The following is a 57,671-nucleotide window of genomic DNA, read 5'->3' on the forward strand; positions in this document are numbered from 1 at the left end:
GCTATCGCACCACGTATTTCTCGCATAGCTTCTCGGGCGGCTACTCGGCCGGCTACTACGCCTACCTGTGGTCGGAGAAGCTGGACGCCGACACCGTCGAATGGTTCAAGGAGAAGGGCGGTTTGAAGCGCGAGAACGGCGACTGGTTCCGCGCCAAGCTGCTGTCGCGCGGCGGCACGGACGATGCGATGAATCTGTTCCACAATTTCCGTGGCCGCGATCCCGTCATCGAGCCGTTGCTGGAGCGCCGTGGCTTGACCGGCAAGTAAACGTGAGGATACCTAGGTAACACGTAGGGCGGATTAGCGCAGCGTAATCCGCCATGCATGCGCCGTCGACGGCTCATAAATTGGCGGATTACGGCGTTCCGCCTAATCCGCCCTACGTGGAACCGTGGCCATTTATATTCAGCTATATCAAAGGATTTCCATGAATCGTAACAACCTGATCATCGCCGCCGGCATCACTGCGATCTGCGGCGTTGTCCACGCCGCCCAACCCGCCTCCTTGCTGGCGGCCAGCAACCCGTTCGCCAAGGTGAGCCCGCTGCAATACGGCTACCCGCAGTTCGACAAGATCAAGAACGAAGACTACGCGCCGGCGTTCGCCGAAGGCATGCGCCAGCAGGCGGCCGAGATCGAAGCCATCGCCAACAACAAGAAGCCGGCCACCTTCGACAACACCATCGTCGCGATGGAAAAATCGGGCCAGCTGCTGTCGCGCGTGTCCAGCGTGTTCGGCAACCTGTCCGGTGCCAACACCAACGACACCTTCAAGGCGCTCGAGCGCGAGCTGTCGCCGAAACTGGCCGCCCACAGCGACGCGATCCGCCTCAACGGCAAGCTGTACGCGCGCATCAAGTCGCTGTACGACAAGCGCGACAAGCTGAACCTGGACGCCGAATCGAAATACCTGCTGGAACGCTACAACACCGACTTCGTGCGCGCCGGCGCCAAGCTGTCGGCCGCCGACAAGGACAAACTCAAGGCCATGAACGCCGAGCTGGCCAAGTTGCAAACCACTTTCGCGCAGAACGTGCTGGAAGAAGCCAACGCTTCCGCGCTGATCGTCGACACCCGCGAGGAACTGGCCGGCATGAGCGATAAGGCGATCGACGCCGCCGCCATCGTCGCCAACAAGCGCGGCCTGGAAGGCAAGTTCGCCATCCCGGTCGTCAACACCTCCGGCCAGGCCAATCTGGCCGTGCTGACCAACCGCGCCACACGCGAGCGCCTGATGGCCGCGTCGCTGACGCGCGGCAGCCACGGCGGCAAGTTCGACAACACGCAAGTGGTGCTGCAACTGGCCAAGCTGCGCGCCGACAAGGCCGCGCTGCTGGGCTATCCAAGCTTTGCCGCCTACGCGCTGGAAGACCAGACCGCGCACGATCCGGAAGCGGTCAACAAGATGCTGTCCGAGTTCGCCCGTCCGGCCGTCGCCAACGCGAAAAAAGAGGGCGCCGAGATCCAGCAAGTGATCGACAAGGAAAAGGGTGGTTTCCAGCTGGCCGCCCACGACTGGTCGTTCTACAGCGACAAGGTGCGTGCCGAGCGCTTCAACTTCGACCAGAACCAGCTCAAGCCGTACTTCGAGCTCAACAGTGTGCTGACCAACGGCGTGTTCTTCGCCGCCAACAAGGTTTATGGCCTGTCGTTCAAGGAGCGCAAGGACCTGCCGGTGTACAACCCGGACGTGCGCGTGTTCGACGTCATCGACGCCGACGGCAAGCAACTGGCCATTTTCATCGCCGACTTCTACGCCCGCAGCAACAAGCGCGGCGGCGCCTGGATGAACGCCTACGTGTCGCAATCGTCGCTGATGGGCACGCAGCCGGTGGTGGCCAACCATCTCAATATTCCGAAGCCGAACGACGGCGAGCCGACGCTGCTGACCTACGACGAACTGCGCACCCTGTTCCATGAGTTCGGCCACGCGCTGCACGGCATGTTCTCGAACGTCAAGTATCCGCGCTTCGCCGGCACCCGCGTGCCGCGCGACTTCGTCGAATTCCCGTCGCAGGTCAACGAGATGTGGTCGACCCAGCCGGAAGTGCTGGCCAACTACGCCAAGCACTACCAGACCGGCGCCGCCATGCCGCAGGAACTGCTCGACAAGGTGATCGCCTCGAAGAAGTTCAACGAAGGCTTCCGCACCACCGAGTACCTGGCCGCGTCGATCCTGGACCAGAAATGGCACCAGCTGGGCGCGACGCAAATCCCGACCGACGTGCTGGGCTTCGAGGCGGCATCGTTGAAAGCGGCCGGCGTCGACTACGCGCCGGTGCCGCCGCGCTACCGCACCACGTACTTCTCGCACGTGTTCTCGGGCGGCTATTCGGCCGGTTACTACGGCTACCTGTGGTCGGAGCGCCTGGACGCCGACACCGTCGAATGGTTCAACGAAAACGGCGGCATGCTGCGCAAAAACGGCGACTACTTCCGCAAGATGCTGCTGTCGAAGGGCGGCACGATGGACGCGATGCAAATGTTCCGCGAATTCCGCGGCCGCGACGCCAAGATCGAACCGCTGCTGGAACGCCGTGGCCTGACGGAAAAATAAACCCAGGCCAGCGAAGCAAGCTAAACCACGTAAACACGTAGGGCGGATTAGCGCAGCGTAATCCGCCAAGCGCCGCCGATAGCCCCCGCGTCCACCCGGAACCCGAGGCCGAATCCGATTTGTGTAGAATCGGCTTCGGCCCTTTCATTTTTTGAGTAAGATATAACCATGAGCAGCAACACATGAGCAACGAACTGCACGGCGTAACGCTGGAAGCCATCGTCACCCGTTTGCACAAGCATTACGGCTGGGAACAGCTGGCCCAGCGGATCGACATCAATTGTTTCATCAGCAATCCAAGCGTTAAATCCAGCCTGAAGTTTTTGCGCAAGACACCGTGGGCAAGGACCAAGGTCGAAGAGTTGTACGTGACCACCAAATTTGCCGATTGAACAACGAGGGATAAGCATCATGGACAGTAATCTGAAAACATCGCTCAAAACCCTGCAGGCCAACCTGGCCAACGCCGGCCCGGTCGACGCCGAATTGCAGGAATTGCTGGTGCAGCTGGATGGCGACATCCAGGCGCTGCTCGAGCGCGGCAAGGAAGAACAGCCCGACGGCGGCACCACCACCTTCGGCCTGGCCGAGCGCTCGCAGGAAATCTCGGCCAAATTCGCCGCCGAGCACCCGAAACTGGAGCCGGCGCTGCGCGAACTGGGCCGCATGCTGTCCAACATCGGCGTTTAAAGCTTGCCGCCGCCCACCCCGGGCGGTGTCGAAGCGCCAGCGTTTATCGTCCGATAATACTGGCGCTTTCGTCACAAGTTGTTGAATACTAAAAGAATTTTCCGCGCCACGTGAGCGGAGGGATGGCATTTCCGGTACAATGCTGTCCGATATGATCTCCCCTACCAATTTATTTGCGACCGTCCCCAAGCGGTCTGCCCGCGCTGCCGCCGCGCCTTTCCTGCCGATGTCCCGCGCCGAGATGGACGCGCTCGGCTGGGACGAGTGCGACGTGATCCTGGTCACCGGCGACGCCTACATCGACCATCCGAGCTTCGGCATGGCGCTGGTCGGCCGCCTGCTGGAGGCGCAAGGCTTCCGCGTCGGCATCATCAGCCAGCCCGATTGGACATCGGCCGAGGCCTTCCGCGCGCTGGGCAAGCCGCGCCTGTACTACGGCATCACCGCCGGCAACATGGATTCGATGGTCAACCGCTACACGGCCGACCGCAAGATCCGCTCCGACGACGCCTACACCGCCAACGGCGAGCCGAACAAGCGGCCCGACCGCGCCGTGACCGTCTACGCCCAGCGCGTGCGCGAAGCCTTCCCCGGCACACCGGTCGTGATCGGCTCGATCGAGGCCTCGCTGCGCCGCATCGCCCATTACGATTACTGGTCCGACAAGGTGCGCCGCTCGGTGCTGACCGATTCCAAGGCCGATCTGCTGATCTTCGGCAACGCCGAACGCGCGCTGGTCGACCTGACCCACCGCATGGCCGCCGGCGAGGACATCAAGACCATCCGCGACCTGCGCGGCACCGCCTTCATGGTGCCGGCCGGCTGGCTGCCGAGCGAGGAATGGGGCGTCAACAACAGCACCCGCATGGACACGCCGGGCAAGGTCGATCCGCACGTCGATCCGTACATGATGGTGCAGCAGAACACTTCGTCGTGCGCCACCGAGAACGGCGGCGCTAAGCCGAACGGCGAGGCCGAAGTCAACGAGGCCATGGTCGAGCCCAAGCCTCAGCCGGTCGCCCCCGTTGAAGTCGTCAAAACCATCCGCATCATGAGCCGCGAAGAGCGCCAGGCGATGGAAAAGGAAAAGCACCACAAGACCGTGGTGCGGCTGCCGTCGTACGAGACCGTCAGCGCCGATCCGGTGATGTACGCGCACGCCTCGCGCGTGTTCCACCTGGAATCGAATCCCGGCAACGCCCGCGCCATGGTGCAGGCGCACGGCGAGCGCGACGTGTGGATCAATCCGCCGCCGCTGCCGCTGCGCATGGACGAGATGGACGGCGTCTACGACATGAACTACGCGCGCGCGCCGCATCCGTCGTATGGCAAGGCCCGCATCCCCGCGTGGGAAATGATCCGTTTCTCGGTCAACATCATGCGCGGCTGCTTCGGCGGCTGCACCTTCTGCTCGATCACCGAGCACGAGGGCCGCATCATCCAGAGCCGCTCTGAGCCGTCGATCCTGCGCGAGATCGAACACATCCGCGACAAGACCAAGGGTTTCACCGGCACCATTTCCGACCTGGGCGGGCCGACCGCCAATATGTACCGCCTGGCCTGCAAAGACCCGAAGATCGAGGAATCGTGCCGCCGCCTGTCGTGCGTGTACCCGTCGATCTGCGTCAACCTCGGCACCGACCACAGCAAGCTGATCTCGCTGTACCGCAAGGCCCGCGCCATTCCGGGCGTGAAAAAGATCCTGATCTCGTCGGGCCTGCGCTATGACATCGCGGTGCGGTCGCCCGAATACGTCAAGGAACTGGTGACCCACCACGTCGGCGGCCTGCTCAAGATCGCGCCCGAGCACACCGAAGAGAACACGCTGTCGAAGATGATGAAGCCGGGCATCGGCGCCTACGACGAGTTCAAGGAAATGTTCGACCGCTTCTCGCTGGAGGCCGGCAAAAAGCAATACCTGATTCCGTACTTTATCGCCGCCCACCCGGGCACGACCGATCTGGACATGCTGAACCTGGCGCTGTGGCTGAAGAAGAACAACTTCAAGCTCGACCAGGTGCAGACCTTCATGCCGACGCCGATGGCGATGGCCACCACCATGTACCACACGCGCAAGAATCCGCTGCGCAAGGTGACGGCCGATTCGGAAACCGTGGAGACGGCCCGCAGCGGCAAAATCCGCCGCACGCACAAGGCCTTCCTGCGCTACCAGGACCCGGAGAACTGGCCGATCCTGCGCGAGGCGCTGGTGGCCATGGGCCGTGGCGATTTGATCGGCAACGGCGACAAGCATTTGATCCCGAGCTGGTCCGCCGGCGAGGCGACCAGCAATCCGAGCACCGACGGCCGCCGTGGCCCGGCCTCGGCGCTGCCGCTGCCGGGCGCCGCCGCCAAGAAGGGTGCCAAATCCGGCATCGTGGCGTCGGCTCAGCCTCAACAACGTGGCCAGGGCCAGCGCGCCAACGCGCTGACCGGTTCGCTCACGGCGCGCCAGTCGCTCGAGACCAAGGTGCGCGCGTCCATCCTCGACACCATCAAGGTCAAGAAGCCGGCCGCGTCGGCCCCGGCCAAGGGCGGCAAACCGGCGCGCGCGCCGGCCGCCGCCCCGCGCGGACGCAAATAGCGTCGGCGTCCCGAGCTGGCGTGTGAAAACAGCAGATCCGCTGAAAGGCCGGTCTGCTTTTTTTTCCTCAGAAATACTTACCAAATTTCAAGAAACCGCTCATGAATAAATTCGACGAAAAACATATGGGCGCTGTCACGCAGATAGTTTCATGGTTGGTCGCTGCAGATTACAAGTCGATTGAAGAGGCTACGCAGGGAAGACGGCTATCCGGGAAATTATTACGAGCGGCTGTAACAACGTACGGAAAGAAACTGATCGCAGCGCCGGATTTGGGTTTGTATGAATTTGATATCGTTGAAATAATAAATGCGGTGTCACCTTCCTGGTCCGTAAATGTTAATCTTTGGACCGTGGAGGAAGGGCGCTCCGACCTATCCCTCGAATGTACGGTGATTGAGCGCGACGCGGGCGGGATTGGCATTGAGGTGGATAATCTTCATGCGCTTTGATTCGGTCCGGCGTAATTCTAATTAGAATGCTAACTATGTCATTTAGAAAAAAGATTGGTCATAACGATACTCTAATGTCGGGGTTGGCTTCGAGAGGGTATTTTTTGTGTCCGCTTGATGACGACGAGAATCACTGCACCTTTTTGAATAACAGCACCGCTGACGTATCGGTGACGATTGTGATTTCCATTTGGGATCGGGTGACGTTCCGTTGCGGCTTGCTTATTGCTTCGCGTGGCGTCGGTCAGCAATTGCAATGTAAGGGATTGATTTTTGATGACCATGTTAAAAGCGCGGATTCGCATGAAGTGGTTGCGGCTGTCGAGTTGCTCTGGTTGCGTTGGAACGACGATCCGCAAAATGCGGAAAATTATCGAAATGATTATAGTTATGTCAGTGATGCTGGAAGTAGGCGATTTTTCGAGGATTTAGATACGGTCGGCCAGCGGTTCATATCCAGCATTGCCAGCGCGAGCCAGTTGGCAATCTTTCTGGAGAATCTAGACGTATATCCAGTCCATATTAAATTTGGAGGCGCGCCCGGATCCAGCGATCGGTTTTTATATGCTGCGCTTCTTTACATCGATAGTGGCGATCTGGAAGCAGCCCGCAGAGTGCTTGATCGCGGTGCTCTTGTCCTCGGCAATGGCAGCACGGATGTACAAGTGCGCCGATATCATAGCTTCATGAAACGGCGACAGCTGTTGTTGTCCTGACCTGTTTCCATGGACCGCGCCCGCGATCCCAAGCCGGTTAGCCATGAATGTCGTGGCGGGGCAGCGAGTCCTGGTGCGCGTGCCGGCTGAAATGCTGTCAAGGAGTCGCATCGGTCAAATTGCACGGCTAATTCGGTCCTGCTCCAGCGATGCGGGCGGGGTCGTCGCGACTACACTGGTCGAGGATGGCTGTCATCTCCGACGGCCGGCAACGCAGACTTTCACTGTGAAACTGGAACATCATGAAAAACTTTAAATTCTCGTCCCTGCTGCACGTGCCGATGGTCGCCCTGCTGGCGGTGTTGGCCGCCTGCGGCGGTGGCGGCGGTGGCGATTCGGCGGCGACGCCGCCGGCCACCACCACGCCGACCTTGCGCAGCATCGCCATCACCGTGCCCGGCAACGCCACCACGATCGCGGTCGGCACGGCGCCCAAGGTATTGGTCGCCACCGGCAGCTATTCGGACGGCACCACCAAGGCGCTGACGGCCGCCACCGGCCTGATCTGGGCGCCGACCAATGGCAAGGTGCTGGCGGTGGCCACCAATGGCTCGCTCACGGCCAAGGCGGTCGGCACCGAGAACGTCACCGCTACGGTCGACAGCGTGGTCGGCACCTTGCCCATCACGGTCACGGCGCCATGGATGGGGGTGACCGCCGGCGGCTACCAGACCATCGCGCGCAAGGCCGACGGCAATCTCTATAGCTGGGGCTCGAACATCAAGTCGCAGTTGGGCGACAGCACCACCATCGACCGCAACGCGCCGGTGCTGGTGGCCGGCGCCAGCCCGACCTGGAAACAGGTGGCCGTCGGCGACCAGTTCGCCGTGGCGATCCGCAACGACGGCACCATGTGGGCATGGGGCTACAACCAGGACGGCCAGTTGGGCGACGGCACCCAGGTCAACCGCGCCGTGCCGACCCAGGTCGGCACGGCCAAGGATTGGGCCGTGGTGGCTGCGGGCAAGGCCCACGCGCTGGCGCTGAAGGTCAACGGCAACCTGTACGCATGGGGCCGCAACGACAAGGGGCAGCTCGGCGACGCCGCCCTGACCGGCAACCGCACCGCGCCGGCCAAGATCGGCGTGCTGCTGTGGGCCTCGATCGCCGCCGGCGACACCCATTCGCTGGCGATCCAGCGCGACACCAACGATCTGTACGGCTGGGGCGGCAACGTGAACGGCCAGGTCGGCAACGCCAGCCGCACCGATGTGACGGCGCCGGCCAAGATCGGCACGCTCAAGTACACCTCGGTGGCGGCCGGCGCCTTCCACTCGACGGCGATCACCACCTCCGGCACCTTGTATGCATGGGGCCAGAACACCTACGGCCAGCTGGGCACCGGCACCTTGACCGACGTCACCGCGCCGGTGCAGATCGGCACCGACGGCAACTGGTCGCAGCTGTCGGCGGGCGCGCAGCACACCGTCGGCCTGCGCAACGACGGCACCTTGTGGAGCTGGGGCGCCAACACCGAGGGCCAACTGGGCACCGGCGGCACCGATTCCCCGGTGCCGCTGCAGCTCGGGACCGGCGCCAACTGGAAATCCGTCACCTCCGGCATGTTGCACAGCTTCGGCCTGAAAGCGGATGACACGCTGTGGGGCTGGGGCCGCAATGTGGAAGGCCAGCTGGGCAACGGCGCCAACGCCCCATACGCGCCGGTGCCGGTCAACGTGCCGAACTAGCGCACCAGGCCACAATGCGCGGCGCCGCCATCGGTGGGCGCTGGCGGGCAACGGACGGACGGCGCGAGCCGGTCCGTCCGTTGCTTTTTGTACCGACGACATGTCATAAAGCACCGACAAACGGTGTGGAGCGGCTACAATTTGCCTAGCCCTTTCGCTCCAGGACCACACTAGTGCCATCCCGCATACGCGTCATCCTCTCCCTCCTTGTGCTGTTGCTGGTCGCCGCGCCGACCGTCGCGCAGGACAAAGTCACGCTGCGGCTCAAACATCTGCACCAATTTCAGTTCGCCGGCTACTACGCGGCGCTCGAGCAGGGCTATTACCGCGACGCCGGGCTCGACGTGCGCATCCTCGAGGGCACGGACGGCAACGAGGCCGAGCGCGACGTGTTGTCCGGCAAGGCCGAGTACGGCGTGGCCGGCAGCAGCCTGTTGCTGGCGCGGCTGGCCGGCAAGCCGGTGGTGGTGCTGGGCGTGATCTTCCAGCATTCGCCGTACGGGCTGGCGATGCGCCAGTCCGGCGGCGAGCCCGACATCCGCCGCGTGATCGGCAAGCGGGCGATGATCGGCTCGCTCACCGACGAGGCCGGCAACGCCGATGAATTGCTGGCCTACCTGGCCAAGGAGGGCGTGCCGGTCGGCAGCATCCAGCGCGTCGCGCCCAGTTTCGATCCGCACGACCTGATCGAGGGCCGGGTCGACGCCATGGCCGTCTACACGACCAACGAGCCCGACCTGTTCGACCGGATCGGCTTTCCGTATGATATCTACAGCCCGCGCGCGGTCGGCATCGACTTCTACGGCGACAACCTGTTCACCAGCGAGCGCGAGATCGCCAGCCATCCCGAGCGGGTGCGCGCCTTCCGCGCCGCCACCATGCGCGGCTGGCAATGGGCGATGAGCCACCAGGAAGAGACCGTCGACCTGATCCTGAACAAGTACTCGCGCCGCAACGACCGCCAGCACCTGCTGTACGAGGCGCGCCAGATGGTGGGGCTGGTGCAGCCGGTGCTCGTCGAGATCGGCTACATGAACCCGGAGCGCTGGCGCCACATCGCCGACGTCTACGCCGGACTGGGCATGCTGCCCAAGGCGGTCAGCTTCGACGGCTTCCTGTACGACGGCCACGACAAGCGCGGCAGCCTGGTGTGGCTGTACCGGGTGCTGGGCGCGGTCGCGCTGGCCCTGGTGCTGGCGGCGGCCGTCCACTTCAGTCTGCTGGCGCGCGAACGCAAGCGCGCGCTCGACGCCATCCGCAAGGGCGAACAACGCTTCCGCACCATGTTCGAAGCCTCGCCGCTGGGCATCGCGCTGATCGACTCGGTCAGCTACGAATACCGCGACCTGAACCTGCGCTACCTCGACATCGTCGGCCGCTCGCAGCAGGAGCTGCGCGCCGGCAAGTGGCTCGACATCGCCCATCCGGACGACGCCGCCCTGATCAAGGCGCAGATGGCCATGCTGACGGCGCAGCAATCGACCGGCTTCAAGGCCACCAGCCGCATGGTCCGCCCCAACGGCGACATGGCCTGGGTCGACATGTCGATCACCGTGCTCGACACGGAGGCGGCCAGCCAGCCGCACCACCTGTGCATGATCGAGGACGTCACGGCCAAGAAGCAGAGCGAGACCCTGATCTGGCAGCAGGCCAACTTCGACACCCTGACGCAGCTGCCCAACCGCCGCATGTTCCACGACCGGCTGGCGCACGACATCGTCGTCTGCCGGCGCGAGCGCTCCAGCCTGGCCGTGCTGTTCATCGACCTCGACCACTTCAAGGAAGTCAACGACACGCTCGGCCACCACCAGGGCGACATCCTGCTGGTGGACGCGGCGCGCCGCATCAGCGCCTGCGTGCGCAAGTCCGACACCGTGGCGCGGCTCGGCGGCGACGAGTTCACCGTGATCCTGTCGACGTTGGGCCAGACCGACCGCGTCGAGCGCATCGCCCAGCAGATCATCGACAGCCTGCGGGCGCCGTTCGCGCTGGGGCAGGAGCAGGCGTTCGTGTCGGCCAGCATCGGCATCACCCTGTACCCGGACGACGCGCTCGACATCGGCGACCTGCTCAAGCACGCCGACCAGGCCATGTACGCGGCCAAGGGCGCCGGGCGCAACCGCTACAGCTTCTTCACGCCGACCCTGCAGGTGGCCGCGCTCAACCGCATGCGCCTGACCAACGACCTGCGCGGCGCGCTCGCCGGCGAGCAGTTCGCGCTGTACTTCCAGCCGATCGTGCACCTGGAGAGCGGACGCATCCACAAGGCCGAGGCGCTGATCCGCTGGAACCACCCGCAGCGCGGCGTTGTCAGCCCGCTGGAGTTCATCCCGCTGGCCGAGGCGAGCGGGCTGATCTCCGGCATCGGCGAATGGGTGTTCCGCGAATCGGCGCAGTGGGTGCGGCGCTGGCGCAGCGAGCACCATCCGGATTTCCAGGTCAGCATCAACCAGTCGCCTTTGGAGTTCCAGCGCGAGGACGGCTGTTATGTGGCCTGGCTCGACCATCTGCGGGCGCTGGAGCTGCCGGGGCAATCGGTGGTGGTGGAAATCACCGAAGGGCTGCTGCTCGATGCCAACACGGCCGTCAGCAACAAGCTGCTGCAGCTGCGCGACGCCGGCATCCAGGTCGCGCTGGACGACTTCGGCACCGGCTACTCGTCGCTGTCGTACCTGAAGAAATTCGACATCGACTATTTGAAGATCGACCGCTCGTTCACGCGCAACCTGGCGGCCGACTCGAGCGACATGGCCTTGTCTGGCGCGATCATCGTCATGGCGCACAAGCTGGGGTTGAAGGTGATCGCCGAGGGCGTCGAAACGCCCGAGCAGCGCGGGCTGCTGGCCGCCGCCGGCTGCGACTACGGGCAGGGCTACCTGTTCGCCAAGCCGATGCCGGCCGAGGAGTTCGACGCCTTCCTCAAGTCCGCGTCGACCCTGGACGTTGCCAATAGTTAAACCACGTAGGGCGGATTAGCGCAGCGTAATCCGCCATGAGCCGCCGACGGAGCCTGGCGGATTACGCTAGCGCTAATCCGCCCTACCTGCCTCCCCGACTGCTCGGCGGGCGGTTCCACGAGCAAGAATGTCCAAAAAGTAAGGCGCGCACCGCGCCGCGCCGGAACGGCGATAATAGCTATCCCATATGCATGCGTCATAGTTAAAACAAATTGAAACTATTGGAACAATCAATTTTGCATATGGGCTAAAAAGCCGTACACTGGCGTCTCAATGATTCACAACCCCAACGAGGAAACCACAATGTCTCTGATCAATACCCAAGTAAAACCATTCAAGGCAACCGCATACGCTAACGGTAAGTTCATCGACGTGAGCGACGAATCCCTGAAGGGCAAGTGGTCCGTTCTGATGTTCTACCCAGCCGACTTCACGTTCGTCTGCCCAACCGAACTGGAAGACCTGGCCGATCACCAGCCTGAATTCGCCAAGCTGGGCGTGGAAGTCTACGGCGTGTCGACCGACACCCACTTCGCGCACAAAGCATGGCACGACACCTCGGACGCGATCAAGAAAGTGAACTACCCGCTGATCGGCGACCCAACCGGCACCCTGTCGCGCAACTTCGAAGTCATGATCGAAGAAGAAGGCCTGGCACTGCGCGGTACCTTCGTCATCAATCCGGAAGGCCTGATCAAAGTGCTGGAAGTGCACGACAACGGCATCGGCCGCGACGCGTCGGAACTGCTGCGCAAAGTCAAAGCCGCACTGTACGTCGCTTCCCACCCAGGCGAAGTTTGCCCAGCTAAATGGACCGAAGGCGCAGCGACCCTGACCCCATCGCTGGACCTGGTCGGCAAGATCTAAGTTGCACAGCAACGCAGCACACAAGTAGTTACCGCGATGCCGGACCGGGCGTCCGGCCCGGCATACGCCTAAATATTTGTAAAAAAGGAATAAAAATCATGTTGGATGCAAATCTCAAAGCCCAGTTGAAAACCTACCTGGAAAAAGTGGTGCAACCGATTGAGATCGTCGCATCGCTCGACGACAGCGCCAAGGCCCGCGAGATGGAAGAATTGCTCCAGGAAATCGTCCTGTTGAGCGACAAGATCACCCTGGTCAAGCGCACCGACGACGCCGAGCGCAAGCCGTCGTTCAGCATCAACCGCCCCGGCACCGATATCGGCGTACGCTTCGCCGGCATCCCGATGGGCCACGAATTCACCTCGCTGGTGCTGGCGCTGCTGCAGGTCGGCGGCCACACCATCAAGTTCGACGACGCCGTCATCGAACAGATCCGCAACCTCGACGGCGATTACGCCTTCGAAACCTTCATCTCGCTGACCTGCCACAATTGCCCGGAAGTGGTGCAGGCGCTCAACGCGATGTCGGTGATTAACCCACGCATCAAGGTCACCACCATCGACGGCGGCGTGTTCCCGAAAGAAGTCGAAGCGCGCCAGATCATGGCGGTACCGATGATGTTCCTGAACGGCGAGCATTTCGGCCAGGGCCGCACCAACGTCGAAGAGATCCTGGCGAAGCTGGACACCAACGCCGGCGCCCGCCAAGCCGCTGAACTGAGCAAGAAGGACGTGTTCGACGTGCTGATCGTCGGCGGCGGTCCCGCCGGCGCGGCAGCGGCCGTCTACGCCGCCCGCAAAGGCATCAAGACCGGCGTGCTGGCCGAGCGTTTCGGCGGCCAGGTGCTCGACACGCTGGCGATCGAGAACTTCATCTCGGTCAAGGAAACCGACGGTCCGAAGTTCGCCGTGGCGCTGGAGCAGCACGTCAAGGAATACGAAGTCGACATCATGAACACGCAGCGCGCCGCCAAGCTGGTGCCGGGCAAGCTGATCGAGGTCACCACCGCCAGCGGCGCGACCTTGAAGGCCAAGTCGGTGATCCTGGCGACGGGCGCCCGCTGGCGCGAGATCAACGTGCCGGGCGAGAAGGAATACCGCAACCACGGTGTCGCCTACTGCCCGCACTGCGACGGTCCGCTGTTCAAGGGCAAGCGCGTGGCGGTCATCGGCGGCGGCAACTCCGGCGTCGAAGCGGCGATCGACCTGGCCGGCCTGGTCAAGCACGTGACCCTGATCGAGTTCGGCGCCGAGCTGCGCGCCGACGCGGTCCTGCAACGCAAGCTGCGCAGCCTGGCCAACGTCACCGTGATCACCTCGGCGCAGACCACCGAGATCCACGGCGACGGCAAGATCGTCAACGGCCTGAGCTACAACGACCGCGTGTCGGGCGAAGCGAAGAAGGTCGAGCTGGAAGGCGTGTTCGTGCAGATCGGCCTGGTGCCAAACACCGAGTGGCTCAAGGGCACCCTGGCGTTGTCGCGCCACGGCGAGATCGAAGTCGACGCCCGTGGCCAGACCTCGATTCCGGGCGTGTTCGCCGCCGGCGACGTCACCACGGTGCCGTACAAGCAGATCATCATCGCCACCGGCGAAGGCGCGAAGGCGGCGCTGTCGGCCTTCGATCACCTGATCCGCTCGGACGACGAGGAAGTGGTCGAGGAATCGGCCGAGAAGCACGCGATGACCGCGTAAGCAACCGCGGCATCCAATGAAAACCGGGAGCAAGCTCCCGGTTTTTTTTCGCCCCCGCAACTCCGGGGTCAGGTCCCAATGCCGCTAAGGTAAGGCGATTTTCGTAGGGCGGATTAGCGGGCGAGGCCCGCCAATCCGCCCCGGGGGCCCATCGAAGAGGCGGCCTACCTAGCCGGTAGGCCTTAAGAGGCGGAACGCCGTAATCCGCCATGAGCCGCCGACGGAGCTTGGCGGATTACGCTGCGCTAATCCGCCCTACGTGATTTAGATGGACGCTTAATTTAGCGGCATCAGGACCTGACCCCGGAGTATTTACTCCGCAACCAGCATGCCGCGCTGGCGCTTTTGCGCCACCGTCACCCGCGAGGCGCGTTTGCGCCACCAGATGATCACGCCGGTTACGCTGAGCATGGCGACGACCACGCCCATGAACGAGATCAGGATGCGCCCCGGCAGGCCGAGAATGCGGCCCGAGTGCAGCGGGAACTGTGCCTGCAGGAAGATGTCGGCGGCCGTACCGGTCCACGGCTGGCGGTCGCCCAGCAGGCGGCCATCGGCGCCGTCGTAATACAGCGCGGCCGTGCCGACGCCGCCGGTGCCGTGGTCGTTGCCGGGCGTGAAGAAGCTGACGCCGTAGATGCCGAACTCCTGCGAATAGAACACGGCGCCTGCCGGCTCGGCCCACTTGCGGTTGATCGCTTCGTTGCTGGCGCGCTCGATCACCTCGGCGTAGCCCAGGCGCGGGTCGATCGGATGGTGCTTGTCGGCCATCGGGCGGGTGTCGAACGGCGTCGGCGTGACCTGCGAGAACGTCTTCATCACCGGCGCGAACACTTCGTTGTACAAGTTGAGCGAGAACGCGGTGAAGGCGAGGATGAACAGCAGGGCCCAGGTCCACAGGCTGAAGGCGCGGTGCAGGTCGAAGTTGAGCTTGTTGCTGCCGCCGTTCCAGCGCACCTTCCACGCCGGCTGCCAGCGCTGCCACCACGATTTGCCGGCCGGCAGCGGCTTGTCGCCGGCGATGTCGTCGCTGGCGACGGCGCGCGCGGCGTTGTTGGCGCCACGCCGACGCACCGGCAACGTCAGGTAGAAGCCGACGAAGCAGTCCAAGGTCCAGATGATGGCGATGCCGCCCAGCAGCCAGATGCCCCAGCGGTCGATGCCCCACATTTCGGGTATGTGCAGGGTGTAATGCAGGCGGTACAGGAAGGAGACGAAGGTTTCCTTGGTGATCGGCCAGACGGCGCCCCATTCGCGCTTGCCCAGTTCGGCGCCGCTGACGGGGTCGACAAAGACCTGGTTGAAGCCCGGCTCGGCCAGTTTTTTGGTGGCGGGATCGACGCGCGGACTGACGCCGAGCGCGATCGATTCACCTTTTTCCGCGTGCAGCGGAATGTACGACACGCGCACGTCCGGGTAGCGCGCCTCGACCTGCCGCGCCAGCGCCAGCGATGCTTGCGCCGGGCCGGCCGTGTGGGCTTCCATCAGGTGCGGATTGAGCACGTCGTCGAGCTCGTGGTCCCACGAAATGATGGCGCCGGTGACGCCGCTGATAAACAAAAAGCCAGCCATGAGCAGGCCGGCGTAGCGATGAACCAAAGTCCAGAAGGCGCGCAATTTAACCTCCAACAATTAGAGTACAAAAAGGACCGCGCCGGGGCGCGGTCCGGGTCGATCAGAAGCGGTAGCGCAAGGTCATCGAGGCCGTGCGCGGCGCGGCGTAGGTGATGGCGCCGTACGCGGCGAACATGCCGAAGTGTTTCTTGTCGAGCGCGTTGTTGAGGTTGAATTGCGCCGACAGCTGCTTGGTGATGTCATAGCGCGCCATCAGGTTGACCAGGCTGAACGAATCCTGCTCGATCAAGCCGTTGGTGGCGGCCGGCGCCGACGGGTCGACCGTGTAGGTGCGGCCTTCCCAGTTGACGCCGCCACCCACCGTCAGGCCGCTCAGCTGGCCCGGCAGCTTGTAGGTGGTGTACACGCGGAACAGCTTGCGCGGATAGATGCTGTTGACGTCGGCGCCCGTGGCCTCCTCCGCCTTGAACTGCGTGTAGCCGATGGTGGCGTTCCAGCCGCGCGCCAGTTCGCCCGACGCCTCCAGCTCGAAGCCGGTGCTGGTGGCGCCCTCGGCGCCGCGGTAGTAGAACTCCGGAGCGCTTTGTCCCGGGCGGGTTACCTCGCCGGCTTGCTGCGCCAGGTTGTCCTGCTTGATGCGGAACACGGCCAGCGAGGTGTTCAGGCGACCGTTGAAATGCTCGCCCTTGATGCCGCCCTCGTAGCTCTTGCCGACCACCGGGTCGAGCGTGCCGCCGTCGAAATTCTTCTGGCTTTGCGGCTGGAAGATGTCGGTGTAGCTGACATAGGTCGAGTAGGTGTCGTTGAGGTCGTAGACCAGGCCGGCGTATGGCGTCACTTCCTTGTCGTACTTCATCGTGTACGGTGCGGCGTAGCTGAGCGTGACGTCCTTCTGATAGTTGGTTACGCGCGCGCCCAGGATCAGCTTGAGCGGATCGGCCAGCGAGAAGCGCGCCACGCCGTACCAGCCCTGCTGCTTGGTGACGCCGCCTTCGTAGAAGGTTTCCGGTCCCCAGCTCGGGTTGGGGTAGGCCGCCGCGTTCCAGTTGTTGAAGTCGCCCACGCCCGACGGCTGCGTACCGAAATCGGCAGCGCGGCTGTTGGCGTTGAACTTCTGCTTCGAGTACATATAGCCGAAGGCCGCCTCGTGCTTGCGCCCCCCCAGTTCGAACGGTCCGCTGGCGTGCAGGCCGGCGTCGTCCTGCTTGGTGTGGGTGACGTAGGAGCCGGCGAAGGCGAACATGCCGAGGCCGGTCACGCGGTCGGGCACGCCCGACAGGTACAGCAGGTGGGAGTCGCTCTTGCGGTCGCCGTGGGCGTAGGTGGCGCGCACCTTCCAGCCGTTGTCGAAGCTGTGTTCGAGGTTGGCGAAGCCGTTGTTGTAGGACGTCGGCCAGTCGGCCCAGTCGGCGGCCGAGGTCTTCGACACCGGCCAGTTGGTGCGCGTGCCGTCGGTGTACCAGAACGGCAGGCCGCCCCACATCGGCCCCTTCGGATCGGTTTCCTGGCGGCTGAAGCCGGCCGACAGCAGGGTGCGCGGCGTCAGGTCGGCCTCGACGGTGGCGTAGATGGTCTTCTTCTTGTCGCTGGCCGAATCGATCCAGCTGTCCGCCTCCTGGTACTCGCCGACCACGCGCGCACGCACGTTGCCGGCCTGGGTCAGCGGGGTCGACAGGTCGACCAGCGCGCGGCGCTCGCTGAAGCGGCCGAAGCCGATTTCGGCCGAGCCGGTCAGTTCCTTGCTGGTGGCGCGCTTGCGCACCAGGTTGATGGCGGCCGACGGGTTGCCGGCGCCGGTCATCAGGCCGGTGGCGCCGCGCACCACTTCGACGCGGTCGTAGATGGCCAGGCTGCCGGCCACTTCGCCCGAGCTCCATGGCTGTTCCCAGGTGGTCGGGATGCCGTCGATCTGCAGGTTGGTGATGTCGAAGCCGCGCGCGGTGAAGCCGGCGCGGTTGGTTTCGTATTGGTTGACCGAGACGCCGGTGACGTTGTTGATGACGTCGGTGATCGACACCAGGCCCTGGTCCTCGATGCGCTGCTGGGTGACCACGGAGATCGACTGCGGCGTGTCGCGCAGCGACATGCTCAGTGGCAAGGCGGTGCGGGCGCGGCCCGTGGTGTACGAGCCGGTGCCTTCGGTGGTGTCACCCATCTTGTCGGCGGTGACTTCGACCTGCGGCAGCACGGCGCTGTTCCGGTCGGCGATCTGTGCCTGGGCGACGAAGGGCATCGCCAGTCCCACGCAGAGGGCGAGTTTGTTCAGTTTGAGACGCTGGTGGGCGCGGGCGTGCGTGTTCATTGATTCCTGTTGTTGGTTTGGAGCAAACGTGGGGCGGGGCGGATTGTGATTGCTGGTATTTCAAATAGGGAAACGGAATGATAACGATTCTCATTCAAAAGTCAATAGAAATCGGCGCGCGCGGTCGGGCCGGTATTGCCGGCAAGCAGACTGGGATCGGCCGACGAAGCGGCCGGGGAGGGGGCTCTAAGGCGACGAGGGCATCAGCCGACGCGCGGCAGGTGTTACGGCAAGGACGTTTTCCACCGCCCCGGCGGTCGGCGGACGCCCCTCTTCGCCGGCCAGCATCGCCTGGAACTCGGCCAGCGGCATCGGCTTGCCGAACAGGTAACCCTGGGCCAGCTCGCAGCCGTGGGCCATCAGGTACGCCGCCTGCTCCGCGGTTTCCACGCCTTCCGCCACCGATTCGAGGCGCAGCGCCGCCGAGATCGACAACATGGCCTTCACCAGTTCGCACTTGTCGCGCGTGGCGGGAATACCGTTGACGAACGAACGGTCGATCTTGATTTGCCTGACGGGAAAGCGGTTCAGATAGCTCAAAGCGGAATAGCCGGTGCCGAAATCGTCGATCGAGATGCCCAGGCCCATGTCGTCGAGCTCCTCCAGCATGTTGGCCACCTCGCCGCTGTCCTCCAGCAGCAGGCTCTCGGTGATTTCCAGCTCCAGCCACGCCGGCTCGCATCCGGTCTCGGCCAGGATGCGGCGCATCGAGCCGACCAGGTCGTTGCGGATGAACTGGCGGGTGGACAGGTTCACCGCCACCCGGACGGCGCGCGCCCGGTCCCGGTTCCAGCGCACCGCGTCCAGGCAAGCCGTTCTCAAGACCCATTCGCCGATGCCCACGATCAGTCCCGATGCCTCGGCGATCGGGATGAAGCGGTCGGGCATCTCCATGCCGTGGCCGGGACGCCGCCAGCGCAGCAGCGCCTCGGCGCTCACCAGGCTGCCGGTCCGCAGCGCGACCTGCGGTTGATAGTACAGCGCCAGCTCGCCCTGTCTTTGGGCCTTGCGCAACGCGGTCTCGATTTCCATGCGCTCCTGCGCGCGCGCGGTGAATTCGGGTTTGTACAATTGGAAATTGTTGCGGCCCATGCTCTTGGCGTGGTACATGGCCGAGTCGGCATACTTGTACAGGGCGTCGATATCGGTGCTGTCCTCGGGGTAGCGGGCGATGCCGACGCTGCACGAGACAAACAATTCCTCCCCGTCGACGACGAACGGATCGGACAGCGCGCGCAGGATCTTGCCGGCGACCGTAGGCAGATCGGCGTCGTCGCGCACATCGCGAAACAGCACGCAGAATTCATCGCCGCCCAGGCGCGCCACCGTGTCCGCGGGACGCACGCAGGCGAGCAGGCGCCCGGCGGCCATGCAGAGCAAGGCGTCGCCGGCGCCATGCCCCTTGGTGTCGTTGATTTCCTTGAAGTGGTCCAGATCGAGCATCATCAGGCTGAACCGATGTTCCTGGCCGGTGGTGTCGGCGATGATCCGGCGGATGCGGTCGGACAGCAGCATCCGGTTGGGCAATCCGGTCAGCGTGTCGGAGTGGGCTTGATGGTGGATCTTCTGGCGGTAGCGGTCGATTTCCGTGATGTCGCGGCCGGTGGCCAGCACTTGCACGACCCGCCCGGCGGCGTCGCGTTCGGGACTGATGCGCACCTGCGTGCAGGCCTCGCCCCCCTCCGCCTGCCAGCGCAGTTCGAACGTTTCCTCTTTGCCGTGCTCGAGCACCGCGCTGATCACCCGCTGGTATTCCAGTCCGGCCGGGCCGCCCGGGAACTCGGCGGGGGTGGTGCCGAGTATGCGCGCCAGGTCGCCGCCCATCGCCGCCACCAGGACGGGGTTGGCATAGAGGCGGCGGTGGTCGCGGCCGTAGCGGGCGATGGTGTCGGGCGAATTTTCCACCAGCACCCGGAATTCCTCCTTGCGCGCGCGCAGCAGCGCTTCAAGGCACTTGTGCTCGGTGATATCGCGGGAGATCGTGATGACACCGGCCACGCCGCCGTCGGCGCCGCGTTCCGGGCCGCAATGGTTCTGGAAGTGGCGTGGCCGGCCATCCGGCCCCACGTATTGCAACTCGCCGATGACGGCCTCGCCGGTGGCCAGGACATGCCGGATATTGCCCATCATTTGTTCGTTGTCCGGCCCGGCAACCAGCGGGACCTCGTAGGGCGTGCGCCCGATCAGTTCGGCCGATGTCTTGCCGGACAGTCGTTCGGCCGCCGGACTGGCATAGGTGCGGCGGCAATCGTGGTCGTAACGGAACACCGGATCGGGCAGGTTCTCGACCAGCGTGCGGAAGTTGTGCTCGCGCTCGGCCAGCAGCGTCTCCAGACGCTTGCGCTCGGTGATGTCATGGGTGAAACCATGCCACAGGAAGCTGCCGTCCGGCTCCAGCTGCGGCCTGGACCGCGCCTCCTGCCATCGTTCGCCTTTTTCCGGATGGCGCGTCCGGAATTCCATATGAAAAGGCGACAGCGTGCGGGCCGAGTCGTGCATCGCGAGCAGCATTTTCGGCAGGTCGTCGTCATGTATCGTCGCGTTCAATGACGCGAGGTCGTGCTCCACGTCCGCCGGCGACAAACCGTAGAGATCCTGGATCCCCGGGCTGGCAAAAGGCATGGCGGTGGTGCCGTCTGGCCGCAGAACCACGGTATAGAAATACCCTGGAGTATTGTCGACGTAGCGCGACAGACGGCGTAAGCCGGCCTGCTCGGCGGCATCGCGCTGTTGTTGCAGACTTTGCGCCTCCATGGCCTTGCGGGCGCGGATGTCGCGGCTGTAGCAGATCGATATGCGGACGCCATTGAGCACGTGACAAATCAACGTCACCTCGACCGGCACCAGCTCTCCCGACGCGATCCGGTGTTCGGTCTCGAAAAACCTCGATTCGCGCGAGCCGGTCATCTCGGGCACCCACGCCGAGCGCGCCGGGTCGAAATGCGGATCCCAGTCGTGCGGCCGCCAGGTCAGCAGCGTGTCCCGGTCGACGCCGAAGTGCCGGCACGCGGCGTCGTTGGCATAGATCACTTTCGCGCCGTCGCCCATGTCATGGACGGTAACGATAAAGTCGCGCAGCAGGGCGAGCATGTCGACATAGATCGCCGCCTCGCGGGCGGCGCGGCGCAGCCGGATCCTCCAGAGCGCCATGCGAACGACGAGGTAGCCCGCGATCAATGCGACGCCGACGCTGACGGCGATGGGAAATGGCGCGTACGAGAGCATGTTTTTCAGATACCGGGAAGGACGCGACGATCGGCCGCATACGGTCAACGCGTCTGGCCGGTTGCGTGATGCTGCCCGCCAGCGCGGACGGTGGGGGACGGTTCATAGTAGCGAGGCCTGCCTGTAACCACAGCAGGGCAATTACTATTTTCTTGTAGGGAAATCCCTATTCCGCCGTAGGCGCGCGCCGGCCGGGGGCCTGACCCTCAGGAGACGAGGCCGACGCTGGCTTGCTTGTCGCGCAGGTGGATGGCGTTGCGGTGGCGCGCGCGCAGGCGCGCATCGGTGATCAGGCGCCCCAGCGTTTCGCCGACGACCATGACCACGCCGAGCAGCGGCAGCACCAGCATCAGCCCGGCCACGCCGGCCACATAGCCGCCGATGAAGATCATCAGCACGGTGATCAGCGGGTGGATGTGCAGGCTGCGCCCCAGGGTCAGCGGCATGAAGACGAAGTCGTCCAGCAGGCGCACCAGGATGAACACGCCGATGGCCAGGTAGGCCACCGACGGATCGCCGGGCGCGTCGGTCGAGGCGACCATCACCACCAGCACGCAGCCGAGGATGGAGCCGACATACGGCACCCATGCCAGCACCGCCGCGATCAGCCCCAGCACCAGCGGCGAGGACACGCCGATCGCCCACAGGCCCAGCGCCAGCACCGCCGTGTCGAGCAGGGTCAGCTTGACCAGGCCCTGGAAGTAGCGGTGCGCGGTCTGGTCGACCTCGTGCAGCAGGCACAAGGTCTTTTCAAAGAAGGCGTTCGGCACCGCGCGCGCCAGGAACTTCTTGAAGCGCAGGCCGTCGCGCAGGAAGAAAAAGGTCAGGAACGGCGCCAGCAGCAGCGACGGCAGCCACGCCGCCACCGACACCAGGATCTCGGTCAGGTGCTTTTGCACGAAGGTGCCGGTGAACGAGTTGACCCGGCTGTTGACCGTGCGCGCCAGCTTGACCTGCTTGAGGATGGGGAACTCGCGCTCGAGCGACAGCATCGTCTGGCGCACGAATTCCAGCCCGCCGTTGATGTACTTGCCCAGCATGTCCTGCCACGACACGGACGGGCCGGAATCCCACTGCACGGCGATCACGATGGCGATCAGCAACACCAGCAGGAACACGGAGCCGACCGTCATGGTCGCCGCGTTGAGGCTCACGCCCATGCGGATCAGGCGCTGCATCGGCGGTTGCAGGATGTAGTACAGCACGATGCCGAACAGGAAGGGGATGGCCAGGAACAACATCTGCTGCAGCAGGAACAGCAGCGCGCAGGTGGCGGCGATGATGCCGCACCAGACCACCGGGCCGGCCCGCTGTTGGGTGGGAATGAACGTCATAGCGCCTCGAAGTGCGGCGCGGCGCCCATCCATTCGCGCAGGCGGGTGCCGATGTGGCGCGCCAGGGCCAGCGCGATCTTGTAGCCGATCACGGCGTCCGTTTCCATCAGCCCCATGAAGTCGGCGCGGAAGAATACCGCCAACTCGCAGTTTTCCAGCGCGCGCGTCTGGGCGTTGCGCGGCGAGTCGTCCAGCAGCGCCATGTCGCCGAAGAAGGCCCCGGCCGACAGCTCGGCCACCACTTCGCGCCCGGCGCCGACCTCGCGGCTGACCAGCACCCGGCCCGACATCACCACATACAACGCCTGGCCTTCCTCGCCCTCGTCGAAGATGATTTCGTCGGCGAGGTAGCGGCGCTCATGCATCAGGCCATCGACGATTTTCAGTTCGAGGGGTGTCAGCGTGGCGAACAACGCCGAATCCTTCAGACGCAACAAACGCGGCGACAACGTGGGGGACCTGAAAAAGCCGAACATCGAGACACAACTCCAAAAGTGGGTGAACAGCCGCAATCACGCGTTATAGCTGCACATAAGCAGACATTGTCGCCTGTTTTACCCTGTTAAATCCTTCCGTTGCGGAAATTTTTGCAAATTAAACACATCTCGTAAATTTCAGGCATGCACCGCGTCATGCCCTTGACACACTGGTTTTGTAAGCTCATGCCCGCTTGCTTCGACGAAGTTAATCTCACTTGAATGAAATTAATGGAAGTTGACGTTATTTTTTTCTTAACCAGATTGAGCCCATGAATATCAAACGCAGCCAAATCGCCATCGCCGCCGCGCTGTGCGCGTACAACGTCCTGCCCGGTGCCCATGCCCAGGGTCCCGGGGCCGTCGCGGCCGCCGACGTGGCCGGCACGCAGCAATCGGTGATCGTGACCGGAACCCGCAGCAGCAACCGCACGCAGTTCGACACCTTGGCGCCGGTCGACGTGTTCACCCGCGAGGAAATCGGCGCCGTCGAATCGTCCGACCTGAACGACGTGCTGGCGCAGCTGGTGCCGTCGTACGTGGTGCAGCGCCTGCCGATGGCCGACGGCCAGGTGTTCGTGCGCCCGGCCACCCTGCGCGGCCTGTCGCCGGACCAGACCCTGGTGCTGGTCAACGGCCGCCGCTTCCATCGCAGCGCCTTGCTCGGCGCGCGTGGCGCCCAGGCGCCCGACCTGGCGCAGATTCCGACCAGCGCCATCAAGCGTATCGAGGTGCTGCGCGACGGCGCCTCCGCGCAGTACGGCTCGGACGCGATCGCCGGCGTCATCAACATCATCCTGGACGACTCGGTCGGCGCCGAGCTGACCGCGCGCCACGCGCAATACAGCGAAGGCGACGGCAAGTCCAACGAACTGAACGCCAAGTATGGTTTCACCTTCGGCGACGACGGCCGCGCGCTGCTGTTCGCCGAGGCGGCGAAGTCGGACCCGACCTCGCGCACCCGCCAGCGTCCGGACGCGATCGCCTTCCAGGCCGCGCATCCGAATCTGACCGTGCCCAATCCGGTGCAGCGCTGGGGCCAGCCGGAGCTGGAGAGCCAGCGTATCGGCTTCAACGCCAGCCTGGGACTGGGCGGCGACACCGTTTTGTATGGCCACGGCCTGTACGGCCACAGCGACGGCACGTCCGATTTCAACTGGCGCAATCCCGACACCAGCACCAGCGTCTACAAGACCGGCGCCGTGTTCCCCGGCTGGGACGTGCGCGGCATTTATCCGCTCGGCTTCAGCCCGCAGTACACCAACGAGCAGGACGACCTGCAAGTGCTGGCCGGCGTGCGTGGCCGCTTCAGCGAGGCGCTGGCGTGGGACGTCAGTGCGTCTTACGGCTCCAACGCCATCGATTACGGCCTGCACAACTCGATCAACGCCTCGCTTGGCCCGGACAGCCCGACCTCGTTCTACCTGGGCCGCCTGACGCAGCAGGAAAAGCTGGTCAACGCCAACTTCAACTACGAGTGGCGCTTGCCGGCGCTGGCCCAGCCGGTTAACGTCGCCTTCGGCGCCGAGTACCGCAACGAGACCTACAAGGTCAGGGCCGGCAACGCGGCGTCCTACGCGGTGGGGCCGGGCGCGGCCGCCGGGCTGGACGCCAATTCCAACGGCGCGCCGGGCTTTAGCGACCGCCAGGCCGGCAGCTGGGGGCAGGACAGCTACGCCGCCTACCTAGACGTCGAGGCGCCTTTAAGCGCGATGATCACGGTCGGCGCGGCCTTGCGCTACGAGGACTTCTCCGAGTTCGGCGACACGCTCAACGGCAAGCTGTCGGCGCGCCTGGCGCTGACGCCGGACTTCGCGTTGCGCGGCTCGTACTCGACCGGCTTCCGCGCGCCGACGCCGGGCCAGCTCAACACCAATAGCACCAGCCAGGGTCTCGACACCAAGACCTTGCTGGTGTTCACGACGGGTCGCCTGTCGAACAGCGATCCGCTGGCCGTCGCGCTGGGCGCCAAGCCGCTGCAGCCGGAAAAGTCGAAGAACCTGTCGCTGGGCTTCACGTGGAAGACGGCGCTCGGCCTGTCCGGTTCGGTGGACCTGTACGACATCAAACTGCGCGACCGCTTCAGCACATCGGCCTCGTTCGCCGTGCCGGCCGGCGTCGCCAATCCGCTGCGCTACACCTCGGTCAGCTACTTCACCAACGACTTCGACACCACCACGCGCGGCGTCGACGTGGTCGGCAACTACCTGAGCCGCGTCGGCGACGGCAAGCTCAACTTCACCGCCGCGTTCAACTACAACAGAACCCAGGTCGACAGCGGCCGCTCCAGCGTCGCCACCAACGCCAGCCAGCGCACCGTGTTCGAGGAACGCCTGCCGCGCCAGAAGGCGACCATCGGCGCCACCTACGACCTCGGCGCCTGGAGCGCGTTGGCGCGCGTGCGCCACTACGGCGCCTGGACCGACAGCACCGGCAACGCCACCGGCGACATCTTCCAGCGCTTCGGCGCGATGCGTTTCCTCGATCTGGCGGCCAGCTACAAGATCGCGAAGAACCACTCGCTGCGCTTCGGCGTCGACAACGTCCTCGATAAATATCCGGACGAAGCGGTGTTCCAGGCCAGCCGCGGCCTGATCTACTCGCGCAACGCGCCGTACGACACCGATGGCCGCAACCTCTACATCGACTACACGGTGAAGTTTTGAGCCAGCCTGATTTGAGCCGGCGCGCGTTGCTGCGCGCCGGGGCGCTGTTGCCGCTGGCGCCGGCCGGGGTGCTGGCGGCCACGCCGGCACCGCAATTTCCTGTACGGCCGCTGCTGGGGCCGGAATCGCTGGCCGCCGATACCGGTTACTGGCAGTCGGTGGCGGACCTGTACGACATCACCGACGAGGTGGCGATGCTCGACAACGGCTACTGGGGTTCGATGGCGCGGCCGGTGGCCGAGGCCTACGATCGCCACACGCTTGAGGTCAATCGCGGCAACGCCTACTACGGCCGCGTGCAATTTCCGGCAGAGTACGAGGCGGCGCGCGTCCGCGCCGCCCAGGCGCTGGGTGTAGAGCGCGACGAGATCGTCTTTACGCGCGGCGCCACCGAGGCGCTGCTGGCGCTGATCGGCGGCTACAACAAGCTGCGCCCCGGCGACGTGGTGTTGTGCGCCGACGTAGACTACGACAACATGATCAAGGCCGTGCACTGGCTCAAGGAGCGGCGCGGCGTCGAGGTGGTGTCCATCGCCATGCCGGAGCCGGCCACGTACCAGTCGCTGATCGATTGCTACGCGCAGGCGATGGACAGGCATCCGGGACTGCGCATGATGCTGCTCACGCACGTCAACCACCGCAACGGCATGGTGTTGCCGGTGGCCGAGATCAGCCGCATGGCGCGCGGGCGCGGCATCGACGCCATCGTCGACACGGCGCACGGCTTCGGCCAGCTCGACATGCGCATCCCGGATTTGCAGGCGGACTTCGTCGGCATCAATCTGCACAAGTGGATAGGCGCGCCGGTCGGCGTGGGCGCCGTCTACATCAGGCGCGGGCGCGTGGCCGATATCGATCCGTACATGGGCGAGGAGGCCGGTGACGATATCCGCACGCGCGTGCATACCGGCACCGTCAACTTCGCCGCGTACCTGGCTTTGCCGGCGGCGCTGGATCTGCATCAGCGCATCGGCGTCGCCAACAAGCAGGCCAGGCTGCACCGGCTGCGCAACCGCTGGGTCGAGGCTGCGCGCGGGATGGCGGGCATGGAGCTGCTGGCGTCGGCCGATCCGCGCCTGACCAGTGCGATTTCATCGTTCCGGTTGAAGGGCCGCGCGTCGGTGGCCGATAATCTCGCCTTGTCCCGGCGTCTGTTGCGGGAGCATCGCGTACTCACCGTCATGCGCGACGGCCTCGCTTCCGGCGCCTGCGTGCGCGTGACGCCGTCGATCTTCACTTCCGAGGCGCAGATAGACCAGTTTGTCGCGGCGCTGGGGCAGGTGACGGCGTAGGACGTTAGAGCTGAACGGTCTGCGCCAGCGGCAGCGCCGGATCGAGGTGGCTGGTCAGCACGATGCATTGGCGTGCCAGCCGCTCCGGCGCCGACAGTTGCGCGCGCAGGTAGGCGACGGCATCCACATCCAAGCCGTTGAACGGCTCGTCGATCAGCAACAGGCGCACCGGCAGCGCCAGCGCCAACGCCAGTTGCATTTTCTTGTGCTGGCCCAGCGACAGCGTGGTCACCGGCTGGTCCAGTGTCGGCGGCAGGTGGAAGGCGGCCAGCTCGGCGTTGAGCAGCGCGGCGTCGGTGGCGGGGTAGAGCGACAGGTGCAGATCGAGGATTTCGCGCACGGTCAGCCAGGGCAGTTGCGGGGTGTCGCCGCCACTGTAGTGGCATTGGAGCCGATACGCCAGCGGTTGCGCGTGGATCTCGATGCCGTCGAGCCGGATGGCGCCGCCGTGCGGTGTCAACGCGCCACCGGCCAGCTTCAACAGGGTGGTCTTGCCGGCGCCGTTTTCGCCGCGCAGCCAGGTGATGCCGGCGCCCAGTCGCAGCGAGAACTGACGGAACAGCGGATGGCTGGCAAACTCGAAGTTCAGCTGGTCGATGTGCAGCACGGTGTTCAATTCCATAGTTCACTTCCGATCGCGGTCAGGATAAGGATGGCGCCGATCACCAGCGCGGTGCGGCCGCGCGCGCCCAGGCCGCGCAGCGCGACGATGGCGATTTGCGCGATGGCGGCGAAGCACAGCCAGACGATGGCGACGGTGGTGCTGTAGCCGGCGGCGGCGCGGCCCAAGGTCAGCGCGGCGAACCAGGCCATCACGCACAGTCCGGGCAGCAGCGACAGCATGATCGCGGCGCGGAACAGGCGCTCCGCATCCATGGGCCAGGCGGCCACTACCGGCCGCAGCCGCGCGATCTGCTCGGCCACGGCCTTGTCACCGCGATCGGTCAGCAGCATCAGTGCCAGCGCCGCGCATGCTGCCCAGAGCGCTGGCGGCACCAACGGCGGGTGCCACATCCAGACCGTGATGCCGAGCGCCGCGCCCAGCAACAGCAAGGTCTGCTGAATGCCGACCACCTCGTCCGCGCGCCAGAAGGGCAGCCAGAATAGTTGGCGCCATAGGTGCAGCGGCTTCGGCACGCGCGATGCACAGGGCGCATAGCTGGTCGGCGCGGGCCGGGCGCGGCCGGGCTTGCGCGCTGCCGGCATGCGGACGCGTCGCGCGAGGATGAGCGTCGACAGCAGCCACGCCAGCAGCAGCGACAGCACCGTCAGCGCCAGCGCCTGTGGCGCGACCGGGCGCAGCCAGTCGGGCCATTGATAAAACCAGATCGCGGTGGAGATCGCATAGGCGGCCGCCACCGGTCCGACGATGATGCCGGCGACCATCGCATCGGCACTCCATCGCAAGCGCGGGCTGATCGGCAAGGTGCGGCTCCACAGCGTGACCTCGGCCGGATGCAGATGCTTGCGCATCAGCCAGACCGGCGCGGTGGCCACCAGCACTTGCGCAAGCACGAGCGCCAGCGCCTGCGGCCATGGAAGCGTGGCGGCGAACAATCCCGGCAAGGCGATGCAGGCGAGCAGTCCGATCACCACCGGGGCGAAGCCGAGCAGAATGATTTCCAGTGAGCTGGACACGCCGGGGATGATGCGCAGCAGCGCTTGCCGCGTCATGCGGGCGCGGAAGCGCAGATAGGGATGGAGGTTGGGAGTCATCGCGCATAAGCATACGCAATATTTCTGAAGCGGAAATGAATAAGGGCCCGATCAAGATCGGGCCCTTAAGGAATGTTGGCGGAGTGGACGGGACTCGAACCCGCGACCCCCGGCGTGACAGGCCGGTATTCTAACCAACTGAACTACCACTCCTAATTCGTTTTATCGTTTTCTCTGGTGGGTGCTGAGAGGGTCGAACTCCCGACCTACGCCTTGTAAGGGCGCCGCTCTACCAACTGAGCTAAGCACCCAGAAAACTTATCAGCGTTGTTTCATTTAACTGCTACAACTGCTGAACGAGGCCGTATTCTACAAGCTGGTTTATCGGTTCCGCAAGGGGTTTTGTAAATAATTTAGAAAAATTGCTCGCAAGCTCGTTTGGGGGGTGTCAAGATATGGCCGCGACGAACCCATAAGAAAGAGACCCCATGCGGCGCAACGACAGCAGCAACGATCCCCTCGACAGCCTGTACCGCCGCGTCAGCTGGCGGCTGATGCCTTTCCTGTTCCTGTGCTACGTGGCCGCCTACCTGGACCGGGTCAACGTCGGCTTCGCCAAATTGCAGATGCTGTCGGACCTGCGCTTCAGCGACACCGTGTACGGCATCGGTGCCGGCATCTTCTTCGTCGGCTACTTCCTGTTCGAGGTGCCGTCGAATTTGCTGATGACGCGCACCGGCGCCCGCATCTGGATCGCCCGCATCATGGTCAGCTGGGGCGTGATCTCGTCGGCGATGATGTTCGTCGACAGCGTCGCCAGTTTCTACGTGCTGCGCTTTCTGCTCGGCGCGGCCGAGGCGGGCTTCTTCCCCGGCATCATCCTGTATCTGACCTACTGGTATCCGGCGCACCGGCGCGCGCGCATGGTGGCGCTGTTCATGAGCGGCGTGGCCGTGGCCGGCGTGGTCGGCGGTCCGCTGTCGGGCTGGATCATGAAGACCTTCGCCGGCCTTCACGGCCTGAGCGGATGGCAGTGGCTGTTCCTGCTTGAAGGCGTGCCTTCGGTGCTGCTCGGCGTCTGGACGCTGTTCTATCTGGACGACGGCATCCGCTCCGCCAAGTGGCTGAGCGAAGGCGACAAGCAGAAGCTGGAGCAAGCCATCGCCGAGGACGGCAAACAGCAACAGCACATGCCGCTCGCGCAGATGTTCAGCAACGGTAAGGTATGGCTGCTGGCGCTGGTGTACTTCCTGTTCGTGATGGGCTTGTATGGCGTCAGTTTCTGGCTGCCGCAGCTGGTCAAAAACAGTGGCATCGACGATGTCTTCACGATCGGCCTGCTGACGGCGATCCCGTATTTCGTCGCGGCGGTCGTCATGGTGCTGGCCGCGCGCCATTCGGACCGCAGCGGCGAGCGGCGTTGGCACGCGGCGGTGGCCGCGCTGGCCGGCGCGCTCGGCCTGATCGTCGCCACCGTCTACAGCGACAACACCGTCATCGCGATGGCGGCGCTGAGCGTGGCGACGGCAGGCATCCTGAGCACGTTTCCGATCTTCTGGAGCCTGCCGACGGCCATGCTGGGCGGCGCTGCGGCGGCGGCCGGCATCGCGCTGATCAACTCGGTCGGCAACCTGGCCGGCTTCGTCAGCCCGTATCTGGTCGGCGCGATCAAGGACGCCACGCACAGCACGGCCAACGGCATCTATTTGCTGGCCGCCAGCCTGGTGATCGGCGCGATGCTGGTGGTGGTCGTCGTGAGGCGTTAGCCGGGACTTGCGGGAGAAAGGCGCCTGTTGGCAATTAAGAACTAAGCAAGCGACGGCGAATCAAAGCTTCAAGGTCGCGGCTCGTATGAGCAATCATATGAACATAAACGGTATCGTCGTCTGCGCGCTCAATGATGATGCGGTTCTGACCAGCCAAGAGTTGACGGTGGGTGGTCAAGTGAAGGTCTTCCAGCTCCGGCACAAAGGTGCCTTTAGTTTTCCACTCTTTAAGAGAATTGACTTCAGCCAAAATCTCCTGAGTCACCTTCTTAACGAAGGCAGGGGATTCGCTTTGCTTCAAATAAGAGCGAATGTCATGCAGGTCGTTCAGGGCGTATTGCGTCCAAATGATTTTCATTTGTGTCATGAACTTTCGTTGTCTTCAGCTTCCAGAAGAGCGACAACATCATCGTGATCGATTACTTTACCTTCCTCAATTTGCTTTCTGCCGAGTGCCAAAATCCGGAGCATAGCAAGTTGGTCTTGAGTCTTCTGGTAGCTAACAGGGTCTTGAACAACGGCCTGGACTCTGCCATTGACGGTAATCGCCACTGGGTCACGAGTCTCCAGCACTTGCTTGACCACGTCGCTAGTGTTCGTCTTTAAATAGCTAATGGGCTGAATGTTCGAAAAATTCATACCGTCCTCCGTCAAAGTTGTAAGGCGATGATAGCACCGAAGGCCAAATTAGGTACTGAATTTAGTCCCCCTTCTTTGCTTGGTTTGTAGATGCCGATTACCTGGGAGGTAATCGCCGCGCCATAGCGATTTCCGGAGAATGGGTTCTGTCGATTCGACACAACCATTCAAGGAGATCATCATGACCCATACCGCTACCCCCGCCGACATCGCCACCCAATACCTGGCCGTCTGGAACGAACGCGATGCCGCCGCTCGCCGGGCCCTGGTGGCGCGCGCCTTTAGTATCGACGCCAGCTATGTCGATCCGATGATGCGCGGCGCCGGCCACGACGGCATCGACGCCATGATCGCCGGCGCGCAGGGTCAGTTCCCCGGCTACCGCTTCGAACTGGACGGCACGCCGGACGGTCACAACGACGTGGTCCGCTTTTCGTGGACCCTGGGCCTGCCGGGCGCCGCGCCGGTGGCGCACGGCACCGATGTCGCCCACGTGGCCGGGGACGGCCGCCTGGCCAGCGTGACGGGCTTCCTCAATGCGGTGCCGGCCTGAGCTACATTATCGACTTGCCCACAAGATGGAGACGCCATGAACACAGCCGCCGCCCCGGACCAGTATTTCAGCGATTTCGCGGCGGCGCTGCGTTACTGGCGCGGCAAGCGCGGCTACAGCCAGCTGCGCCTGTCGACCGAGGGCGAGATTTCGCAGCGTCACATCAGCTTTCTTGAAAGCGGACGATCCCAGCCCAGCAAGGAGCTGATCCTGAAGCTGGGCATGGTGCTGGAGATCCCTTTGCGACAACGAAACGTCATGCTGCTGTCGGCCGGTTTCGCACCCGCCTATCAGGAGCGCAAGCTGTCCGATCCGGAGCTCGACGCGGTGCGCCAAGCGCTCGATTTCATGCTGGCGCAACAGGCGCCGTATCCGGCGCTGGTGGTGGACCGGCTGTGGAACCTGGCCATGGCCAACGGCCCGGCCGCCGGCCTGATGCGCTGGTTGCTGGGACTGCCGGTGGACGCCATCCTGCCCACCGACGGCTCGGTCAACGTGCTCAAGCTGATGCTCGACCCCGGCGGCGTGCGCCAGTACCTGCACAACTGGCAGGAGGTCGCGGCCGACCTGCTGCACTGGATACAGCGCGAGGCGATGAGCGACGGCCCCGGCAGCGAGGCCACGACGCTGTTGAACGAGTTGCTGGCGCTGCCGGGCATCGGCGGCGTGGCGGGCAGGGGAGGGGCGCCCAACCTCGACCGCCGCGCGCTGCCGTTTTTGCCGGTGACGATACGCAAGGACGGCGTCGAGCTCAACCTGTTCACCACCATCGCCACCCTGGGCACGCCGCACGACGTAACGGTGCATGAATTGCGGGTGGAATCGTTTTTCCCGGCCGACGCGGCCAGCGCCGAGTGGTTCCGGGCACGGCATGGGGTTGCAGCCTGAGCAATTTCAGAGGATACTGTATGAATTCACAGTAATCCATGTTTTGATGGGTAACACGTAAGGCGGATTAGTCGGCACGCCGTAATCGGCCATCGACGAGCCGCTGGCGGTGCTTGGCCGATTACGCTACGCTAATCCGCCCTACGTGATTCAGATAAACGCTAACACCGCAGCATTAGCAAATGATTGAATATCCACGGCGCATCGCCCACCTCGACATGGATGCGTTCTACGCCTCCGTGGAGCTGCTGCGCTACCCGGACCTGCGCGGCCTGCCGGTGGTGATCGGCGGCGGCCGCGACGCCCAGCCGGTGTTGCAGGAGGACGGCACGCACCGCTACGCCCGCTTGCGCGACTATGTCGGCCGTGGCGTCATCACCACCGCCACCTACGAGGCGCGCGCGCTGGGCGTGGGCTCGGCCATGGGCATGATGAAGGCCGCCAAGCTGGCGCCCGACGCCATCCTGTTGCCGGTCAACTTCGACGCCTACCGCCATTTTTCCCGGCTATTCAAAGCCGCCGTGGCGTCGATCGCGCCGGATTTCGAGGACCGGGGCATCGACGAGATCTACATCGACCTGACCCGCGTCGAGGGCGAAACGCGCGAACTGGCGCAGCGCATCAAGCAGGCCGTGCGCGACGCCACCGGCCTGTCTTGCTCGATCGGCATCACACCCAACAAATTGCTGTCGAAAATCTGCTCCGACCTGGAAAAGCCCAACGGCCTGACCATCCTCGGCTACGACGACATCCCCGCGCGCATCTGGCCGCTGGGCGTGCGCAAGATCAACGGCATCGGCCCCAAGGCCACCGAGAAACTGGCGGCGCTGGGCATAGACACCATCGGCCAGCTGGCCGCCGCCGACGCCGGCCTGTTGCAGGACCACTTCGGCGCCCACTACGCCGGCTGGCTGGCCACGGCCGCGCGTGGCATCGATCACCGCGAAATCTCCACCAGCTCCGAGAGCAAGTCGATCAGCCGCGAAACCACCTTCGAGCGCGACCTGCACGCGCGCCAGGACCGGGGCGCCTTGTCCGGCATCCTGACATCGCTGTGCGACCGGCTGGCGGACGACCTCAAGCGCAAGGGTTACGTCAGCCGCACGATCAGCATCAAGCTGCGCTTCGACGATTTCCAGATCGTTAGCCGCAACGTCACCTTGCCGCATCCGGTGGCCGACCCGACCGCCATCCTGCACGCGGCGCGCGAATGCCTCAAGCGGGTGCCGCTGGAGCGGCGCCTGCGGCTGCTGGGCGTACGGGCCAGCACGCTCGAACCGCCGCCGCCGGAAGGCGCGGTCCACGCCCGGCGCGGCGTGCAGGGCGACCTGTTCGCATAGTTTCAATCCCACCACAATCGGTCGGGGGCGGCCGCCACCGTGTAAAATGGCGCTCCCCTGGCATTACTGAACAAGGCACTCACTCATGTGGTTTAAGAATCTTCAGATTTACCGTCTGCCGGCCCCTTGGGCCTATACCCCTGAACAACTGGAAGCCGCCCTCGCTCCCCACTCCTTCGTACCAGCCAGCAGCAACGAGTTGCTGCGCCAGGGTTGGGACACGCCGCGCCCGAACGGCGGCCTGGTGCACGTGGTGAACAAGCAAATGCTGATTCTGCTGGGCACGGAGAAAAAACTGCTGCCATCGACCGTTATCAACCAGGTCGCCAAGGCCCGCGCCGCCGAGATGGAAGAAGCGCAAGGTTTCGCTCCTGGCAAGAAAGCCATGAAAGAGCTGAAAGAGCGCGTCGCCGACGAACTGCTGCCGCGCGCGTTCTCGATCCGCAGCAACGTCTGGACCTGGATCGATCCGGTCAATGGTTGGCTGGTGGTGGACGCGGCCAGCCCGGCCAAGGCCGACGAAGTGATCAAGCTGCTGCTCAAGGCCGTCGATAAGCTGCCGCTGGAAAGCCTGCGCGTGCAGCGCTCGCCGGTCGGCGTGATGACCGAATGGCTGCAGGCGGACGACGCCCCGGCCGGCTTCACGGTCGACATGGACACCGAGCTGCGCGCCACCGGCGAGAGCAAGGCCGCCGTGCGCTACGTGCGCCACACCTTGGAAGCGGACGAGGTGCGCCGCCACATCGCCGCCGGCAAGCAGTGCACGCGTCTGGCGATGACGTGGGACAGCAAGATTTCCTTCGTGCTGACCGAGTCGCTGGCGATCAAGGGCATCAAGCCGCTGGACGTGATCGCCGAAAAGGAATCGAGCACCAAGAATGACGAAGAGCGTTTCGACGGCGACTTCATGCTGATGACGGGCGAGCTGAACAAGCTGATGGCCGACGTCGTCGAAGCATTGGGCGGCGAAGCGAAAGCCTAAGTTTTTTGGTAAAAAAAAGCCGCGACATCGCAGGATGTCGCGGCTTTTTTTCGTCTGGACGTTACAGCGGCTGGAACACGCCGGCCGCCTTGTTCTTCTGCACGTTATCCCAGGCGAAGATCTTGCCGTTCATCGCCACATACACGCCGGGTGGCAGGGTTTGCGCCACGCCGCAGGCGAAGCCTAGGTTGAACAGCGCGTCCGAATTGGCGATCTCGTAGGGGATCATGGCGCCGGTCAGCACGATCGTTTGGCCGAGCTCGGCCGGCCCGAGCACCATGGCCGTTTGCGGCATCGTGTCGGTGCCGTGGATGATCACGATCGCCTTCTCCGGCGCGGCGCGGCACGAGGCCAGGATGCGCTCGCGGTCGGCGTCGACCATGTCGAGCGAATCCATCAGCGGCAAAGTTTCAAGGGCCACATCGACCGTCAGGCGGCAGCGTTCCAGCAGCGCCGGCACGTGGCTCTCGGCGAAGCCCAGGGTGCCGTTCAATTCGTTGTAATGTTTGTCGAAGGTGCCGCCGGTGGCGAGGATGCGCAAAGTCATAATAAAAGCTCAAGCTGAGGAAAATGACCTGCATCATAACCCAAACCCCCGGACACACCGCAGCGCAAAAAAGAGGGCGCGACGGGCTGGAAAGTTGGGCATACTATGTCTACACTGGTTTCTTTTGTCCGTCTCCACACCATGAAAGCCGTCGCTCCGGGAACTGTTATTTTTCATCGCCATCGCGGCTACGGCGTCATCACGTCGGTCAATCTGCTGACCGGCTGGATCTCCGCCCGCTTCGGCAGCGAGTCGCGCACGCTCGACCTGAACCTGTCCACCGACGAGGTGCAGTTCGCCGACGGCGAGGCGATCCTGTTCCGCCGCGCGCCGCCCGACCGCATGCCCCACGCGCGGCTGATGGCGGTGGTGCGCGCGTTGCACAAGGCGGGTTATCAAAGACTTTATTTGTATTCCTGGCCCAAGCCGTCCGGCTTGCACTGGCGCTGGCATTTGTTCACCGGCCAGCGCGACTGGATGCAGCGCTCGTGGCGCGAGGGCTGGTATGGTTCCGGCGCCGACTACAACGTCAATCCTGTGATGGGCTGGGGCGATTCGCCCGGCGCCACCACGGAGGAACTGATCCATGCGCTGGCCAAGTTCGATCCGCAGGGCCTGGCGCAGGCGCTGGGGCGCGACGAGGACCACACCGCGTGGTTCGACAGCGTGTGCGAGGCGCTGCTGCCAGGGTATATGTACAGTCTGGACATGCAGCGTCCAGACGGCGGACCGCTGACGGACATGCCGGCGGTGCCGGTGATACCGGTGAGGGCGACCTTGCCGCCGTACGCGGGACCGGAGATCGGTTGGCCGCCCGGCTGGGCCGGCCTGTGGAACAAGGTGCATGTGATGCCGACGCCGCGCATCAACCTCACCGGTTTGCCGGAAGTGCCGGAACAAACCGATTAATTCGGCGATCAACCCCGAAGCTGGGCACGCGGGTCCGTTCCCGACTGATCGGCGCCGTCATCGCCGGTTGCGGCCGGGTCCGGCCTGAGCGAGTCCACCAGAAAATCGACCAGAGCCGCCACGCGTCGGCTCGGCGGGCTGCCCGGATAGACCGCGTACAGGTCGATCGGCCCGGCCGCGAAATCGTCCAGCACGCTTTCCAGCGCGCCGCTGTCGAGTTCTTTCTGGATGTCCTGGCGGTTTTTCAGAATCACGCCGACGCCTTCGAGCGCCCATTCGCGCGGCACGGCGCCGTCGCTGGCCTGGCGGTCGCCACGCACGCGCACGCTGAACGGCTTGCCGCCGTCGCGGAAATTCCACACCGTCAGCGGCGCGCCCGAGCGCGCCAGCACCAGGCAATTGTGCCCGGCCAGTTCGCTCGGATGAACAGGCCGTCCGTGGCGGTCCCAATAGGCCGGCGCGGCGCACACCATCCGCCTGCCGCGCAGCAGCAAGCGCGCCTGCAAGCCCGAATCCTGCAGCGGGCCGTAACGCAGCGCCAGGTCCACGTGCTCGTCGATCAGGTTGACCACGCTGTCGTTGAGTATCAGGCTGATGTGTACTTTCGGATAGCGCCGCTGGAAAGCATCCAGCAGCGGCCGCAGCTGTGAGCGCCCGAAGTCGTTGGTGGCGGTGACCTTGATCGGCCCGGACAGCTCGCTGCCCTGGCGCAGCCGCAGCACGGCGCCATCCCATTCGGCCACGATACGGCGGGCGTCGACCAGCAGGCTTTCGCCTTCGTGGGTGAAAGTCAGGCGGCGGGTCGAGCGGGCCATCAACCTGGCGCCGAACACCTGCTCGAGTTGGTTGATCGCCAAGGTCACGGTCGAGGTGGCAATGGCGCGGTTGCGCGCCACCGCCGAAAAACTGCCTTTTTCCGCCACCTCGATCAACAGGCGCAGGGCGTCGATTTGGTCCATCTTTCGATTATCTCAAAAAGTAATTTGCTGAACCAATGGATTATCAAGCGCGGACAACATAAATACAATGGTTGCAAGCCATCCAGCCGGGTGGATTCCAACCATTTATGAACAAGGTGGACGCTATGAATATCAACTTCAGCAATCGAAAAGTATTGGTTACCGGTTCCACCAACGGTATCGGCTTCGCGGCCGCCAAGGGCTTCCTCGCCGCCGGCGCGCAGGTCGTCATCAACGGCCGCAGCGACGCCAGCGTCAAGGCGGCATTGCAGCGCCTGGGCGATATCGACGGCGGCGGCAAGGCCATCGGATTCGCCGGCGACCTGTCGACCGAGGCGGACGGCGCGCGCCTGCTGGCCGCGCATCCGGACTTCGACATCCTCATCAACAACCTGGGCATCTACGAGCCGCGCGATTATTTCGACACGCCCGACAGCGACTGGGACCGCATCTTCCAGACCAATGTGATGTCGGGCGTGCGTTTGTCGCGGTATTACGCGCAGGGCATGGCGGATCGCGGCTGGGGGCGCATCGTGTTCATTTCCTCCGAATCGGGGGTTAGCATTCCTGCCGACATGATCCATTACGGCGTGACCAAGGCGGCGCAGCTGGCCGTCTCGCGCGGCCTGGCCAAGCGCCTCGCCGGCACCGGCGTGACAGTCAACTCGGTGCTGCCGGGGCCGACCTTGTCCGAGGGCGTGGCCGAGATGCTCAAGGAACAGGTCGAGCAGTCGGGCGAGAGTCTGGAAAAGGTGGCGGCGGACTTCGTCGTCGCCCATCGCGGCTCGTCCATCATCCGGCGCGCCGCGACGGTGGAAGAGGTGGCCAACATGATCATCTACGTTAGCTCGGAACAAGCCTCCGCCACCACGGGCGCCGCGCTGCGGGTCGACGGCGGCGTGGTGGATATCATCATCTAAGCTGATTTTTCCAGACGAAAATCATGACACAGCCATACTTCGCGCCCATCCTTCATCATCGTCGGCCAGCTCGCCGACTACCGCACTAAACTGGCCGCGCAAGCCGCGCCGGCCCCTGTCGGTAGTGCTGCGGCTGGTTTAAAGCCTGGCGTTGGCCTTGTAGTCGGGATTGTTGATTTTGTCGCTGTTGCCTGCGGCGAAGTCGACGATGTTCTGGAACGCGTGGCGGAAGTACAGCTCGTAGCTGTCCTGTTCCACGTAACCCAGGTGCGGCGTCGCCAGCACGGTCGGAATGCGCAACAACGGCGACTCCGCGCCCAGCGGCTCGGTCTCGAACACATCGATCGCCGCGCTGCCGGGCCGGCCCTTGTTCAGCGCCTGCTCCAGCGCGCCGGGCGCCACCAGCTCGGCTCGGCTGGTGTTGACGAACAGCGCCGTCGGCTTCATGCGCGCCAGATCGTCCGCCGTGACGATGCCGCGCGTGTCCGGATGCAGCCGCAGGTGCAGGCTCAGCACATCGGCCTCGGCAAAAAACGCCTCGCGCGAGGCCGCCGCCGCGTAGCCGTCGGCCACCGCCTTGTCGCGGCTGGCCTCGCTGCCCCACACCACCACCTTCATGCCGAACGCCCGGCCATAGCCGGCGATCAACTGACCGATCTTGCCATAGCCCCAAATTCCAAGCGTGCGTCCCCTGAGCACCACGCCCAGGCCGTTCAACTGCGGGTTGACGGAGGCGGTCTGCCACAGCCCGTCCTTCAGATTGGTCGCGTACGGCACGATCTTGCGCGCGGCGGCCATGATCAACGCCCATGTCAGCTCGGCCGGCGCGGTCGGCGAACCAACGCCCTCGGCGATGGCGATGCCCAATTCGGTCGCGGCGGCCACATCGACGTGTCCGGCCAATTTGCCCGTTTGCGAGATCAGCTTCAGGTTCGGCAGCTTGTTCAGGAGCGCCCGGTTCAATGTAGTACGCTCGCGTATCAGCACCAAGGCATCGAACGGGGCGAGCCGGATTGCCAGCTGTCCCAGCCCTTTTGTTGTGTTATTGAACACTTTGACCTCGTGTCCACGCAATAAATCATAGCAGGCGAGCGTGGCGGTTGCGTTCTGGTAATCATCGAGAATAGCGATTTTCATGGGAGTTAGCCGATTTTATGATGAAATCCGTAGCGAAATAACAGTGTCGGAAAGAACCGGAATAGCTTACTACTTTAGTCAACCAATTCTCCTACATTTTTGATCGAATCGCCTATTGACGGGTGTACAATCGCTCAAAAAATGAACAACTCCCCACCAAAAAGAGTTGCGCGCCAATGCACACACTTGGCGCTTTCGACAAGACCGCCGTGACCCGCCGACCCATTTCGAATGGGCTTCCGAGCGCAAGCCACAAGCTGACGACGATCCTGCCGCGTAGAGACCAGCGAATGGCCAAGAATTTTAATTGTATTGGAGGTACTATGAATCAGCCCGTCATGGGTGGCGTTGCCACATTGAACGTCCCAGCTTACATCAAACAACAAAAACTGATCAATTGGGTGGCGGAGATCGCCGCGTTGACCAAACCGGACCGCATCTACTGGTGCGACGGCTCGCAGGAAGAGTACGACCGCCTGTGCGCCGAAATGGTCGCCGCCGGCACCATGAAAAAGCTGAACCAGGAAAAGCGTCCGAATTCCTACCTCGCCTGCTCGGATCCGACCGACGTCGCCCGTGTCGAAGACCGCACCTACATCTGCTCCAACACCAAGGAAGAAGCCGGCCCGACCAACAACTGGATGGCGCCCGCCGAAATGCGCGCGACCCTGAACCCGTTGTTCGACGGCTGCATGGTCGGCCGCACGATGTACGTCGTGCCGTTCTCGATGGGCCCGCTGGGCTCGCCGATCGCGCACATCGGCGTCGAACTGTCCGACTCGCCTTACGTCGCCGTCAACATGCGCATCATGACGCGCATGGGCAAGGCCGTTTATGACGTGCTGGGTACCGATGGCGAGTTCGTGCCATGCGTGCACACCGTGGGCGCGCCGCTCAAGGCCGGCCAAAAAGACGTGGCATGGCCATGCAACCCAACCAAGTACATCGTCCACTACCCGGAGACCCGCGAAATCTGGTCCTATGGTTCGGGCTACGGCGGCAACGCGTTGCTGGGCAAGAAGTGCTTCGCGCTGCGCATCGCCTCCAACATGGGCCACCAGGACGCGGCCAAGGACGGCATGGGCTGGCTGGCCGAACACATGCTGATCCTCGGCGTCGAATCGCCTGAAGGCAAGAAGCACTACGTCGCGGCGGCCTTCCCGTCGGCTTGCGGCAAGACCAACTTCGCCATGCTGATCCCGCCGGCGAGCTTCGACGGCTGGAAAGTGACCACCATCGGCGACGACATCGCCTGGATCAAGCCGGGCGCCGACGGCCGCCTGTACGCGATCAATCCGGAAGCGGGTTACTTCGGCGTTGCCCCTGGCACCAACGAAAAGACCAACTTCAACTGCATGGCCTCGATGCGTGAAAACACCATCTTCACCAACGTAGCGCTGACCGACGACGGCGACGTCTGGTGGGAAGGCCTGACCAAGGAAGCGCCGTCGCACCTGATCGACTGGCAGGGCAAGGACTGGACGCCGGACTCCGGCACCAAGGCCGCCCACCCGAACGCCCGCTTCACCGTCGCCGCCACGCAGAACCCGGTGATCGACGCCGCCTGGGACGATCCGGCCGGCGTGCCGATCTCGGCCTTCATCTTCGGCGGCCGCCGCTCGACCACCGTGCCGCTCGTCACCGAAGCGCGTAACTGGGTCGAAGGCGTCTATATGGCCGCGACGATGGGTTCGGAAACGACCGCCGCCGCCGCCGGCCAGATGGGCATTGTGCGCCGCGACCCGTTCGCGATGCTGCCGTTCATGGGCTACAACATGAGCGACTACTTCCAGCACTGGCTGAACCTGGGCGAAAAGCTGGGCAAGGTCAACGCCGCCACGCTGCCGAAGATCTACTGCGTCAACTGGTTCCGCACCGACGACCAGGGCCACTTCGTCTGGCCTGGTTTCGGCGACAACATGCGCGTGCTGAAGTGGATGCTGGAACGCATCGAAGGCTCGGCCGGCGGTATCGAAAACATCTTCGGCACCACCCCGCGCTTTGGCGACCTGAAGTGGGACGGCATCCCGTTCTCGCCGGAAGAGTTCGAAACGATCACCTCGATCGACAAGGACGCATGGCGTGAAGAGCTCAAGCTGCACGAAGAACTGTTCACCAAGCTGGCCTACCACCTGCCGAAGGAACTGACCGCAGTGAAAGCCGAGCTGGAACAGCGCTTGGCGAACTAAGCAAAAAACCGTTCATTCGGCCGAACGGCATGAATGAACGGGAAACCACGTAGGGCGGATTAGGCGGAACGCCGTAATCCGCCATCTTCGAGCCGTTGACGGCGCATGCATTGGCGGATTACGCTACGCTAATCCGCCCTACGTGTTTCCTATGTCCAGCAAGCTCATCATCTTCGATTTCGACGGCACGCTGGCCGATACCTTCCCCAGCTTCGTGCGCGTGTTCGACCAGGCCGCCGACAAGTACGGCTTCAAACGCCTCGACCGCGAACGTCAGGACGTCCTGCGTGGCCTCGACGCCCGCCAGATCATGGCGCATCACGCAGTACCGCTATGGAAAGTGCCTGCCATCGCGCGCTTCATGCGCGTCCGCATGGCCGACGATATCGCCAACATCAAACTCTTCACCGGCATCGATCAGGCGCTGCTTGCGCTGCACGCGCAACGCGTGGCGCTGACCATCGTCACCTCCAACTCACCGGGCAACGTGCGCGCCATTCTCGGGCCGGAGTTGCTTGCTTTGTTCAGCCATGTGGAATGCGGCGCGTCGTTGTTCGGCAAGCCGTCCAAGATACGCAAAGTGCTCGCCGCCACAGGTACCGCGCCGGAGCACGCGATGCTGATCGGCGACGAGATCCGCGACGCCAAGGCGGCGGCCGACATCGGTATCGACTTCGGCGCCGTGGCCTGGGGCTTCAACCACGTCGACGCGCTGGCCGCTCAACACCCTCAGCGCATCTTCCATCACGTCCCCGAGCTGCTCGACCTCAGTCCGGATACTGCGCTGCTTCGCCAAGGATGACCTTCGGCTCCAGATACGAATCGAGTCCGTAGGGACCGAACTCGCGGCCGATACCCGACTGTTTGAAACCGCCGAACGGCGCGATCAAGTCGTCGTGCACGCCGTTGATATGCACCCGTCCAGCGATCAGTCGCCCGGCCACGCGGTTGGCGCGCGTCAGGTCGGTCGAGCTGACATAGGCCTGCAAGCCATACGGCGTATCGTTGGCGATGGCGACCGCCTCGTCCTCGGTCTCGTAGGTGAGGATCGATAGCACCGGCCCGAAGATCTCTTCCCGCGCGATGGTCATCGACGGCGTGACGTTGGCGAACACCGTTGGCTTGACGAAGTAGCCCGCCTCCAGCCCCTGCGGCTTGCCCGGTCCGCCCGTGAGCAGCTCCGCGCTTTCCTCGATGCCGAGGCGAATATACCGCTGCACGCGCTCATACTGCTTGCTGGTGACGATAGGTCCCAGCGCCACGCCGGCGTCGCGCGGATCGCCGACGGTGAACGCCTCCGCCGCCGCCTTCGCCAGCCGCTTGACCTGTTCCAGCCGGTGCGCCGGCACCAGCAGGCGCGTGCCGGCGATGCACGCCTGCCCATTGTTCATGAAGCAGGCCTGGATCGCGGCCGGTATCGCCTTGTCGAAGTCGGCGTCGTCGAGCAGCACGTTGGCGCTTTTCCCGCCGAGCTCCAGGGACACGCGCTTCATCGTATCGACTGCGGCCCGCGCGATGGTTTTGCCCACCAGGGTGGAGCCGGTGAACGAGATCTTGTCGATGCCGGGATTGGCGCTGATCTCGGCGCCGACCACGTCGCCGCGTCCATTAACGATGTTGACCACCCCCGGCGGCAGCCCGGCCGCATGGAAGCATTCGGTGAGGATCTGGTTCTGCACCGCGCTCAATTCGCTCGGCTTGACCACCACGGTGCAGCCGGCCGCGATGGCGGTGGCGACCTTGTTGGCGATGAACCAGGCACTCGAATTCCACGGCGTGATGATGCCGACCACGCCCACCGGCTCCAGCACCACCTTCGACACGCCGACGGTTTTGACGAAGGCGTGATCCTCCATCACCTTTTTCACGTCCAAAAACATCTTGGCCGTGTAGCGCGACCGGCCGACACTGGTCTTGAGCGGGCCGCCGTACTCCTCGACCAGCGCGCGCGCCGCATCGTCCGCGCGCGCGGCCACCGCGTCGTGCAGCTTGTGTAGCCAGACGCCGCGCTCCTCTCTGGTGGTGCGGGAAAATGTGGGGAAGGCCGCCCGGGCGGCGGCGATGGCGAGGCGGGTGTCCTCGACGTCGCCCAGGCGCACCTGCCCGGTCAACTGGCCGGTGGTGGGGTTGACGAGATCGGCCATCTCCGTCCCGTGCGGGGTGACGAATTGTCCGTTGATGTAGATATGTTCGATGTTGCGCATGGCTAGGCTCCTGTTTCGACTTGGTGGAATAGGTGCGCCCATTCTAGAAAGCCCGGCGCCCGGGCGTTAGTGCGGTTCCTGCACTATCTTTGCCTGATTCTGCCTGTCGCGCGAAAATGCGTTTCGTCGCCGCGTTTCCGCCATCCGTCACAAAACGACGCCGCGGCGCGGCCGCTTCCTTTACAGTGCATGCTCGACCCTTTTTATGGATAGTCCTCCGATGAAGCTGACCACCACCCGCCTCGGCGTCGCCAGCGCGCTGCTGTTTTCCCTGCTGCTTGGCCCGGCCCACGCCCAATCCGCGAACGCCGCGCCGGACCTCGAAGGCCGCCGCGCCGCCCTCAATAGCCTGATCAAGGAGCAGTGGGAGTACACGATGCGCAACAGCCCGGAGTGGGCGTCGCTGCTGGGCGATAAGCGCTACAACGACAAGTGGTCCGACTTCTCGCAAGCGAACATCGAGGCCGACATCAAGGCCAGCGACGACTTCCTCAAGCGCTTCGAGGCGGTCGACACCAGCGGCTTCCCGCTGCAGGAGCAGTTGAACCGAGAACTGATGGTGCGCCAGTTGCGCCAGAACGTCGACGGCGCCCGCTTCAAGGATTGGGAGATGCCGCTGGCGCAGAACTCCGGCATCCACATCGACGCGCCGATGATCGTCTCGGCGCTGCCGTTCGACACCGTCAAGGATTACGAGGACTACATCAAGCGCCTGCAATCGCTACCCAAGCTGTTCGACGAAACGCGCGTGCAGATGGAGAAGGGCGTCGGGGACAAGCTGATGCCGCCGCAATTCCTGATCCCTAAGATCGTCAAGCAGTGCGAGGATGTGGCGGCGATGGCGCCAGCCAAGTCGCCTTTCGCCGAGCCTCTGAAGAAGTTCCCGAAAGAGTTCTCGGCCGCCGACAAGGCGCGTTTGAGCAAGGAGGTACTGGCGGCCGTGCGCACCCACGTCAACCCGGCATATAAAAAGCTGGCCGTCTACACCAAGACCAAATACCTGCCGCACGGCCGCAAGGAGGTGGGCATGTGGTCGCTGCCGGACGGCGCGGCGCGCTACGCCTTCAAGGCGAAAAATTCGACGACGACCGACATGTCGCCGGAAGAGATCCATCAACTCGGCCTGTCCGAGGTCGCGCGCATCGAAGGGCAGATGCTGGAGACGGCGCAAAAGCTGGGCTTCAAGGACCTGAAGACTTTCAACAAGGCGCTGGCGGCCAACCCGGCCACGCATCCGAAATCGCGCCAGGAGATCATCGACCTGTATCAGAAATATACGGACCAGATGTACAAGCAGTTGCCGCAGCAGTTCGGCGTGCTGCCGAAGGCGAAGGTGGAGATCATCAAGGTTGAGGAATTCCGCGAGAAGGGCGCGTCCGCGGCCGCGTACATGCCAGGCTCGGTGGACGGCAAGCGCCCTGGCCGCGTGATGGTCAACACTGGTGAATTCAAGGACCGCTCCACCATCGGCGTCGAGACGACGGCGCTGCACGAGGGCGTGCCTGGCCACCACATGCAGATCGCGATCGCGCAGGAGATCGAGGGACTGCCGATGTTCCGCCAGCAGGGCAACTACACCGCCTACGCAGAGGGCTGGGCGTTGTACTCGGAGCGTCTGGGCGAAGAGCTGGGCTTCTTCAAGGATCCATACAGCTACTATGGCCACCTGCAGGATGAAATGCTGCGTGCGATCCGCCTGGTGGTGGATACGGGCCTGCACTACAAACAGTGGAACCGCCAGCAGGTGGTGGACTTCTTCCACGACCATTCCGGTATCGAGGAAGTCGATGTGCAGAGCGAGACGGACCGCTACATCGTCTGGCCGGGCCAGGCGTTGGGCTACAAGATCGGCCAGTTGAAGATCCTCGAACTGCGCGACTACGCCCGCAAGGAGCTGGGCGCCGGTTTCGACATCCGCAAGTTCCACGACCAGGTGTTGGGCGCCGGCGCGCTGCCGATGGACGTGCTGGAAAAGCACGTCAAGGATTGGGTGGCGGACGAGAAGCGGACGGTGACGGCTAGTTAAGCGCGCAGTTTTTTCACATCCTGCATCGGCGGGGCGCCGAACAGGCGCCGGTACTCGCGGCTGAACTGGGACTGGCTTTCGTAGCCAACCTTGTAGGCGGCGGTGCCGGCGTCGATATCGCCATTGAGCAGCAAGGTGCGCGCCGCTTGAAGGCGCAGTTGCTTCTGATACTGCATCGGCCCCATCGTCGTCACCGCCTTGAAGCGGTGGTGCAGGCTGGAGACGCTCATATTGGTGGCCTGCGCCAGATCCTCCACCTTGACCGGCTGGTCGAACCTATCCTTGAGCCACGCGATTGCCTTGCTGATGCCGCGATCCTGCTGATCGAGCACCACGTTCTGATACAGTTGCCGTCCGTATTCCCCGGTCAGCAGGCGGTAGATGATCTCCCGCTTCAAACCCACCGCCAGAAATGCCGCCTCCGCCGCCGGCGCATCCAGCAGGTGAACCAGCTTGTTCAACGCTTCCAGCAGACCCGCATCGGATTTGCCGACAAACGCGCCGCGCACCGGCTGCGCGTCATCGGCCATCGCGATGCGCGCCTCGGCCACGATGGCGGCGATTTCCTGCGGATCGAATTCGATGTTCAGCAGCAGATACGGTTGCCTCTGCGTGGCGTTGAGCACCTGTCCGGAGGCCGGCAGGTCGACCGACACCACAAGATATTCGCCGGGACCGTAATCGAGAACGTCGGCACCGAGGTGCACGCGCTTGCCGCCTTGAAGAATCACGCAGCACGAGGGTTTGAGCACCCCGCGCGTGACGGCCGTTGGCCGCGAGGACCGCAGCAACGACAAAAACGGGATCACCGTCTCGTACCGCTCGTCGTCGCGCGCCAATCGGCCGACGATGTCGATCATCTGATCGAGCGGTGAGAGAGGGAGCTCCCGTTTCATGGCTTACTGCTGATTACTTCAGCAGCGGCACCAGGTACTTGCCGGTGACGCTGGCCGGGTTCTTGGCCACATCCTCCGGCGTGCCGGCGGCGATGATCTTGCCGCCACCCGCGCCGCCCTCCGGACCCAGATCGACCACCCAGTCGGCCGTCTTGATCACATCCAGATTGTGCTCGATGATGACCAGCGTGTTGCCCTGGTCGCGCAGGCGGTGGATCACCTTCATCAGCAAATCGATATCGTGGAAGTGCAGGCCGGTGGTCGGCTCGTCCAGGATGTACAGCGTGCGGCCGGTGTCGCGCTTGGACAACTCCAGCGACAGCTTGACGCGCTGCGCCTCGCCGCCCGACAACGTGGTCGCGCTCTGACCGAGCTTGATGTAGCCCAGGCCGACGTCGAGCAGCGTATGCAGCTTGCGCGCGATCAGCGGCACCGGCTTGAAGAACTCGTGCGCGTCCTCCACCGTCATGTCGAGGATCTCGGTGATGTTCTTGCCCTTGTACTGGACTTCGAGCGTCTCGCGGTTATAGCGCTTGCCGTGGCAAACGTCGCACGGCACGTAGACGTCCGGCAGGAAGTGCATCTCCACCTTGATCACGCCATCGCCCTGGCAGGCCTCGCAGCGGCCGCCCTTGACGTTGAACGAGAACCGCCCGGCGCTGTAACCGCGCTCCTTGGCCACCGGCACCGTCGAGAACAGATCGCGGATCGGCGTGAACAAACCGGTGTAGGTCGCCGGATTGGAGCGCGGCGTGCGGCCGATCGGCGCCTGGTCGACGGCGATGACCTTGTCGAAGTGTTCCAGGCCGCTGATGGAGTCGTGCGGCGATGGTTCGGTTTGCGAACCATACAGGTGGCGCGACAGCGCCGGGTACAGCGTATCGTTGATCAGCGACGATTTGCCGGAGCCGGAAACGCCGGTCACGCACGTCATCAGCCCGACCGGCAGGTGCAGGTTGACCTTCTTCAGATTGTTCCCGGTGGCGCCGGTGATGACCAACTGCTTGTCCGGATCGGCGACGTGGCGCTTCTTCGGCACCGCGATCTTCAGCGTGCCGTTCAAATACTGCGCCGTCAGCGACTGCTTGTTCTTCAGGATGTCCTTTAGCGTGCCCTGGGCGATGATATCGCCGCCATGTACGCCGGCGCCCTTGCCCATATCGACGATGAAGTCGGCGGTGCGGATCGCGTCCTCGTCATGCTCCACCACCAGCACGCTGTTGCCGATGTCGCGCAGGTGCTTGAGCGTCTCGATCAGGCGGTCGTTGTCGCGCTGGTGCAGGCCGATCGACGGCTCATCGAGCACGTACATCACGCCCGTCAGGCCGGAGCCGATCTGCGACGCCAGGCGGATGCGCTGCGCCTCGCCGCCCGACAGCGTGTCGGCGCTGCGGTCCAGCGACAGGTAATCGAGGCCGACGTTGTTGAGGAACTTCAGGCGCGAGATGATTTCCTTGACCACGCGGTCGGCGATCTCCTTCTTCGCGCCCTTGAGCTTCAGCTGCTCGAAGAACGACAGCGTCTCGCGCAGCGGCTTCTCGGCGATCTCGTAGATCGCCTTTTCCTGCTTGCCGGTGCCGACTTTCACGTAGCGCGCCTCGATGCGCAAACGCGCGCCTTCGCACGACGGGCACTTCTTCTCGTTGATGAACTTCGCCAGTTCCTCCTTGACGGCCATCGAATCGGTCTCGCGGTAGCGGCGCGCCAGATTGGTCACCACGCCCTCGAACGCGTGCTCCTTGACGACGGTGCGGCCGCGCTCATTCACATACGTGAACGGGATGTGCGTCTTGCCCGAGCCGTGCAGGATCACTTCCTGCGCGGTCTTCGGCAGCTGCTCGTATGGCAGGTCCAGATCGAACTCGTAGTACGCCGCCAGGTTGGACAGCATCTGGAAGTAGAACTGGTTGCGGCGGTCCCACCCTTTGACCGCGCCGGAAGCCAGCGACAGGTTGGGGAAGGCGACGATGCGCTTCGGATCGAAGAACTCGATGTGACCGAGGCCGTCGCATTCCGGGCACGCGCCCATAGGGTTATTGAACGAGAACAGGCGCGGCTCCAGCTCCTGCAGCGAATAGCCGCAGGTGTTGCAGGCGAACTTGTTGGAGTAGACGTGCTCCGTGCCGTTGTCCATCTCCAGCGCCACGGCGCGGCCATCGGCCAGGCGCAGCGCGGTCTCGAAGCTCTCGGCCAGGCGTTGTTTGATCTCGGCGGTCACCTTCACGCGGTCGATCACCACGTCGATGGTGTGCTTCTCGGTTTTCTTCAGCTTGGGCAGGTCGTCGACTTCATAGATCTTCGCCTCGTGGGTGCCGCTTTGCACGCGGAAGCGCACGAAGCCCTGCGCCTGCATTTGCTCGAACAGGTCGGAGTGCTCGCCCTTGCGGTTGGCCACCACCGGCGCCAGGATCATCAACTTGGTATCGTCCGGCATGGCCAGCACCGCGTCGACCATCTGCGACACCGTCTGCGCGGCCAGCGCCTGGTCTGGATGGTTGATGCAATAAGGCGTGCCGACGCGGGCGTACAGCAGGCGCAGATAATCGTGGATCTCGGTCACGGTGCCGACCGTCGAACGCGGATTGTGCGAAGTGGCTTTCTGCTCGATCGAAATCGCCGGCGACAGGCCTTCGATCAGATCGACGTCGGGCTTCTCCATCAGTTGCAGAAACTGGCGGGCGTAGGCCGACAGCGACTCCACATAGCGGCGCTGGCCCTCGGCGTACAGCGTATCGAAGGCGAGCGACGACTTGCCCGAGCCGGACAGGCCGGTGATCACGATAAGCTTGTTGCGCGGGAGGTCGAGATTGATGTTTTTGAGGTTGTGCGTGCGTGCGCCGCGGATGCGGATCTGTTCCATGTATTGGCCTTTAGAGTCAACCCGTAACTATAGCCGGGTTTGGGTATATATGCGCCGGGCTTGATCTACATCGCGCGCTCGGGGCTTGACACTGTATATAATACCAGTATTTTCTTGCGCCGTTTCAACGCGCTAAAGCGAACGTCGGCAAACGGTTGCGGATCAGCTACGGAGACACGTAGGGCGGATTAGGCGGAACGCCGTAATCCGCCAAGCGCCGCCAAGGAAGCGGATTTGGGCCAGCGGCGATGCTATAATCGTCGTTTAGCATCAGACAAACAGCCCGCCCTGCGCGGCCGTCGTTACTCAGGAGTTTTATAAATGGCATCAGTCAACAAAGTCATCATCGTCGGCAATCTGGGTCGCGATCCGGAAATTCGCTACATGCCTAGCGGTGACGCGATCGCCAACATTGCCGTGGCGACATCGTACAAATCGAAGGACCGCAACACCGGCGAGCAGAAAGAGCAAACCGAGTGGCACCGCATCTCGTTCTTCGGCCGCCTGGCGGAAATCGTCGGCCAGTACCTGAAGAAGGGCTCGTCGGTCTACGTTGAAGGCCGCCTGCAGACCCGTAAATACACCGACAAGGACGGCGTAGAGAAATACGCGACCGACATCATCGCCGAGCAGATGCAAATGCTGGGTGGCCGTCAAGGCATGGGCGATGGCGGCGGCATGGACGATGGCGGCGGCTACGAATCGGCCCCGCCACAACGCCAGGCTCCGGCTCCGCGTCCGCAGATGGCTCCTCCGGCGCCACGTCCGGCACCGAAGCCGGCGCCGAACTTCTCGGATATGGATGACGACATTCCGTTCTAAGGCCAGACCTTAATAATAAGTACCTACGCCCTGCAAGTCTTTGATTTGCAGGGCGTTTTTACATGTTCCCCCGCAGATGACAGCAGAAATAATCGGTCTATAATTCCTCTATAGTTGTCTATAAAGAGGGAGGTCTGGCGCGCTGCGCGTGGGGTGTATGCCATCGAAGAACAGACGGTGACGGAGATTCTTGCCACGGATGGGCTGTTAAGAGGCTTGGACCCTCCAGCGCAGTGGCATAGATGCCCTGCCGTTAGATCGACGGATTGTGATCCTGCTCCGCCGCGCCCATGTGTTTTTCCTCGCCTTTCTGCATCATCAGCGTGGTCATCAGGATAGCGGTGAGAAGCTCCGCCTGGGGCGAGCCGTCCAACAGTTCGATGCTGTGACGCGTCCTCAATGTAAGTATTTTTGCCTCCGCCCTGGCCAGCGCTTGCCCGCGCCAGGAAAGCTCGAAATTCATATCAAATAGACCGCCTTTGAGCTCCGCCCCGTCGAACCGGCCGCCTTGCACCGTGATGTGGCGCCGCCAGCTCCAGAACTTACCCCGCAACCGGAAGCTCTCTCCGTTGGTTTCGACATTCCACTTCGGCACCAACGACCACAGCTTTTGCGTGACGACCGCCACTTCGACGCCGTTCCGGGTAATGCGCCAGCTACGCCTGAGCCATCCCCACTGCGCCGCGCACTCATAGATGATGTTGTCGTCGTCGTCGGTGATCTGGAACTTACCGAGTAGCGACATCAGCTTTTTTGCGATGTGCAGCGTCCTGCGGGGAGCGATATCGTTCATGGATCGGGTGCGTACCTTTCAGGATGCTGTGGCTGAGTTGAATATCTGTGCCAGTTACATTGCTTTTATTCTAACCCGCCTGCCTCCCTGTCCCGTACTCAAGATCGGCGACACACGCCGCTGCGCGCAGGATGGCTCAAAAGAGGTGTCCTCCCCTTCCTTTGTGCTCGTAAAACGTGCGCGTTACTTAATCGCGGCGTTGAGTTTTTTGGCCATCTCGCCGTGATGCGCGACTGTCGGCTCAAGTTTCGTCGCCAACGCCTTGACGTCCGCGTCCTGTGCCTTGGCGATGTCCTGTTTCAGCGCCGCGTGCACCTTCGCATGGTCGGCAACGCCGGCCTTGCTCACGTATTCCTTGTCGAAGGCGGCGCCGGACAGGGTTTTGAGTTTTTCGGCCATTTTTTTATGCGCCGCATCGGGTTCCGTCGGCAACGTCAGGTTTTTAGCGGCGGCCACTTTCTTGGTTTCCTCGAGGCCTTTGCTGTGGTCGTCGATCATCGACTGCGCGAATTGCTTGACGTCGGCGTTGGTGGACTTTTCCAGCGCGATCTTGCCCGCCTCGACTTCGGCGATGTTGGCTTGCGCGATGGCGGTCAGGCGATCGGTGTCGGCTTTCGATATCGTCTGGGCGGAGGCGGAATGGGCGAGGGCGACGCCGAGGGTCAATGCGGTCAGAAAGTGCGTGGTTTTCATAATGTCTCCTGTGGGTGGGGTGATGGTTACTTCGGTGGTTGTTGCGACTGTGCATAGCGGCCCACCACTTCGCCCTTGGCCAGAACGTGGCCCTGGATCGCCTGAAGCAGTTGGTCGCGGTCCGCGCCGAACGGCAGCGTCAGTGTCGTATCGAGCGCGAATACCTGGAAGTGATAGTGGTGCGCCGCATCGCCGACCGGCGGGCGGGGTCCGTAGTAGCCGAGCGAACCGCGTGTGTTCCTGCCCTGGAGTACGCCCTCCGGTGCTGTCAGGCGGGGCTGCTCCTGCAACCCTTCGGGCAGGGTGGTGACCGACGGTGGAATATTCCACGCCAGCCAATGCACGAATGGTTTTTGCGGCGCGTCGGGGTCTTCGGCGATGACGACGTAGGATTTGGCACCCTCGACGGCGGCCCAGGTCAGCGGCGGCGACACGCCGTCTGCGTATTCGCTGTACTTGGCGGCCATTGGCGCGCCGCCGGCGAATGCCGGACTGCGCACCGATAGTTTGGCGTCACCCTTGGATGGCGCGCGTGCCAGCGCGAGGGGCACATTGTTGCCTTTCTGCGCCTGCTGTTGCATCGGACCGGCCGGCGGCGGCGCAAGCACGGCCGATCCCTTGTCCTGGCCCGAGTAGGCAATCCGATAAAGCACCCCGTTCGCATCGTCGGCCATCAGCAAGGAACCATCCTTGGCCATAGCCAGTCCGACCGGACGCGCGATGTGGGTCTTTCCGCCGTCCGTCAGGAACCCGGTGACAAACGGTTCGATCGACTTGGGCTGGCCGTCGGCGAACCTGATCCGGACCACTTCGTAGCCGGACGGGGCGCTGCGGTTCCATGAGCCGCGCATGGTGACGAAGGCGTCCCCCTGGTACTCGGACGGGAAATTGCTGCCGCGATAGAACAGCATTTGCATCGGCGCCGCATGGGCGGTGTACCCGAGCACCATCGGCTCGCTGCGCGCCTTCCACTCTGGCTTGGTGATATCGCCAACAGGCGTGCTTTGCGGGTAGATCTTGCCGTCGGCATACACGTGTGGCCAGCCGTACTGTTTGCCCAGTTCCAACTTGTTCAGCTCTTCGGGCTGGTCGTCGTCGCCGAGGAAGTCGATGCCGTGGTCGGGGCCCCACAGTTCGCCGGTGCGCGGGTGCCAGTCGAAGCCGATGGTGTTGCGCAGCCCCGATGCGAAGATGGTGCGCTGCTTGCCGTCCGGGGTGGCGCGCAGCAGGGTGGCGTTTTCCGGATTGCTCTCGTTGCAGACGTTGCAGGTCGATCCCGCGCTGATATACAACATGCCGTCCGGCCCGAAGGCCAGCGTGCGGTTGGGGTGCTGGCCCGAGTCCGGCAGATCGCCGATGATCAGCTTCAACGGAGAAAGTTTGCCGCCGCCGAGGATGTCGGCGACGAAGACTTCCTTCACGGTGGCCAGGTAGAGCTTGCCGTCGCGGATCGCCAGGCCATGCGCGCCCGCGCGGTTGGCCACCGTGACGGGCGGGCCGTCGGCGCGGCCGTCGCCGTTGGCGTCCTTGAACATCAGCACGTCGCCCTGGTCGCGCCGGCTGACGTAGATGGTGCCGTCGGGGGCGACGGCGACGATGCGGATATTCTTCAGCCCGGTGGCGAAGGGCGTTACCGTAAAACCGGCCGGCGCCTTGATGGCGGCGATGCGCTCGGGCGTCGCATCGACCTTGTCGGGTTTGACGATGGCGGCGGCGATCGCGACGCGCGTGCCGTCGCCTTGTTGAGCATGGGAAAAGCCGGAGTAGGCCATTAGCAGGCCGCCGAGGATGGCAGGGGTCGCGCCGGCAAACTTGTGTCGCATGTTTCGCCTCTTGTGGTGAGTCTGAGGTCGAGTGTGCGACGTTGTGGCAAGCTGTTCTGTACGCTATATCACCGTGTGCGCGGTGCTTTGTGTTGGCGATGTGTGGAGGAATGCCTTGTGGAATCAGGCGGTCTTGCCGCGTGACACTGCCAGCGCTCCGCCAAACGTGGCTGCGGCGATGGCGAGCCAAGCGAACCAGTCGCCCCAGCGCGCGTACAAGGTGCGGGAATCATGCAACGCCACCTCGCCAATCAAGGTGGCATCGCCAAGCTCGTCCGAGGTTTCCGCGACGATGCGGCCGCGATCGTCCGACAAAGTCAGGTTGCCACGCAAAGCGGCGCGTGCGATGGCGAATCCATTCTCGACGCCGCGCATGACGGCCATGCGGCTGTGCATGCGCCCATCCGCCGCGAAGTCCCACGCCGGCACCAGCAACAAGTTGGCGCCCCGGTCCGAGTAGGCGCGGGCGGTGTCGTGGAAGTCCATGTCCTTGCACACCGCCAGCCCGGTACGCGTGCCCGGCAGCATGGCGTAGTCCGCGCCCGGCTTGTATTGATCCTCAAACCCTGGAATGAGATGGTGCTTGGCGTAGCCGACCGGCGCCGCCGCATTGGGTACGAAGGCCAGCGCGCTATTGCGCTGCCCCCGCGCGGCATCCTTGACGGCAACGCCGACGTTGATCGTCACCTTGTTGCGCGCCGCGCTGGCAGCAAATTCCGGAATCGTCGCCTGGTCCGTGGCGAGCACGGTTTCGGGCAGCACCACCGCTTGCGCGCCCTGCGCCGCCAGGGTATCGATGGCGGCCAGATAACGCCCGAGCATGGCTTGCCCCTCAGCTGAATCCACCGCCGGACGCAGTTTTCCCGGCATCGAGGCGAGCCCGATGCGCATGCTGCCGGTCGCCGGCGCCTGCAAGCGGGCGAAGCCGAAGGCGAACACCGCCGCCAACAGGAGGAACGCCGTGCCTGTGACCAGCAGCCGTTGGCGCCGGTCCGGCCCCGGCATCAGCCCGATGGCGAGCGCCGCAGGCCCGAACAGCAGGAAGAACGAAACGCCCCAGATACCGGCCAGGCTGGCCACCTGCACGAACGGCAGCACGTCCAGCTGGCTGTAAGCCAGGCTGCCGAAGGTGCCGTGCGGCGAACCACGAAACGACACGTAGTCCACCGCCACCCACAACGACGGAAACGCCACCGCCGCCGCCGCATACCGCCGCACCAGCCACAGCCGGCGAAACAGCAACAAGGCCAGCGCGAACGTCACGGCGGGCCCGAGGGCGGCGATCACCCCCACCGGCAGCGGAAGCCCGATGACCTTGATCAGGTAGTGCCACAGGTTGAGACCGGCGCAAGCGCCCGCGCACAGTGCGGCCAGCGCCGTGTACTGCCAGCGCACGCGCGGCGCGAGCATTAACAGCGGCAATGGCGCAAGCCAGGTCAGCCAAGCTTGCGGATGCAGCCCCGTGCCAAACCACCAGGCGGTGCCGGACAGGATGGTCGCGGCGGCTCCCGCCCACACGACAGAACGGTTAGCGGACGATGCCATCGAACACCACTCCTATGGATTGCAGATAGAAGGCGCGGAACCGTTCCTCGTCGTAGCTGAAGCGGCCGGCGCGGTACAGGGCGATCAAGCCGTGCGCCTGCGCCCACAAGGTCATGGCGATGTCCCACGGATCGCCTTCGCGCAGCAGGCCCTGCCGCATCGCTTCGGTCAGCATGTCGGCCACCACATTGAGCGTGGGCGAACAGCGGGCGCGGAAGTCTTCCGGAAAGCGGCGCGCGTCGTCGCGCGCTACCGAGAAGTTGAAGTCGAACATATGCGGATGCCGCAGCGCATAGTCGAGGTAGTTTTCCATCGAGTGTCGCAACGCGTGCATCAGATCCGGATGCCGTGCTCGCGTGGCCCATTCCTGCGCCACCTCCAGAAAGGCCGCGTCGGCGACGGCCTTCAACAGCGCATCGCGATTGGCGAAGTGGCGGTAGATCGCCATCGGCGTGATGCCGACGGCGTCGGCGACGCGGCGCATGCTGACCTCGTCGGCGCCTTCCCGCTCCAGCAGCGCGCGCGCCGCCGCCAGGATCTTGGTTGATGTGTTTTGCTCACTCATGTATACAGCGTATACTTGGATGGGCAACTTGTCAATCGATGGCGCCGGCCAAGGTTTCGCTCAAGGGAGTGATTATTTAATTGAGTGTCGAGGATGAAAGTTATCGATAAACGAACGTCGCTATACTCACCGCTCGGCCGCCGAAGAGGATGCGATACCGCCATGCGTTTAATTTCCATCATTTGCGGGATCGCGATCTCGCTTTCCTGCTTTACCGCCCACGCCCAGGAACGGGCCACGTGGATCTGGTATCCCGGCGACTTCGAGATCTGGCTCAGCAACCAGCTGCAGGTCAAGCGTAACGAGCGCGATGCCTATTTCATGCCGTTCTGGCGTCTGTATGGACACCAGCCGCTGATCCATTTCACGCGGCGGGTGGATCTGGACGCGCCGGAGGAGATCACCGTCGACGCCGAAGGCGCGCACGCCACCGTCATCGACGGCCGCTTCGTCCAGGGCGACCAGCGCCGCATCCTGGTCCCGGCCGGCAAGCACCTGATCAGCGTGCAGGTGCACAACGCGGCGGCGCCGCCCTCCATCTATGTGCGAGGCAAGACCATCCATTCGGACTCTTCGTGGACGGTTGCCGCCGCCCCCAACCGTCAGCCCGAGGACAGCAACGCCGTGCTGGCCGGCAGCTGGAATTTCGACGCCGCCGACCAGCGCCCGTCCCGCTTCCAGCTCGCGACCAGGGAAGTGCCGGCGGCCAGCATCGAGCGCGGCCCGCGTTCCATGCTGGTGGATTTTGGCCAGGAAACGATCGGCTTCGTCAAACTGAAGAACCTCAAGGGAAGCGGCAAGGTCTCCTTCTACTACGGCGAATCGAAGGAGGAGGCGCTGTCGCCCGAACAATCCGAGACGCTCGACCACTTCACGGTCGATGGCGGCAACCGGGACTTCGTCTCCGACCGATCGCGTGCGCTCCGCTACGTCAACATCCAGCTGGCCGAAGGCATGAGCGCCGACGACGTCTCGCTGATGTATGAATACTTGCCGTTGACCCGGCGCGGCACCTTCAAGAGCTCCGACGCCGAGCTTAATAAGATTTGGGACGTCTCCCTCCGCACGCTGGAATTGAACACGCGCGCCTTCTTCCTCGATGGCATCAAGCGCGATCATTGGGTGTGGTCGGGCGACGCGGTGCAGACCTACCTGATGAACTACTACTCCTTCTTCGACGGCGACACGGTGAAACGCACCACGCGCGCCCTCAGGGGCGCCGATCCGGTCGACATGCACATCAACACCATCCTGGACTATTCGCTGTACTGGTTCATCGGCATCCAGGAGTACTACCAGTACACGGGCGACGCCGCTTTTGTCAAAAGCGTCTATCCGCGCATGGTGACGCTGATGGATTTCGTCCTGAGCCGCCGCAACGGCAACGGCATGCTGGAAGGATTGCCGGGCGACTGGGTATTCGTCGATTGGGCGGACATGCCGAAGGACGGCGAACTGAGCGTCATCCAGCTGCTGTTCGCCCGTAGCCTGGAGTCGATGGCCGCCAGCGCCGAACTGGTGAAGGATCAACAAAAGGCTGCGGTTTACCGCCAGTTGGCCTCGGAGCTGAAGGCGAAGATCATGGCCACTTTCTGGGACAAGGAGAAACAAGTCTTCATCCACAGCCGGGTCAATGGGCAAGTGAACCGGATGGTCACCCGGCATCCGAATATGTTCGGCCTGATGTTCGGCTACCTCGACGCCGCGCAGACCGAGTCGGTCAAGCGCAATGCGCTGATGAGCGACAAGGTTCCCGCCATCACCACGCCCTACATGCGCTTTTACGAACTGGCCGCGCTGGCCGAGATCGGGCAGCACGACTATGTCACCACCCAGATCAAAGATTACTGGGGCGGCATGCTGCGCGACGGCGCCACCTGCT

Annotated in this window: 45 protein-coding genes and 2 tRNA genes (2 of these 47 only partly in view); 25 read left to right on the forward strand and 22 right to left on the reverse strand. The window is 63.7% G+C overall.

All coding sequences use genetic code 11. The features are described 5' to 3' along the window. The 11 genes from AC07P1_RS08190 to ahpF form a co-directional block, all read left to right on the forward strand. Positions 1-269: the final stretch of a M3 family metallopeptidase gene (locus tag AC07P1_RS08190; RefSeq protein ID WP_494695296.1), read on the forward strand. The gene continues 1,861 nt to the left of window position 1, outside the view; the window shows 269 of its 2,130 coding nt (coding positions 1,862-2,130); its start codon lies beyond the left edge, outside the window; it ends in the stop codon at positions 267-269. 160 nt (positions 270-429) lie between these two features. Continuing rightward, positions 430-2,559 carry a M3 family metallopeptidase gene (locus tag AC07P1_RS08195; RefSeq protein ID WP_494695297.1) on the forward strand — a complete coding sequence of 710 codons (2,130 nt, stop codon included), beginning with the start codon at positions 430-432 and terminating at the stop codon, positions 2,557-2,559. 182 nt (positions 2,560-2,741) lie between these two features. After that, the gene (locus tag AC07P1_RS08200; RefSeq protein ID WP_494695298.1) at positions 2,742-2,951 is read left to right on the forward strand and encodes a VF530 family protein; all 210 of its coding nucleotides are present in this window, start codon (positions 2,742-2,744) and stop codon (positions 2,949-2,951) included. A gap of 19 nt (positions 2,952-2,970) precedes the next feature. Beyond that, positions 2,971-3,249: a DUF4404 family protein gene (locus AC07P1_RS08205; RefSeq protein ID WP_315216156.1), complete on the forward strand. Its 279-nt coding sequence runs from the start codon at positions 2,971-2,973 to the stop codon at positions 3,247-3,249. A gap of 226 nt (positions 3,250-3,475) precedes the next feature. Further along, positions 3,476-5,833 carry a YgiQ family radical SAM protein gene (locus AC07P1_RS08210; protein WP_494695376.1) on the forward strand — a complete coding sequence of 786 codons (2,358 nt, stop codon included), beginning with the start codon at positions 3,476-3,478 and terminating at the stop codon, positions 5,831-5,833. Between the two features lie 101 nt (positions 5,834-5,934). Beyond that, positions 5,935-6,285, forward strand: a complete 351-nt coding sequence (locus AC07P1_RS08215) for a DUF7668 domain-containing protein (RefSeq protein WP_363507080.1) — start codon at positions 5,935-5,937, stop codon at positions 6,283-6,285. Between the two features lie 35 nt (positions 6,286-6,320). Next, a complete protein-coding gene (locus tag AC07P1_RS08220) occupies positions 6,321-7,001 on the forward strand; it encodes a hypothetical protein (protein ID WP_494695299.1) in 681 nt (226 codons plus the stop codon). A 242-nt stretch (positions 7,002-7,243) separates the two neighbouring features. Then, entirely contained in the window at positions 7,244-8,689 is a 1,446-nt protein-coding gene (locus AC07P1_RS08225) for an RCC1 domain-containing protein (protein ID WP_494695300.1), read from the forward strand. Positions 8,690-8,862: 173 nt separating this feature from the next. Next, a complete protein-coding gene (locus AC07P1_RS08230) occupies positions 8,863-11,646 on the forward strand; it encodes an EAL domain-containing protein (protein ID WP_494695301.1) in 2,784 nt (927 codons plus the stop codon). A gap of 303 nt (positions 11,647-11,949) precedes the next feature. Next, positions 11,950-12,513: an alkyl hydroperoxide reductase subunit C gene (ahpC, locus tag AC07P1_RS08235; protein ID WP_494695302.1), complete on the forward strand. Its 564-nt coding sequence runs from the start codon at positions 11,950-11,952 to the stop codon at positions 12,511-12,513. A gap of 98 nt (positions 12,514-12,611) precedes the next feature. Beyond that, positions 12,612-14,207, forward strand: coding sequence for an alkyl hydroperoxide reductase subunit F (gene ahpF / locus AC07P1_RS08240; protein ID WP_494695303.1), 1,596 nt, complete (start codon positions 12,612-12,614; stop codon positions 14,205-14,207). Positions 14,208-14,519: 312 nt separating this feature from the next. Here ahpF and AC07P1_RS08245 read toward each other — a convergent pair whose 3' ends face one another. The 5 genes from AC07P1_RS08245 to AC07P1_RS08265 form a co-directional block, all read right to left on the reverse strand. Continuing rightward, the gene (locus AC07P1_RS08245) at positions 14,520-15,839 is read right to left on the reverse strand and encodes a PepSY-associated TM helix domain-containing protein (protein ID WP_494695304.1); all 1,320 of its coding nucleotides are present in this window, start codon (positions 15,837-15,839) and stop codon (positions 14,520-14,522) included. Between the two features lie 43 nt (positions 15,840-15,882). Beyond that, the gene (gene fhuE / locus AC07P1_RS08250) at positions 15,883-18,084 is read right to left on the reverse strand and encodes a ferric-rhodotorulic acid/ferric-coprogen receptor FhuE (protein ID WP_494695305.1); all 2,202 of its coding nucleotides are present in this window, start codon (positions 18,082-18,084) and stop codon (positions 15,883-15,885) included. Between the two features lie 186 nt (positions 18,085-18,270). Further along, positions 18,271-21,309, reverse strand: coding sequence for a bifunctional diguanylate cyclase/phosphodiesterase (locus tag AC07P1_RS08255; protein ID WP_494695306.1), 3,039 nt, complete (start codon positions 21,307-21,309; stop codon positions 18,271-18,273). Positions 21,310-21,515: 206 nt separating this feature from the next. Further along, entirely contained in the window at positions 21,516-22,643 is a 1,128-nt protein-coding gene (locus AC07P1_RS08260) for an AI-2E family transporter (protein WP_494695307.1), read from the reverse strand. Further along, the gene (locus AC07P1_RS08265; protein ID WP_315216190.1) at positions 22,640-23,119 is read right to left on the reverse strand and encodes a cyclic nucleotide-binding domain-containing protein; all 480 of its coding nucleotides are present in this window, start codon (positions 23,117-23,119) and stop codon (positions 22,640-22,642) included. The genes AC07P1_RS08260 and AC07P1_RS08265 overlap by 4 nt, the downstream gene beginning before the upstream one ends. A 272-nt stretch (positions 23,120-23,391) precedes the next feature. On the opposite strand from AC07P1_RS08265, the gene AC07P1_RS08270 reads away from it, so the two are divergent. Beyond that, positions 23,392-25,785, forward strand: a complete 2,394-nt coding sequence (locus tag AC07P1_RS08270) for a TonB-dependent receptor plug domain-containing protein (protein WP_494695308.1) — start codon at positions 23,392-23,394, stop codon at positions 25,783-25,785. After that, the gene (locus tag AC07P1_RS08275) at positions 25,782-27,077 is read left to right on the forward strand and encodes an aminotransferase class V-fold PLP-dependent enzyme (RefSeq protein WP_494695309.1); all 1,296 of its coding nucleotides are present in this window, start codon (positions 25,782-25,784) and stop codon (positions 27,075-27,077) included. The genes AC07P1_RS08270 and AC07P1_RS08275 overlap by 4 nt, the downstream gene beginning before the upstream one ends. A 4-nt stretch (positions 27,078-27,081) precedes the next feature. Here AC07P1_RS08275 and AC07P1_RS08280 read toward each other — a convergent pair whose 3' ends face one another. From AC07P1_RS08280 to AC07P1_RS08295, 4 genes are all read right to left on the reverse strand, one after another. After that, positions 27,082-27,699, reverse strand: coding sequence for an ABC transporter ATP-binding protein (locus AC07P1_RS08280; RefSeq protein ID WP_494695310.1), 618 nt, complete (start codon positions 27,697-27,699; stop codon positions 27,082-27,084). After that, entirely contained in the window at positions 27,690-28,793 is a 1,104-nt protein-coding gene (locus AC07P1_RS08285) for a hypothetical protein (protein WP_494695311.1), read from the reverse strand. The genes AC07P1_RS08280 and AC07P1_RS08285 overlap by 10 nt, the downstream gene beginning before the upstream one ends. A 76-nt stretch (positions 28,794-28,869) precedes the next feature. Further along, positions 28,870-28,946 (reverse strand) — tRNA-Asp (locus tag AC07P1_RS08290). A 22-nt stretch (positions 28,947-28,968) separates the two neighbouring features. Beyond that, positions 28,969-29,044: transfer RNA gene (locus AC07P1_RS08295), tRNA-Val, on the reverse strand. A 177-nt stretch (positions 29,045-29,221) separates the two neighbouring features. On the opposite strand from AC07P1_RS08295, the gene AC07P1_RS08300 reads away from it, so the two are divergent. Beyond that, positions 29,222-30,499, forward strand: coding sequence for an MFS transporter (locus tag AC07P1_RS08300; RefSeq protein WP_494695312.1), 1,278 nt, complete (start codon positions 29,222-29,224; stop codon positions 30,497-30,499). Positions 30,500-30,533: 34 nt separating this feature from the next. Here AC07P1_RS08300 and AC07P1_RS08305 read toward each other — a convergent pair whose 3' ends face one another. Beyond that, positions 30,534-30,866, reverse strand: coding sequence for a type II toxin-antitoxin system RelE/ParE family toxin (locus tag AC07P1_RS08305; protein WP_494695313.1), 333 nt, complete (start codon positions 30,864-30,866; stop codon positions 30,534-30,536). Next, positions 30,863-31,138 (reverse strand): type II toxin-antitoxin system Phd/YefM family antitoxin, encoded by a 276-nt coding sequence (locus tag AC07P1_RS08310; RefSeq protein ID WP_494695314.1) that lies wholly within the window; start codon positions 31,136-31,138, stop codon positions 30,863-30,865. The genes AC07P1_RS08305 and AC07P1_RS08310 overlap by 4 nt, the downstream gene beginning before the upstream one ends. 181 nt (positions 31,139-31,319) lie before the next feature. Here AC07P1_RS08310 and AC07P1_RS08315 point away from each other — a divergent pair, with 181 nt between their 5' ends. From AC07P1_RS08315 to AC07P1_RS08330, 4 genes are all read left to right on the forward strand, one after another. Then, positions 31,320-31,691, forward strand: a complete 372-nt coding sequence (locus tag AC07P1_RS08315; RefSeq protein ID WP_494695315.1) for a nuclear transport factor 2 family protein — start codon at positions 31,320-31,322, stop codon at positions 31,689-31,691. Positions 31,692-31,727: 36 nt separating this feature from the next. Then, the gene (locus tag AC07P1_RS08320) at positions 31,728-32,579 is read left to right on the forward strand and encodes a helix-turn-helix domain-containing protein (protein ID WP_494695316.1); all 852 of its coding nucleotides are present in this window, start codon (positions 31,728-31,730) and stop codon (positions 32,577-32,579) included. Positions 32,580-32,761: 182 nt separating this feature from the next. Beyond that, positions 32,762-33,919, forward strand: coding sequence for a DNA polymerase IV (dinB, locus tag AC07P1_RS08325; protein WP_494695317.1), 1,158 nt, complete (start codon positions 32,762-32,764; stop codon positions 33,917-33,919). Between the two features lie 85 nt (positions 33,920-34,004). Next, positions 34,005-34,901, forward strand: a complete 897-nt coding sequence (locus AC07P1_RS08330; RefSeq protein ID WP_315216218.1) for a recombination-associated protein RdgC — start codon at positions 34,005-34,007, stop codon at positions 34,899-34,901. Between the two features lie 61 nt (positions 34,902-34,962). Here AC07P1_RS08330 and AC07P1_RS08335 read toward each other — a convergent pair whose 3' ends face one another. Next, entirely contained in the window at positions 34,963-35,448 is a 486-nt protein-coding gene (locus AC07P1_RS08335; RefSeq protein WP_494695318.1) for an asparaginase domain-containing protein, read from the reverse strand. A gap of 141 nt (positions 35,449-35,589) precedes the next feature. On the opposite strand from AC07P1_RS08335, the gene AC07P1_RS08340 reads away from it, so the two are divergent. Next, entirely contained in the window at positions 35,590-36,357 is a 768-nt protein-coding gene (locus AC07P1_RS08340; RefSeq protein ID WP_494695319.1) for an L-asparaginase, read from the forward strand. An 8-nt stretch (positions 36,358-36,365) separates the two neighbouring features. Here the strand turns inward: AC07P1_RS08340 and AC07P1_RS08345 are convergent, their stop codons facing one another. Next, positions 36,366-37,316 carry a LysR family transcriptional regulator gene (locus AC07P1_RS08345; protein WP_494695320.1) on the reverse strand — a complete coding sequence of 317 codons (951 nt, stop codon included), beginning with the start codon at positions 37,314-37,316 and terminating at the stop codon, positions 36,366-36,368. Positions 37,317-37,441: 125 nt separating this feature from the next. Here AC07P1_RS08345 and AC07P1_RS08350 point away from each other — a divergent pair, with 125 nt between their 5' ends. Then, entirely contained in the window at positions 37,442-38,236 is a 795-nt protein-coding gene (locus tag AC07P1_RS08350) for an SDR family NAD(P)-dependent oxidoreductase (protein ID WP_494695321.1), read from the forward strand. Between the two features lie 138 nt (positions 38,237-38,374). Here the strand turns inward: AC07P1_RS08350 and AC07P1_RS08355 are convergent, their stop codons facing one another. Further along, a complete protein-coding gene (locus AC07P1_RS08355) occupies positions 38,375-39,373 on the reverse strand; it encodes a D-2-hydroxyacid dehydrogenase family protein (protein ID WP_494695322.1) in 999 nt (332 codons plus the stop codon). A 323-nt stretch (positions 39,374-39,696) separates the two neighbouring features. Between AC07P1_RS08355 and AC07P1_RS08360 the strand changes: the two genes are divergently transcribed. Then, a complete protein-coding gene (locus AC07P1_RS08360) occupies positions 39,697-41,562 on the forward strand; it encodes a phosphoenolpyruvate carboxykinase (GTP) (protein WP_315216233.1) in 1,866 nt (621 codons plus the stop codon). 151 nt (positions 41,563-41,713) lie between these two features. Then, a complete protein-coding gene (locus AC07P1_RS08365; RefSeq protein WP_494695323.1) occupies positions 41,714-42,364 on the forward strand; it encodes an HAD hydrolase-like protein in 651 nt (216 codons plus the stop codon). On the opposite strand, the gene AC07P1_RS08370 is transcribed toward AC07P1_RS08365, so the two are convergent. Next, a complete protein-coding gene (locus AC07P1_RS08370; protein ID WP_494695324.1) occupies positions 42,330-43,766 on the reverse strand; it encodes an aldehyde dehydrogenase family protein in 1,437 nt (478 codons plus the stop codon). The two genes, AC07P1_RS08365 and AC07P1_RS08370, sit on opposite strands and share 35 nt — an antisense overlap. A 220-nt stretch (positions 43,767-43,986) precedes the next feature. Between AC07P1_RS08370 and AC07P1_RS08375 the strand changes: the two genes are divergently transcribed. Next, complete coding sequence (locus AC07P1_RS08375) at positions 43,987-45,792, forward strand: DUF885 domain-containing protein (protein WP_494695325.1); 1,806 nt, start codon at positions 43,987-43,989, stop codon at positions 45,790-45,792. Here AC07P1_RS08375 and AC07P1_RS08380 read toward each other — a convergent pair. Further along, complete coding sequence (locus tag AC07P1_RS08380; protein ID WP_494695326.1) at positions 45,789-46,688, reverse strand: AraC family transcriptional regulator; 900 nt, start codon at positions 46,686-46,688, stop codon at positions 45,789-45,791. The two genes, AC07P1_RS08375 and AC07P1_RS08380, sit on opposite strands and share 4 nt — an antisense overlap. A gap of 13 nt (positions 46,689-46,701) precedes the next feature. Beyond that, positions 46,702-49,548, reverse strand: a complete 2,847-nt coding sequence (gene uvrA, locus AC07P1_RS08385) for an excinuclease ABC subunit UvrA (RefSeq protein ID WP_494695327.1) — start codon at positions 49,546-49,548, stop codon at positions 46,702-46,704. A gap of 321 nt (positions 49,549-49,869) precedes the next feature. On the opposite strand from uvrA, the gene ssb reads away from it, so the two are divergent. Further along, on the forward strand, positions 49,870-50,370 hold the full coding sequence (gene ssb / locus AC07P1_RS08390; protein WP_090324618.1) for a single-stranded DNA-binding protein: 501 nt from the start codon (positions 49,870-49,872) through the stop codon (positions 50,368-50,370). 253 nt (positions 50,371-50,623) lie between these two features. Here ssb and AC07P1_RS08395 read toward each other — a convergent pair whose 3' ends face one another. From AC07P1_RS08395 to AC07P1_RS08415, 5 genes are all read right to left on the reverse strand, one after another. Continuing rightward, positions 50,624-51,163: an LURP-one-related family protein gene (locus AC07P1_RS08395; RefSeq protein WP_494695328.1), complete on the reverse strand. Its 540-nt coding sequence runs from the start codon at positions 51,161-51,163 to the stop codon at positions 50,624-50,626. Positions 51,164-51,346: 183 nt separating this feature from the next. Next, complete coding sequence (locus tag AC07P1_RS08400) at positions 51,347-51,856, reverse strand: DUF4142 domain-containing protein (RefSeq protein WP_494695329.1); 510 nt, start codon at positions 51,854-51,856, stop codon at positions 51,347-51,349. A 26-nt stretch (positions 51,857-51,882) separates the two neighbouring features. Continuing rightward, a complete protein-coding gene (locus tag AC07P1_RS08405) occupies positions 51,883-53,679 on the reverse strand; it encodes a YbhB/YbcL family Raf kinase inhibitor-like protein (RefSeq protein WP_494695330.1) in 1,797 nt (598 codons plus the stop codon). 123 nt (positions 53,680-53,802) lie between these two features. Then, entirely contained in the window at positions 53,803-55,224 is a 1,422-nt protein-coding gene (locus tag AC07P1_RS08410; RefSeq protein ID WP_494695331.1) for a nitrilase-related carbon-nitrogen hydrolase, read from the reverse strand. Further along, positions 55,208-55,789 (reverse strand): TetR/AcrR family transcriptional regulator, encoded by a 582-nt coding sequence (locus AC07P1_RS08415; RefSeq protein WP_494695332.1) that lies wholly within the window; start codon positions 55,787-55,789, stop codon positions 55,208-55,210. The genes AC07P1_RS08410 and AC07P1_RS08415 overlap by 17 nt, the downstream gene beginning before the upstream one ends. Positions 55,790-55,951: 162 nt before the next feature. Here AC07P1_RS08415 and AC07P1_RS08420 point away from each other — a divergent pair, with 162 nt between their 5' ends. Further along, positions 55,952-57,671: the 5' portion of an alpha-L-rhamnosidase-related protein gene (locus AC07P1_RS08420; protein ID WP_494695333.1), read on the forward strand. The gene runs 413 nt beyond the window's last position; the window shows 1,720 of its 2,133 coding nt (coding positions 1-1,720); its start codon is at positions 55,952-55,954; its stop codon lies off the right edge, out of view.

Source organism: Duganella sp. GW821-FHT07F09, from assembly GCF_059418705.1.

Excerpts from the sequence above, each read along its gene's own strand:
- AC07P1_RS08215 (WP_363507080.1), top strand. The coding sequence starts at position 5,935 with ATGAATAAATTCGACGAAAAACATATGGGCGCTGTCACGCAGATAGTT.
- AC07P1_RS08310 (WP_494695314.1), bottom strand. The coding sequence starts at position 31,138 with ATGAATTTTTCGAACATTCAGCCCATTAGCTATTTAAAGACGAACACT.
- AC07P1_RS08370 (WP_494695324.1), bottom strand. The coding sequence starts at position 43,766 with ATGCGCAACATCGAACATATCTACATCAACGGACAATTCGTCACCCCG.
- AC07P1_RS08210 (WP_494695376.1), top strand. The coding sequence starts at position 3,476 with ATGTCCCGCGCCGAGATGGACGCGCTCGGCTGGGACGAGTGCGACGTG.
- AC07P1_RS08350 (WP_494695321.1), top strand. The coding sequence starts at position 37,442 with ATGAATATCAACTTCAGCAATCGAAAAGTATTGGTTACCGGTTCCACC.
- ahpC (WP_494695302.1), top strand. The coding sequence starts at position 11,950 with ATGTCTCTGATCAATACCCAAGTAAAACCATTCAAGGCAACCGCATAC.
- AC07P1_RS08260 (WP_494695307.1), bottom strand. The coding sequence starts at position 22,643 with ATGACGTTCATTCCCACCCAACAGCGGGCCGGCCCGGTGGTCTGGTGC.
- dinB (WP_494695317.1), top strand. The coding sequence starts at position 32,762 with ATGATTGAATATCCACGGCGCATCGCCCACCTCGACATGGATGCGTTC.
- AC07P1_RS08405 (WP_494695330.1), bottom strand. The coding sequence starts at position 53,679 with ATGCGACACAAGTTTGCCGGCGCGACCCCTGCCATCCTCGGCGGCCTG.
- AC07P1_RS08380 (WP_494695326.1), bottom strand. The coding sequence starts at position 46,688 with ATGAAACGGGAGCTCCCTCTCTCACCGCTCGATCAGATGATCGACATC.
- AC07P1_RS08320 (WP_494695316.1), top strand. The coding sequence starts at position 31,728 with ATGAACACAGCCGCCGCCCCGGACCAGTATTTCAGCGATTTCGCGGCG.
- AC07P1_RS08300 (WP_494695312.1), top strand. The coding sequence starts at position 29,222 with ATGCGGCGCAACGACAGCAGCAACGATCCCCTCGACAGCCTGTACCGC.
- AC07P1_RS08340 (WP_494695319.1), top strand. The coding sequence starts at position 35,590 with ATGAAAGCCGTCGCTCCGGGAACTGTTATTTTTCATCGCCATCGCGGC.
- AC07P1_RS08200 (WP_494695298.1), top strand. The coding sequence starts at position 2,742 with ATGAGCAACGAACTGCACGGCGTAACGCTGGAAGCCATCGTCACCCGT.
- AC07P1_RS08365 (WP_494695323.1), top strand. The coding sequence starts at position 41,714 with ATGTCCAGCAAGCTCATCATCTTCGATTTCGACGGCACGCTGGCCGAT.
- AC07P1_RS08375 (WP_494695325.1), top strand. The coding sequence starts at position 43,987 with ATGAAGCTGACCACCACCCGCCTCGGCGTCGCCAGCGCGCTGCTGTTT.
- ahpF (WP_494695303.1), top strand. The coding sequence starts at position 12,612 with ATGTTGGATGCAAATCTCAAAGCCCAGTTGAAAACCTACCTGGAAAAA.
- AC07P1_RS08265 (WP_315216190.1), bottom strand. The coding sequence starts at position 23,119 with ATGTTCGGCTTTTTCAGGTCCCCCACGTTGTCGCCGCGTTTGTTGCGT.
- AC07P1_RS08195 (WP_494695297.1), top strand. The coding sequence starts at position 430 with ATGAATCGTAACAACCTGATCATCGCCGCCGGCATCACTGCGATCTGC.
- AC07P1_RS08280 (WP_494695310.1), bottom strand. The coding sequence starts at position 27,699 with ATGGAATTGAACACCGTGCTGCACATCGACCAGCTGAACTTCGAGTTT.
- AC07P1_RS08400 (WP_494695329.1), bottom strand. The coding sequence starts at position 51,856 with ATGAAAACCACGCACTTTCTGACCGCATTGACCCTCGGCGTCGCCCTC.
- uvrA (WP_494695327.1), bottom strand. The coding sequence starts at position 49,548 with ATGGAACAGATCCGCATCCGCGGCGCACGCACGCACAACCTCAAAAAC.
- AC07P1_RS08205 (WP_315216156.1), top strand. The coding sequence starts at position 2,971 with ATGGACAGTAATCTGAAAACATCGCTCAAAACCCTGCAGGCCAACCTG.
- AC07P1_RS08255 (WP_494695306.1), bottom strand. The coding sequence starts at position 21,309 with ATGCTCTCGTACGCGCCATTTCCCATCGCCGTCAGCGTCGGCGTCGCA.
- AC07P1_RS08335 (WP_494695318.1), bottom strand. The coding sequence starts at position 35,448 with ATGACTTTGCGCATCCTCGCCACCGGCGGCACCTTCGACAAACATTAC.
- AC07P1_RS08345 (WP_494695320.1), bottom strand. The coding sequence starts at position 37,316 with ATGGACCAAATCGACGCCCTGCGCCTGTTGATCGAGGTGGCGGAAAAA.
- ssb (WP_090324618.1), top strand. The coding sequence starts at position 49,870 with ATGGCATCAGTCAACAAAGTCATCATCGTCGGCAATCTGGGTCGCGAT.
- AC07P1_RS08225 (WP_494695300.1), top strand. The coding sequence starts at position 7,244 with ATGAAAAACTTTAAATTCTCGTCCCTGCTGCACGTGCCGATGGTCGCC.
- AC07P1_RS08305 (WP_494695313.1), bottom strand. The coding sequence starts at position 30,866 with ATGACACAAATGAAAATCATTTGGACGCAATACGCCCTGAACGACCTG.
- AC07P1_RS08415 (WP_494695332.1), bottom strand. The coding sequence starts at position 55,789 with ATGAGTGAGCAAAACACATCAACCAAGATCCTGGCGGCGGCGCGCGCG.
- AC07P1_RS08410 (WP_494695331.1), bottom strand. The coding sequence starts at position 55,224 with ATGGCATCGTCCGCTAACCGTTCTGTCGTGTGGGCGGGAGCCGCCGCG.
- AC07P1_RS08330 (WP_315216218.1), top strand. The coding sequence starts at position 34,005 with ATGTGGTTTAAGAATCTTCAGATTTACCGTCTGCCGGCCCCTTGGGCC.
- AC07P1_RS08395 (WP_494695328.1), bottom strand. The coding sequence starts at position 51,163 with ATGAACGATATCGCTCCCCGCAGGACGCTGCACATCGCAAAAAAGCTG.
- AC07P1_RS08270 (WP_494695308.1), top strand. The coding sequence starts at position 23,392 with ATGAATATCAAACGCAGCCAAATCGCCATCGCCGCCGCGCTGTGCGCG.
- fhuE (WP_494695305.1), bottom strand. The coding sequence starts at position 18,084 with ATGAACACGCACGCCCGCGCCCACCAGCGTCTCAAACTGAACAAACTC.
- AC07P1_RS08315 (WP_494695315.1), top strand. The coding sequence starts at position 31,320 with ATGACCCATACCGCTACCCCCGCCGACATCGCCACCCAATACCTGGCC.
- AC07P1_RS08355 (WP_494695322.1), bottom strand. The coding sequence starts at position 39,373 with ATGAAAATCGCTATTCTCGATGATTACCAGAACGCAACCGCCACGCTC.
- AC07P1_RS08360 (WP_315216233.1), top strand. The coding sequence starts at position 39,697 with ATGAATCAGCCCGTCATGGGTGGCGTTGCCACATTGAACGTCCCAGCT.
- AC07P1_RS08220 (WP_494695299.1), top strand. The coding sequence starts at position 6,321 with ATGTCATTTAGAAAAAAGATTGGTCATAACGATACTCTAATGTCGGGG.
- AC07P1_RS08285 (WP_494695311.1), bottom strand. The coding sequence starts at position 28,793 with ATGACTCCCAACCTCCATCCCTATCTGCGCTTCCGCGCCCGCATGACG.